We start from the raw sequence: 43326 nt of genomic DNA, 5'->3' as shown, positions 1-43326 counted from the left end.
GCGCGCCGCCACACTTGCATACAACTAGCCTCAGGGCATTCATGAAGGTGTGCAAGGGAATCCAACGGTGCGCGAACTGTCACGTCGTAGTCCACGAGATGGACCTCGACAGGGCAAAACGTCACGCCCTCATAGGTGACGGGAAGCAGCAGCTCGACAGCGGTGGAGGACTGACCAGACCAGCGCGGAATACCAACTACGCCACCATCGGTCAGAAGATGGGTCAAGTGGCGCCCACCATCGAAAACACTCACCGCTGTCATGTGTCCAGTGTCCCAGACTGCAAATGCGCCATCAGGCAGGAAATCCCCGGGATCTGTGCGCTTATGACGGCGGCTGCAATAGAGCCGCCGAGCGCGCCGCCTCTTCGTCCCGGGAGTGCCGCCGCTGCTCACGGACATAGCGGGCGAACCGCCTGTCCAGTACCCAGTCGTCGCGGACGCCCAGTTCCACGTCGACCAGCCAACGCACTTGCTCATCGGTGAGATCCGCCAGACCGCCGCTGGCGTTGCGGCCGGACAGCACAACATTGCCGAGCAGCAACGGCACTTGTTGCGCGGTGTAATTCGTTGTGGACAGCAGGAGTTTGACCGCATTGCGGTTCACCAGCCGGATGGTTCTGTGAGCGCTGAACCAGAACACGATGCGCCCGTCAGCACTGGTGAGGGTTTCCAGTCGGTGCTCGCGGACGAGGTCCGCGACATCGGCGATTCCACGGAGCTGCTTAAGGTAGAGACTCCCGTTGTGGCTGGCATGCAGCGTCTGCACCATGGCCTCGATCCTAAGCGGTCCGGCGCCAGGGAAGCCCGCTGATCAGCCGCGGATCGACTGCGGAGATCGTGTAGGTGTGGAGGTGAAACATTTCGCGTTCAAACTACCCGCGCCCTGTCGCCAAATAGGCGCATACGCGCAGGCCATTAGCGCCATCGGTCACAGATGAGAACGTCATGAAAATCGGCCATGCCATACGACCGCCTGGATATATCCAGTTCTCTGCGCTTTGGCTCGCATCTTCCGTCGTCGCACGCGGCAGTCTGGACTGCGTCGATGTTCCTGCAGCTCTTCGGACGTACGTCATTGCCGCTCCTTCTGTCGGCTCGCGGCTTGCGCCGATTCGGCATCGGTGACCGCCAGAGGTCGGTCGCAGAGCGAGCAGATCCAGATGCTCCACTCATCGTCGAAGTACCGAAAATCCGAACACGTTCCATCGCAGAGCAGGTCGTCTGCCTCTGCGCTCACTGTGCTCTCCAAATCTCTGATGAGCGTTGCGTTGTACCGGACTTGATACCCATATCAGCCTGAAGCCAGCGACGGTGCTGCGGCGGGACTGATCGCGAGTTTCGACGGCCGCGTGATCACGGTCTGGTCGACCCCGTGATAGTTCTCGTGCGCCTTGACGGTGGCCGCGCCCATCGTGAACGTGTCGCCGACCTCGATGTCGAGCGCCTTGCTGGCATTCCACACCACGGTGTGCCCGTCATCGGTGATGGCGACCAGGAATGTCTTCATGCCGTAGTCGCCTTCGGAGTACACGACCGTCTTGGCGGTCGCCGAGATGTCCCGGACCCGCTCGCCGACCTCACCGATGAAGCCGGCCACGACAGGGTGGGCCTTGCGTTCGGCTTCGAGCTGCTGCTGGCGGGCGTAGACCTTGACCAGAGACGCCAGGATGCCCACGTTGCGGCCGGACACATGCTCACCGGCCAGGACGACCCGCAGGTTGCGGCCGTAATCGCTATCTGCTGCGGTCTCGGTGACGGCGGCCTTGATCGCGGCGATCAAACCCGTGTCGGCGAGGTAGGTGGCCGCCTCGGCACCCTTGGCGATGAAGTAGTCGCGGTCGGCTTCCTTGAGACGGTTGATATCGGAGAACAGGCTGGTGCGGACCTGCGAGACCGTCGCGACACCGAAGCCCGAGGAGGGGACGTAGGCGCGACCCTTGTCCGAGTGGGCGAACGCGTACGCCAGCACTAGGTCGACCGAAGCGCCGTATGAGCGCGGCCCGAATCCGCCGTCGGGATCGTCACGCGTGAAGCCCGCCAGCTCCTCGTCGAACGCCAACGCCCACAACCCCTTCGGGGTGATACCGGTGTAGAACTCGATGCAGGAGTGACCCAACTGGACGATAGAGCCGTCCCGCTCATCACGCACCAGGTACAGCCGTGTACGGGACCGGGCGACGTTGCAGTGATCGCACTCGTTGGTCCCTTTAGGCGCGTAACCGCCCAGCTCCTGGCCGGGAGCGGAGTGGACGGTGATCCCGGCTTCCTCGGCGACCAAGCTGGCGACAAACGTGAAATGGCCGTGCCGCAGCGTCAGCGGACCGGTCAACGTGGCGCGCACCCAGAGCTCGTAGACATACACCGGGTCATGGCCGCTCACCACGAAGCGATCGACAGCCGAGACGTTCTTCTTGACTTCGAATTCCTCGTAGGAGACCTCGAAACGGGCATCCAGACCGGCCCGGGCGAGCTTCTTGTTGGCCTGGGCGATCTTGGCCTGAAAGGCGTCCAGCTTGTAGGCCGGGATCTCCCACTCGTGGGTCTCGACTACCTGGGGGCTGGCGATCATGACCCTCAGTATGCCAAACGCACTTGGCATATGCCAAGTCGACTTGGCCAAATAGATTATGCTTACTGACGTGGATGACCTAGACCGCGCCCTCACACGCCTGCAACGGGCCCGCACGGCCGAAGCCGAAGCCCTCGAAGCCCTACACGACGTCATACGCCAACGCCTCGACGCAGGCCCCCGCGGCACCCAAGCCGAACTCGTCCGACGCACCGGCTACACCCGCGAACGACTACGCCAAATCCGCAACGACGCAACCAGCACCCCACAGCACCAACCCGCCGACAGAAACGAACACCCCAGCCCGCACAGCGGCAACCGGGCGAAAACCACACGCAGGCAAGAAGACTCGAAATGACGAAGCGATTCGACGTCGGCGACCTCGTCCAGATCAAGTCGGAGTACGAGCAACATCACAACCCAAGCCTTTTTCCGGATCCGTGAGATCACGGGCGCGGGCAGGCCCGGATCGGACAGCTCAGCAGCCAAACGACGGCTTCATCGGCACCGACACGTGGATCGACCTCGATGACCCCGAGCTGATCAGACCGCACCCGGAGATTCTGCAGCGATATGCCCGACGCTATAACTAAACCGCCACTAAGGCGCCGTGGTCCGCAACATGCATGTCGCCGACACGTAACCGCCGGCCCGTACTCTCGCCGCTATGCCCGCAGCAGAATCGACCGACCTGGCCGAAAAGATCTTCCGCGAACTGCTCAGCGCGGCCATCGCCCGGGGCCGCCGACCCCACCACACCGCGGCACTTGGCCCCACGACATGGCTCGCCATCGACGCGCTCGCCCACGAGCATCCCGAAGCCACCCCGGACCACATCGTCGCCGCACACGACGCCTTCAACCGCGAGCACCGCGACACCCCCTGCGCCGAATACAGCGAAGATCAGCACACCGCGCGGGCCGCGGAATACGCGGCCATCGACAACCTCGTAGCCCAGCTGCGAATCACCTATCCCACGGTCGCCCCGGAGGCGATCGCAACAATCGTCCGTCGCATCCATTCCGACTTCGACACCCACAACCGCGACTTCATTCCCCTGCTCGTCGAGCAGGCCGTCCACGAACACCTCGCCTGAAACACACACCCCTGAGACCCGGCCGCGGGTGGCACGGCCGGCACGGCAGCCGCGCTGACCGCACCCTGTCCTCCGTTGATGTGACCATCCCGCCCGTCATCGCCGGCCTTGATTACAACCCGACCGGTCCGACAACTCGCGTGCACGAGGACGCGATTGTCGCGGTGGCGCGGCTTGAGGCCGGGTTCGGCGAGCACCTGGCCCCGTTGGCTGATTTTCTACTGCGCAGTGAGTCGGTCGCGTCATCGAAGATCGAGCATGTCGATGCTGGTTGGCGGGCGTTTGCCAAGGCGGTCGCGGGTGGGCGGGCCAGCGACGAGGTGCAGTCACAGTTGGCGGCGACACGGGCCCTGGCGGCGATGGTCGAGGCGGCAGGAGCGGGTCCGATCACGCTCGGGGGCGTTCTGGAGGCGCATCGGTTGCTGATGTCGCCGGACTACTACGCGGCTGCAGAGGGTGGTGCGCTGCGGACGGTGCAGAACTGGATCGGCGGCAGCGATTACACGCCCCCTTGGATGCGCTGTACGTGGCTCCGTTGCCGTTGAGTGTGTTTGAGTTGCACTCACGCGGCGTCCCCTTGCGGGGTTTGGGTTTTGGCCTCTCCGCGTCCGGCCCCGCGTGGGCGGGGTCTTACGGATGCTCCGCGGGCACCGGCTGATCCGGTGTCCGCGCCATGGCCTGTACCAACCGATTTGGTTGGCCCGGGTACCGATGGGGCCGTGGTCCCGACTGGACCACAACTGGCGTAATCCGGCCAGTCACGGAGATTGAGCGCGGCGTTGCGATCGCGGTCAACGACTTCGCCGGTGTGCGGGCACACCAGCAGTTTGTCGATGTGCCCTTTACCGATCAGCCGACACGGGATGCCGTCCGGTGTGGTGCAGCCGTGATGGATCTGGCTGGACGGGAACCAACGATCGGCAACTGTGAGCACCGCGCCGTGACGGGCGGTCTTGTAGGCCAACATTGGCCTGACCAAACCCATCGCCGCATCGGAGACGGAGCGCCGGTAGGCGCGCCGACCCATACTGCGTTTCATGGCGGCCACGTCGAGGTCTTCGATCACGATGTGGCCATAGCTGCCCGCCAGCTCGGTGGTGAGTTGATGGGCGGCTTCCCGCCGTAGGTGCACGCACCGCCGGTCCATCCGGGTCAGCTTGGCTTTCGCTGCCCGGTGGCCGCGCGATCCGGGGATGCGGCGGGAAAGTTCGCGTCCGGCCCGCCGCCGCGCAGCAAGCGTGGCTTTCAGCGGGGCCGGATTCTGGTACTCGACAAGGGTTTCGACGCCGGTGGCGGTGTCGATGGTTGCGACGGTGGCCAATGTGCGCACCCCGAGATCGATGCCAGCGATCACGCTCGGCTGGGCCACCGTGGGCTCAGTGGCCGGCGGGCGCAGCGCGTAGCTGATCGAGACGAACAACCGGCCCCAGCGCTGCGACAGCGTCATGTTCAGAATGCGGGCGCGCCCGGTGGCCACGTGGCGCTGCACCCGGCGGGTGTTCTCCTTGGATCGCAGTGCGCCGATCACGGGCACGGTGATGGTGCGCCGATCGGCCTCCACACGCATCGTTCCGGTGGTGAAGCGCACCCTGCCGGCGTCGCGGCGCGCGGACTTGAACCGCGGAAACCCCATTCGGCGACCCCGCCGTGTGCCGTTGCGGCTGGCTGACCAGCTATCCAGCGCCCGCGCAAGATCGGCCAGTCCCGACGAGTACGCCTCCTTGGAATTCTCGGCCCACCACGGCGCCACCTCATCCTTGGCGCGGTTCCACGCCCACCGCAGCGAGCCCAGATCCCAGCCAACCGACTCATGGCCCGAATCAACGGCTTTGGCGTCCAGGTCGGCTTTCACTTTGGCCAGGCCCCAATTGAATGCTTTGCGTCGTGCGCCGAAATGTGAGCGCACCAACCCCGCCCGCTGCGGCTCGGCGGGCCATTCGACCTCGAACTTCGCTGCCGTCACCGTCCACCCGGAAGGCAACGGTGCACCGGGCGACCCCGTCTGGGCGTAGCTATCGACGTCGCCGTCGTACAGGTCGAACAGCACCGACACCGATTCCACCGCCGCCCGGTGCGCCTCGAAATCGGCACCCACATCAACATACCGCGACAACGTCTGTGCGCCATCAGATTTTGGCTTACCAGCTAGATGCGCTGCGCCAGTGGCAGCGGCCACCTTCGCGGCCTGCGCCCGGGTGCGCATCTGCACGATCATGCTGCCTCGCCCGGTCCATGTTTGGTGGCCGTCACCGCGCGCATCGCCCGGTTTCGCGCCCCGCGCCGCCCGTACAGCCGGGCGCACATCGACGTCAGGACTTCGATCATGTCGCGCACCAGATCATCGGTTGTCTCGCCGGGCTCGGCCACCACGATCCGGCGGCCCTGAGCGGCAAGAGCCGCCTCCAGATGCTCCACCCCGAAGCGGGCCAACCGGTCACGATGCTCCACGACAATGACTTTCGCATCCGAGTCCGACAAGATGCGGCGCAACTTGGGGCGTTTGCCATTCAGACCCGATCCGACCTCGGTAACGACCTGCCCCACCGTCAGACCCTGCGCGGTCGCCCACGCCGTCAACCGGGCCACCTGGCGATCCAAATCGGCGCGCTGATCATGCGCCGACACCCGGGCATAGATCACCACGCCCCCCGCCGCGCCCTCGCCGGCCGGGGTCGTACGCACCAGAATCAATCGGCCCACCCGCTCAGCGGGCACCGGCAGCGTTCCTTCCCGAAACCAGCGATAAGCCGTATGCCGGTTCACCCCAACCGATTCGGCCCAAGCCGCCAGATTCACAACCCCAATTCAAACACACTTACGCACACTTAACTACACTCACCACGCAACAGCTCCCAACCCCCGCCCGAGCTGGTCTCCGACCTGATGACGGATCTGTTGGCGTTCGCCAGCCGCACAGACCTGCCCATCGTGGCCCAGGCGGCGATCGCGCACGCGCAGTTTCTGTCGATTCGCCCGTTCACCGACGGCAATGGGCGCATCGGTCGAGCGTTGATCAGCGCGACGCTGCGCCGACGTGGGCTTACCCGGCGAGTCACGGTTCCGCTGGCGTCGGTGATGCTCGCCGACACCAGCCGCTACTTCGATGAATTGACGGCATACCGCCGCGGCGATGCAGATAGCTTTGTGCGCTACGTGTCGGAGGCGGCAGTGATCGCGAGTTCGGCGGCCGAGCGGTCCGCGGCGCGCTTGAGCGCACTGCCCGACCGCTGGCGCTCTGCGGCCCGACCACGGGCGAATTCAGCGGACGAGAAGCTTGTGGATCGGCTGCTTGCAACGCCAATCCTGAACGCCGCGACCGCTTTTGAGATCACTGGGACCAGTGAGCCGAGTACGAACAAGGCGTTGGATCGGCTCACGGAGGCCGGCGTGCTTGACGTGGTGTCTGCGTCGCGGCGCAATCGGATCTGGGCGGCTCGGGATGTGCTGTTGGAGTTAGAAGCACTTAGCGCCGCGATCGGCCGGCGTGTCCGTGGATGAAGTCGTCGGGCCACATCGTGACGGCTTACGCCGGACGGTGGAGTGTGTTGTTGCGTCGACGTCGTTCGGCTCGCTGCTGACGTAGCAACAGGACGCGTTGTTCGAGCCAGTTCGGCGCCGGCCCGTCTGACAACGCGCCGATTTGTTCGTCGGTGAGGCCTCGTGGTTTTCCATCGACCGCGGCGCCGGCGATGAGTACCGGGCCCCACAGCAACGGTACGGTGCGCGGCAGAAAGGAGCTGGCGGCGAGCAGGTTCAGCGTCGCCATCCTGTTGACGGTCGCCCATGTTCCGGCTGCGCTGAACCAGAAGACGATTCCGGATCGGACGCTCACCGCTTCGGCGTGATCGCCGAGGAGTTCGGCCAGCAGGTTCGGAGTGATTTCGACAAGCGACATCTGCTCGTGTGTGTCGACCGCGATGCCGACGTCGACGCCGTTGGCGACAAGCAGGTTATCGCTTTCGCTGAGGTAGCCCACGAGTTCTCCCTTTAGGCGACTTGGTTGCGTCGTTTGGCGAGTTCGTCGGCGACGGCGCCGGGTTGGTGCTCGCCGGTGGCTGTTTCCGACGGGAATTGGCGGATGTCTTCGCGAAGGCTCGGCAGGGCGGCCCCGACGGCGATGCCGAAGACGCCCTGGCCGCCGGCGAGCAGGTCGACGACTTCGCTGGCGGTGGTGCACTCGTAGATGCCGACACCGTCGGAGACGAGGGTGAGTCCGGTGAGGTCCGTGACACCGCGGTCGCGTAGCGCTGCGACGGCGGTGCGAATGTTGGCCAGAGATATGCCGGCATCGAGGAGTCGCTTCACGATCCGGAGCACGAGCAGGTCACGGAAACTGTAGAGGCGCACGGTTCCGGATCCGGATGCGGTGGCGATGGATGGTTGGACCAATTCGGTGCGTGCCCAGTAGTCGAGTTGTCGGTAGGTGATGCCCACAACGGCGCATGCTGCCGGTCCACGCCAGCCCCGGGTGTCGTCGGCGACTGCGGATACGGTGTCGAACGCTTCTGCGTCCAGGTCTTCGAAGCTGAGCTGTTCCGTCATGGTGGCCCTCCCGGGTTTCCATGGTAGGTCGGGCCGGGTCGGCGGGTGCCTGTGACGCGCTGGTTCCGCAAGAGGGCCGAACGCACCTCGCCACCAACCTGCGCGCGTAATGCGCGTATGTTGGTGGTGTGGAGTTGTGGACCGTCGACCAGGCTGCCCAGCACTGGGGCGTCACTCCCGCGCGTGCCCGTTCGATCCTGTCCAGCCGCCACATCCGCCGCACGTCTGGCTACCCCGTCGCCGAGATACGTTCCGTCCGCCGCCGCCAGGGCGCCCGAACCGACCTGACCCCGCCAACGCCCGCCACGGCGGCCGCGAGCCTGTCGACCATCGCGCAGGCGATCGCCGAACACCCCGATGACGACCCCACTCGGCTGCGGCTGTTCTTCGAGTTCACCCGTGGCGCCGATGAGGGCGGTGCCACAGCTCTCTCGCTCGTCGCCGAAGAACCACCCCTGACCGGCGACCTGCGCTATGACGCCCTCCTGGCTGCGATCGCCGAGCACATCACGTCCCGCTACGGTCTGCCCGCCCCACTGTGGACAGCCACCACGGACCGCTTCCTGTACCGCGCCTGGTGGATCAGCACACTGCCCTCAGCCCGCATTCAGGCGATGCTGTGGACCCCTGGCTCCTTCCGCCGCCGCGGCGTCTTCCTCGACCGCCGCGACCTCACCCACGACGGAGCCCTCATGCCAGAACCACTCTTCGACGCCACCGAAGTCCTCCGCGCGCTCACCTCACTCGCTAAGAAGCTTGAGCGCCGCAACATCGTCGGACAGGTGCACGTATTCGGCGGCGCGGCAATGCTGTTGGCCTATAACCCGCACCGAGCTGTCACCCGCGACATTGATGCCCTCTTCGAACCCGACGGGCCCATGGTCGACGCCATCCGCGAGGTGGCCGCCGAGAACGGGTGGCCGTCGACCTGGATGAACAACCAGGCCGCCAGCTACGTCGCGCGCAACCGTGGCGAAGGCCCTCGCGTGTTCGATCACCCTTACCTGCAAGTCGCTGCCACCCCGGCCGATCACCTGTTGGCTATGAAAGTCCTGGCCGCGCGTGCTGTCCGCGATGCCGACGACATCCGGATCCTTATCCGCGACCTCGGCATCACCACCGCAGGCGAAATCTGGGTCATCGTCGACCGTTTCTTCCCCGACGTGCCGATCAAACAGCATGCCCGCGACCTCGTCGATGACATCCTCCATGAACAGATCGGCAGAAACGGCGCATGACATTGCTCGCCAACGACGGTTATCAGCTGGGCCGCGGCGCAGGACTGCGCTTCGCGCCCCGGAGAGGGCATCCGTTGCTGCTTCGACGCCACGGCGCCGTGGCCGCCACCCAGCTCCAAGGACGGCGGTAACCGCCGTGGGTTTCGTGGAGAAGGTGTCGCGCGCACTGGTCGAGAACATCACCGCTCGCGGCCAGTGGGATGAACCGGCGCAGCTGTACTGGCTCGAACTCACCGCCGGCAAGGTCGCGATGCACCTGTTCCCGATCGATCAGAGTGTCTTCGACACCGGGCATCGCCCGACTGATGTGCTGGCCGGATTGGCCCGAGAGGTCGCCGCCCAGCAGGACGCACTGCGGCGGGCTGTTCCGCCAGGATTGTTCGGGTTGGCGTTCTTCTGCGAGGCGTGGGCGGTGACTGTGCCCGCACGCGCTGACGAGTGGGACGATGCAGCCAGGGCCGCTGCTGCCGGCGCCGTCCCTCAGCACCCGGACCGCGTGGAGCAGCGCATGATCTACGCCGTCGAACGCGGTGGCCGCCGATTCTTGGTCTGTCAAAACCGGGGCGAACCGGTCGAAACCAGCGTCGAGCACCCACACGAACCAGCCGGCCCGAGGAATTTTGGACCGGCCACCGACGCACTCGATGCGTTCTTGTCGGCAATGCTCGGTGTCGACCTACGCCGCCGGTAGCCGAGAGGCCGGGCCGCCGCTGCTGGCCGCGTGATGGAAGCCGAATAACCTTAAGTAACGCGACTGGCGGCTGACGCTTCGGCCTTTCAGGCCTCACAATGTACGCCGGATAGTGCGCCAGAAACCGGTGTAAAGTATGCGCCATGAGTAAGCGAGTGAGTCTCATCCTCAAAGACGCCGACGAGGCCGCAATCGCGCCCTACCTCAGCGAAGGCTCAGCATCGTTCGAGGTGCTTCGCCAATGGGCCAACAAACACGGCGAGAAGGACATCAAATCCGAGGCAGCCGCTCTCCGCGCACTGCTTCAGGCCGGTGCCGAAGCGCTCCGCGAACAAGTCCTCGACACCGGATACGCCCAACTCGCCGAAGAGTTCAACAACGAACCTGCCCACACTGAGCGACGCGCGGCGCGTGACCGATACGCCCGCCGGACAGAGGCCAACCTGTGAATCGCGGGATGCGCAGCCAGGCATACCGGGTCGACCTCGGACACGGCCCAAAACCCTGGGTGATCCTCAGCAACAACTCACGGAACAGAAACCTCGACACCGTTCTCGCAGCTCGAATCACCACAACAAGCAAGAACGCACACATACCGACAGTCGTGCCGCTGACACCCGCTGACCCCCTCGCCGGGTTCGTCCTCGTCGACGACATCATCCAGCTCTACCACGACGAACTCACCGCACCACTCGGCGCCCTATCACCACAAACCATGAAGGAGATCAGCGAGGCGCTGAGGATCGCACTGCCCTGAGGGATTTGATCCGAAACCGGAACCGCGTCCACGCGCGTAGTCCTATTTCCGGCGCGACGGCCAGTTGTCACCTCCGCCAACTACATTCACGACATGCGCGCACTGATCCGAAGAATCCGCCGCCGCCCGCCCCATCGGACCAAGGGAAGGCTCGCCGACGTCCACATGTGGACGATCCGGGACGGGTGGACATCACGGGCCCAGGCCTTCCGCGACGAGACCGGCCGAACGTTCGCGGTGATCACCCGCCGCGCCGGTGACACCGGGCCCGGGCACATCAACGGCGCCGAGATGTTCCGCTCCGACGCCTGGGCACAGTTCTTCCCCAACGAGCCAGCGCCACCAATCCTGATCGCCAACGTCCTCGATCCACTCTTCAAATTCAAGGACTCCCCGCAGATCGTGACGCTCGACTTCGACGTCGACGGGATATTCGACTGCCACCATGCCACCGACCCCGCCGACATCGAGACCCTGAACCGGCTCGGTGCCAAATGGGACGAAGGCGCCGGATTCGTGCCCTACACACCACCGCCACCCAAGTACGCCCACGTCTGGCGCCGGTTCCCGGTGAAAGACCTCCCGCCACGCCGCCTCTTCCGTGACATGACGCCGTACATGACCGCGGACTGGGCCGAAGCTGTGGAGGTAGCCATCCAAGCCATCCAAGACGGCGGCCAGATCGCCGACGACGTACCACCGAGCGTGGCCGCGGCCGCGAGAACGCTCCTGTACGAGTCCATCGAGCTCGGCCGCGAACCAGGCAACGTGTGGTACATCAACGGACAGCACCGCACCGAGGCGATGCTGCGCCAAGGCGTCAAAGAAACGGTCCTCCAAGAGACGAGGCTCATCGCAGAGCCACCGCTGCCCGGCGAAATCGGCCAGGCAGGAGTGTCCACATGAACGCAAGCGACGCCGCCGACGGTCAATCAATAGAGCGACGGCTGCGCGACGAGCATCTGCGGATCGCGCTTGAAACCTACACCGCACACACTGTGCCAACGCTCGATATCGACGCCTACGCAGCGAAGGTTTTTGAGGCCAATAAGGCCGCTGGACTATGACCACCCTGAGCATCGTTTCCTGGCGGCGATTCCTGGGTACGTGTTGGTGCCGATCGGGTGCACGGCGGCCGGGGGCGATACCGACCCCCACACGGGTCCGGCCCCTGGGCCGGCGACATCTGCGATGAACCGATAAGATTCGAAGCCGCCTAGCAGCCAAGGGAACCCGAACTCCTCTTGAACTCACTGCGGCCGCGGCCAAACATCGAGACCATGAAACGTTTCCTCGCCGCGATTCGGCGTCGCAGCACCCATCCCGATGCGCATTCGCCGCAGCCCACAGCTGGGGCACTCACCCCGAACGCGGCGGCCGCGGTACGCCAGGCTCTCGTCGACGCTGAGGTGCGCGACGACCTCGGCAAGCGGGTAACGGTCGGCCCGATATCACGGGGTGCGGCTGACGTGCTCTGGCGCGAGCCGCACGCCAGGAGCGCCGGCGCCGGCCACTCGTTCCCGGCCGCCATCCCTGTGGATCCGGCATCATCACCGACACCCCCGCGCCGCCGAGCGTGAGTCATGACTCCGATTGAGCTCCTCACCAACGCCTACACCCGGGTCTTCCCGTTCACGACAGCCACCATCGGCGCGTTCTTCTTCACCGGTATCGCCATGGTGATCACTGTCCGGATCCTCTGCCCAGTGCCACTCACCACCAGGCTGCGGACAACGACGGTAGCGGTCGTGTTGACCACCGCGTGCGCCCTCGTCGTCATCGGTGGCATCGGGGTGGCGCTGCGAATGCCCACCGGACCCGACATCTGCATGTGCAGCCGCGGAGTCAACTCCACCTGGTACCGCTGAACATGCTCCGCCAGCGCCACCCGACAGCTCTCTACGCACCAACAAGCAGCGGGTGCTGCCGCGAAGTCATCACCTGAGACCAGACCCCCGACGGCGCGCCTCCGAAGCGATGGAGGACCGCGGCGGGCTGACCCCAACTGCCGGCGAGTGCGTACGAAGAGGGGACTCACGCCGCTGGTGAAAGGTGAAGTCCGTACGAATCGAAAACCGGCCGCGCGTTGCACGGTCCTCTTGAAACCGCCCCGACCGCTGCCAAGCATTAACCCCATGAAGTGTTTCCTCGCCGCGATTCGACGCCTCCACGCTGCCGATTCGCTGCACCGCACCACCACGGCTCCGCGGCCGCCTGACCTCCAACCACTTCTACCCGTGCACGGCGCGCCACCAAAGGCGGTGGCTACCCGTGACATTCATCCGCCCACCACCAAGGAAGGACCGCAACGATGATCATGACACCGCACCTCATTTCCGAGTTCCTAGCCCCATGGGCACTGGCAGTGCTGTCCTACCCGATCCTGCTTTGGTCCGCGCGCTGCCTTGTTGTCAGCGGTCCCCGCGTCGCGGCGTCGGTGTTGACTCGGCGGCCGCCGTACGGCAAAGGCCACCACCGACCCTTCAAAAGCAGAGACGTGGAGTCATTGGCGAGCCTGGCGGTGGCGAGCTACGCGCTGGCGCTGCTGATCGACGGCCTCGTGCCGGGGCCGCAGTGGTGGACACACCCGCTGACGTCGGGATGGGAAATCAGTTTCGGGTTCGCGATGGTTGCCGTCGCTGTCGCTGAACCGCTGCTAGCTGTGATGGCGGCGCTGCTGACAGCGATGATCGGACTGGCGCTTGTGTCGTGGCTATCCGAGCCCGTCGACGACGAGCCGGAATCGCCAACCCGCATGCAGACGGTGCGGCGCGCATCAGCGCAGGCCTGGAACACCACGTTCCGCCGCGGTCGTCTCGCGCGTGAAGCAGGGCATGCCTGATGCGGTCGCGGATTGCGCAGCTGCTGTGGCGGTGGCGGGCTGGGCGTTCTCTTCGCGGTCCTGGCGATCGCCGGTCTGACACCCACCCCGCTGCCCAATCGCCGCTGCCCACCGCCATGGCCGTCCTCAACCCGAACGCGGCGGCCGCGGTACGCCAGGCCCTCACCGACACCGAGGCGCGAGACAACCTCCGCAACCGAGGAGCCGTCGGCCCGATTTCACGCAGTGCGGCCGACCTGCTGTGGGCCGAGCCACAGCCCCGGGACGCCGACACCCGCGACCCGCTTCCACCCGTCATTCCTGTTGACCTCGCATCGGCGAGGCCCGGCGACATCGCAGTATTCGCCGACCACACCGCAATCGTCGCCGGCAACGGTCGACTGATCGGCCCCGCCGGCCAGCAGCATCCAACAGGACCAGGATTCCAAGGCATATTCCGCCCCGCGCAGACCGTCAACAAAGACGCAAATACCAACGAACTCAAAGGAGTTGGCGAAGTATGACCGAGATTGACCAAGAGGATCAAGTTCTTGCCGACACGATTCCGGCTGAGCTGCTGACGATGACCGGCGCTGACATCCAATGGCTTTTCGCAAGTGGCTACGGCGAGGGACCAATCGCCATCTATAACCGCCGCGCCACGGAGATGAGCGTCGCGTACGAAGCGGAAAACGGCGACGTGTACATCCAAGCCGTCAAGACCCGAGACGAGGACGGCACCCCTTTACCAGACGTCACGGCCGTTTCAGACGACGACCAAACCAAGTACCTGGTCTGGATACCTACGTGCCGCGGTCTGGAATTCGCCCGAGAAACGCTCCCAGGCCGCGCCAAGCGCGAAGCGTCATAAAGAGATGATCGGTCGAAATTACTGGGCCACCGGCATCACCCTCCGATTCGCAACAAGTGTTGTGAATGGTGTCGATGGATGGTCTGCTGCGGTGGAGTTCTACGACGACGGGTTCGGCGGCCCTGACTTCACCCTGAATGCTGGGAGAGTGTCGACCGAGGGCGAGTTACGAACCCGCTACTTCGTGTCCGACGGCGATGAGCGGGTTGGCGCCGTGGCAGCGGCCGAGGCTGTCAAGCACGATGCAACCAGAATGGGCATCAAGTTCGTGGTGGATCCAATTGCGGGTTCCCCGTTGCTCTATCTGCACCGGGACAACTGGGCGAACCCAGATACTGAGTGCGGTTCTGACGAGGTCGAGGCGACTCTAGGCGCGGTTGCGCTGGCGATCGGCTGGATCGGAGCCCGTGACTGGCTGCTGGTGCCGACGGGCGTCACCGTGTCGAACACTCACGCGATCGGAGATCCCGACGTCGCGCCGACCCTCCGTATCAACCCAAGTGCCGCCGCCCTGTTTAACCAAAGCGCGATCCAATGATCCGGACTAACGCACTTCCGCACACGACACCGCGGCGCCGGCGGCGAGCCGCGTTAGGTACGCACCGTCATGGGTAGGCCATCCGCCCGGACGATCGCGATCCGCGACCAGATACTCGCCGCACTACGCACCGAGTGGCCGCTGCCGATATCGACGCGCCGCGCCTGCGAGCTGCTCGGCGCACACCGATACAGTGAGACCGGTTACCGAATCTACGCGCAGTTGTGCGCCCTTGACCGATTAGGCCTCGTCGAGCGCATCCGCCGCGACGCCAGCTGCCGCGACGTTTTCTGGCGCTTTCTCGGTGACCCCACGGACGCTGATTTGAACGCGATCGTTGACGCCATCGACCCGCCTCAGCCCGCACCCGCGGTGCCCACGGACAGTACTGACCGACTTGACGCTGACACCGAGATGATGTTGTCGACGTTGGACAGCTACATCAGCTCGCTCGACGCGGCAGAAAAGCGCTTCGTCAACGCCGCCGCATCTGGCGATCAAGACAAAGAGGCCGATGCGGCCGACGACCTGGCTGCCCTGGTGCGGCAATTCGTCGACTTCTGCAACAACTGGCCCGCACCGGCGCCAATGAACAACGATCGTCCGAAATAACACGAGAGCACCGCGGAGACATGCCTCCGATGCCAGTGCGCTTCGCGTTGGATTGGCGGGTGTCCCAAAGATGCCGACCGTGAGCACTGAGCGACGCACGATCTTCGGGCGTACCGGTTCGCCCTCGACCTCACTCCGCCCCAGGAAGAGGTGCCCGGACAACAGCTGAAAGACCGCTAGGTGGCGATTCGCCGCGTGGTGAGGATCGTGGCACAAGGGGCTGCTGTTCAGCGGGTTCGGGTTCGCCTGCGTCGGGCCGGGCGGTATCGGAGGAGCCTCTAGAACGGCCATGCAGCCGGGGTTTCATCCCGGCTGCATGGTCTGGGCCTACACGGCCGCCGAAGATTTCAACCGCCGACTGCGGTACTGATTCGCGCCAATGCAGCAAACCCACAGGCTGTTAGGCTCCACAACGACAGTCAATTCACCGAATTGGAGGCTGCGTGGGCAAGATCGTGACAATAGAGTACGTCGATGACATCGACGGAGTCCCCATTGACGCGGAAAACGTTGACACGGTTAACGTTTCATACCGCGGCCAGGAGTACTCCCTTGTCCTAACCGACAAAAACGCCGCCCAGTTCGACAAGGACATGGCGCGATACATCAACGCAGCCAAGAAAGCCCAAGCGCGCGATGCCAGGGCAGCGCGCAGAAAAGCCCGCCCTGCGCCCCGACAGTCGGCGAAACCGAAACCAAAGCCTAAAGCGGCGACGCGGCGCAAGACCACGCCACGTAAAATCGCTGCGGCGGCATCAGATTCCAGGGCGATTCGTGAATGGGCTCTGGCCAACGGTCATAAGATCTCCCGTCGCGGCAGAATCCCCACCCCAATCATCGACGCCTACAACGCAGCGAACTGAACCTCACTCACTGGTCGTCACGAAGCGGCGTCGGCGCCGGCAACTTTCTCCGTGAGCGCTTCGAGTGCTTCGGGCTGTCTGGGGACAACGGTACGCAACTGGTGGGCCTGCCAGCGGATGTACATGGCGATGTCTGACACCGGCGAGCGCCAACCGGGCGAGATGGATAAACGTGTCTCCGTCGAGCATTTCACCGGATGCAGGATCTGGTGATGCCCCGTTCGACAGTTCGCAGCGCGACGCGCCGCCGGTGCATCGACGTGGGTGAGCGTGCGGTCTGCACGGCTGCCGTGGCCGACACGCACCCGCTCCCACCCGTCATTCCCGTTGACCTCGCATCGGCGAGGGTCTCACCCTCGCACAAGTAGAGGCGTGCCGTAATCACGCTGGCAACGGTCAACAGATCGGGCGCGAAGGGCTGAACGCCACCAGACAGGAGCCTTCCAGCCTGTATGAGGAATACCCGGACTCCGCCCTGGAACGTTGGTTGTCCGAGATAGCCCGTAGAGGTCGGCCAGCGCACTTACCATTTACGGCGTGGCTTACCTCGCGAACGCGCACTGCGAACGGTGCCGGACACCGGTACGCAAGAAGCGATACTGCGCCACCTGTCGACAGGCCATCGCCCATCTGGGGCCACAGTACAGATATGCCGCGGCGAACATACTCGCCAGCTCAGGGCCCCTCAGCCAAGACTGGGCAAACCTTGAACAGTGGCGCAACGCCGTCAGTCTGCCGCTTGACAACCTGATCGCCGACCTTGCCGGCGACTGGTTGAACAGGTGCGCTTCCACCGCTTTGCTCGACGGCAACGTGACCGCAGAAGCCCTGGTGCTGTTCCAACGCGCTGCCGCCGCCCTGGGATGGCCACAATCCGCTGTAGCTCTCAATCAACAGCTCCAACGAGAGCACCAGCTAACCATGGCCCGAGCAGGACACCTACCCACCGTCGACGAGCAGAACTCGCTCATGCTGCCCCGAGGTGAACGCTGCCACGTATGGGTGCAAGCGACCCGTTGGCGCGAACTCAAATCAGGCCCCCAGGCCACAAAAGGGTCGCTGATTATCACCGACAAACGCATCCAATTTCGGACCCTCCAAGGGGCAGGAGAAGTCGGCCTCAGCAAAGTTCTCGGCGTGCACTACAAGCCGCCATGGGTCATATTCGAATCGACCAACCGCACAATGAGCGGCAACTTCCGCTTCGCCGACCCGCAGTGGGTGGCAACAGTCGCTCTCGCGGTGATCCAAATCGAGCGCAAGATCCTGCACCCCGGGGGCCCCGCTGCAGCGAACCGTTCAGATGAGATCAATCTGATGACTGGCGAAGAATTTGAGGACTACGTCGCAGAGTTGCTCCGCCACGTCGGATGGCACGTAACCCACACGGCTCGAACCGGGGACTTCGGAGTCGATCTCATCGCCGTCTCCGGACACATACGGAAAGCTGTCCAATGCAAGCGGCTTTCCCAACCAGTCGGCGTATCCGCGGTCCAGGAAGTAGTAGCCGGGGCGATCCACCATGGCTGCACCAGCAGCATGGTCGTGACCAACACGACCTTCACCCGCGCGGCACGAGACCTCGCGTACACGCACAACTGCGAACTGGTTGGCAGCGACCAGCTGCTGCGGGCATCTCTGGAGGCCGACCGCCAAATCTCCTGACGATCGAACATGGTTGTTCAACGAGGCAAGTCTGGCCGGGGCCCAAGGGGGGCGTCCACGTACGAGATCGCCCCAGCGGACCACTCAGAGCCCTGACCTGCACGAACCCTGTCTCTGTCGGATTCGCGACAGAACGCTTAGACTGGTTACCTGGACAAATAGGGGAGGCAGACGATGGCGATCCGCGGTGACACGACAGCCGGCGCGCAGGCAGCGCACTCGGCGAGTATGCACCTGTCCACCGACACGCCCGAGATCCCCACGGGAAGCGACACTAAAAGCACCGCGATCTCGACCGCCTTGCAGGCCATCGTCGACACCGGCAAGACCGAGACTACGACGTACAACACCAGCGTCGATCAGCTCCGCCAGGGCCTCGCTACCGCAGCTGACCGAATCACCGCCGCCGACCAGCAAGGCGCCGCCACCGTCAACCAAAGCGGGGAGACACGATACGTATGACCACATACGCACCACAAACCGCGCCCGGCCGCTGGATCAGCGCGGCTGAACTGGCGCGCGAGTCGGGCCTCCGCGAAGACCTGATCCAGCGGTTCATGCCGGGCGACACCACCGGCCCTGCACCTATGTATAGCGCCGGCGCCGTCCCGCTCGCCAAATACGTGAAGCGTCTCACCGACATGGGCACGCCCGCGTCGGCGATCGACGCTGCCGTCCGCGAGCTCCACAACAACTCGGGCGCGATGATGCAGATCAGCCTGGCCGCACCTGAAGCTCCCAGTCGCCGTGGCCGGCTCCTCGCCGTCTCGGGCGCCGCCGCTGCCGCCGCCCTCATCGTGGGTGGAGTGATCGGCGGGCTCATCGGGTCTGGCACTCGCGACACCGCCGCGCCGACCGCGCCAGCGCCGGTGACCGTGACCGCAGAAGCGCCGCCGATCGACGTGAGTGTGCCCACGTCGGCGGATCCCGTCTGCGCCGAATGGTCTCCACTGGCAGATGGTTATCGCGCGAAGCGCGCGGCCTGGGTTGCCATCGATCCGAATATCTCCGCTGCTCAATGGACTCCCGACCAACGAGCGGCGAATATGGCGGTGATTCCGACGCTCCGCGCGGAAGCTGATGACCTGCGTCGACTCGCGGACAAGGCGCAAAACGATCTGCTGGCCACCTTGATGCGCAGCCAGGCGCAGTACGAGGACGCGTACGCGAATCGGCTGCCGAATTACCAGCCGAACGATCAGCGGCTCTGGCAGGCGGTGACTGATTTCGGTAATTCAGTGAACAGCGTGTGCACCGTCACGGGACCGCGCTAAGCGAGTCCGCATGATTGAGAAGCCGCCGAGTCCGCATGGGCTGATCGGTGACCATTGGCCTGAGATCGATGAGCTGGGCATAGCGAAGGTGGCGACAGCGCTCGCGAAGGCTGGCACCGGTGCGGGGACCGCAGAGCAGAAGTCGTACCAAGACGGAACTACGTACCAGACGTTGCTGCCAGAAGGCTTCGAAACGCAGGTCGATGCGGCGTTCAAGGTCGGCGGCATGGCCGCCGATCTATCTGGTTGGTTCGCCAAGTGCGCCACGGAAACCGGCGTGGTGGCGGAGGGTGTCGCGCTAGGGAAGCTCTTGATCGCGGTGACCACCATGGTCGCTGAAGCGGTGATCGCCTCGAAAGAGGCCGAGATAGTAATCCTCAGCCTGTTCCCGTCCGAGGCGAGCACACAGCGTATTCAGCAGCTACGCGCTGAGATCAAACAGATCACCGACGATGCCAAACAAGCGATTCAGGAGCTCTACGACGGTATTTACACACCGACGGCTCCAGCATCACCCGGCTTACAGCCGCTGATTCACAACGACCAACCATTCCCACAGTTTCAGTACGGAACGATTGTCCCCGCTGGTTCAGGTACCGGCTCTGAAACCGGCAAAGGTGATACCTCCGCGCTAGACAATCCGATCCCTGGCACAAAAGGCGATGTGAGCCAGGGCATGACCGACTCGAAAGGCGATGTCCGTCCTGCTGGCGACGGAACCGGTGCTACCGGGAAGGGTGATACAGGAAAGCCCGCCGAGCTTTCAAACTCGACGAAAGGCGATGTGCGACCGGCAGGTCTAGTTGAGAACTCGCAACCGAATGTGGCGGCAACCCCGGGTTCGGCCAGCGCTCCGGCCCCGACAGTGCCAAGTACCTCTGCATCGAGTAGTGCGACGTCGGGTTTGTCGTCGGTGGGTAGCTCAATGCCGAAGATGCCCTCGACGCCGAGCGCGCCCTCCGGCGGTGGTCTTGGTGGCGGTAGTGGGTTGTCCGGGCTCGGCTCGGGTGGTGGTGCTTCTGCGTCGCCCGCTTCTCTGAATCCGACTCAGCAGTTCTTGAATGGTGCGGCGCAAGGGTTTTCGCAGTCGCCGGTTGCGACGGGTGCGTCGGCGGCGACTGCTGCTGCGCAGCCGTTCAGGCCGCCTGCGGGTTCGACGATGCAGACGTCGCCTGCGCCTTTGGCGCCGACGGCGCCGGCCGCGGCGACTCCTTCGGCGCCGGCTGGTCCCCAGCAGGTGGTGTCGTCGTCGCCGAGCGCGCCGGTTTCAGCGGGTGCACCGCCCATATCGGCGGGTGCGGGGGGTGTGCCGTTGGCGCCTCCGCCGACGGCGGGTGTGCCCAACGCTGCGCCGCCTCCGTCGCCGGTTGCTCCTCCTCCGGCGGCGGCAGCACCGCCGCCAGGTGGCGGTGGTGGGCCGGTGTCCGGTCCGCCGCCGGGGATCATGAATCTCGGTGGAAAGAACGCCGCGCTGAAGGCTATGCAGATGGGGGCTCATACGGTGGGAGAGGGGCTTCGGTCGACTCCGGAGTTCAGTGCGGCGATGTCGTTGGTGTCTGCGCTCAACGATCCGGAGCGGCCGGCTGGCAGCCTCATCTTGGGTGGGTGGTCGTGCGCGGTGTTTGGGGCCGGTGCGTCGATGCGGTTCGTCGTCGCCGAGCGGCACGGTTTGTCGTGGATTCCTGCCGGCGTGTATCTGCCGGCAGGGGTGACGGTGGCGCACTTGGATGAGCGGGTGCCGGCCGACGTGCGGCACTCCTGGCGTGGTCTCGATCCGTCGGCGCTTGTGCTTGCCGAGTACGCGAAAGCTATTGGGGAGCAACCCCGTATCGTTGTGGCGCGCGCCTATCATCCTGGTATGCCGGGCTGGTTTGGGCGTGATGTCGTATTGGCTGCCGATGAGGCGAGTCGGGTGATCATTCCGAATCCGCTGCATGAGCCTGGTGGCCGGCACCGGTTGGAGTTGGCGGCGCCGGAGCATTGGCGTTGGGTGATGTCTCTGCCGGATGCGGTGTTGGCCGAGGAGGTCCAGGCGGTCGCCCAGTGGCTGGTCGGTGAGCATGACCAGATGTTCGCGCAGTGGCCGGATGCGGCCGCTGATGCGAAGCTGCGGGCCTTGGCGTTGTCTCAGATTGGCCGGGAGGGCGGCGCTGGTGATGTGAAGCAGTTGCTGGCTGCGAAGATGGGTGAGTTGGCCACGCGGTTGATCGGAGCTCCGAATTATGGGACGCCGCAGTGGGGTGTCCACACCGCTATGGAGATGGCTCTGCGTGGGTGGGAGGCGCTGCTGCTCAGCTTGGGGAGTCCGTCACGGACGGTGATGGCTGATATCCAGTATGCGGTGTTGATGGCGACGCAGCCGATCCTGCCGCCACCGATTGTGGTTGCGGCCGGCGCGTAGCGGGGCCCGCTAGCAGGCGGCCCCTTCACGCCTGGCTCGATGCTGCATTGCCCCAACTGTCAGTGGGTGTAGTCGATCTAGGATCGTCGACACCGGCAAGGCCGAAACCACGACGTACAGCGTCGATCAGCTCCGCCAGGGCCTCGCCCGCATGGTCGGCCGCGAAACCGTGGGCCGCGGCGCCCGCGGGAAGCGGTTCCGCCGCAATATGGATGCCGACCGCGGGGTTCCGCACTACCTGCCGACGTACTGGGCGGAACCTTGGGGAATGTCTCGGTTGTCTTGGTGCTCAGTCCTTTTGGGGGATTGTTGTGGGTGGCGATCCACTGCCCGACGATTTTCGCGGAGAAGTTTCGCGGAGTCGCCGAACACTATCCAGCCGCCCGGGGCCACACCCTCTGCAGGAGGTCGGCGTAGGTGCCCGGAACGGCTCCATCCAAGGAAAATCCGTACTGCGTGATGATCTTGTCGAACTGTTCGATGAGCGCGTCCGTGTTGACGTGGGGGTCGGCGTCCCGATATCTGTCGATCGCGGCGTCGCGGTATTCGCGGAAGGTCTGGCGGCGGCCAGTCGCGAGGGCCCAGCGCGTGACTTCGCGCCATGAGTACACCTTTCCCATGGTGAGATCCGCGAGTTGGTCAGGGAAGTCGGGCTCTGCCTGTAATTGGGTCACGCGCTGACGGCTGATGTTGAGGAATTTCGCAATCTCTGCGCTTCCCATGAGGTTGTCGGTCAAGAGGGGGTCCCGGTAGTAATGGCGCAAAAAACAACGAGGTTCGCGTAGCGCCTGGTCGGCGGTGATTTCTCGGTTCGGGCTGCGGGCCGGGGTGGTTGGTGCTTGGCTTGGCTGCCGATGAGGTTGGTCGGCGTTTTGGAGGCTGGGGTTCGTGGCGACGCGGGTATTCGCGGACGAGGAGTTGCAGCGCCTGCGGGAGTTCCCGGAGATCAGTCGTGAGGAGTTGTTCCGGTACTTCACGCTGACCCCGGCGGATCTGGCGTTCGTTGCTCCGCAGGGCAGGGGCCCTGCGGTCCGTCTGGGCCTGGCGGTGGCGTTGTGCACCTTGCCGTGGCTGGGGTTCGTGCCGGACAAGGTGTCGTCGGCGCCGCCGGTGGCGGTGGCCCGGTTGGCGGATCAGCTGAATGTCGATGCGGTGCAGCTTCGTTCGTATGGCAAGCGGGCGCAGACGCGGACCGAGCATGTGCGGCTGGTGGCCCAGTATCTGGGGTGGCGGCCTGCCGGGTCGATGGAGTTGAAGGAGCTGGATGAGTTCCTTCTGGCGCGGGCGATGGAGCACGATTCGCCGACGCTGTTGTTCCGGCTGGCGTGTGAGTACCTGATCTCGGCGCGGGTGATCCGGCCGGGCCCGGACACGGTGGTCCGCCGGGTCGCGCATGCTCGCACGCAGGCGCAGCGGGAGACCTATGACCGGTTGGCGCGCGAGTTCACGCCGCAGCGGTGTAAGGAACTGGATGCGTTGCTGGTCGCCGACCCGTCTATCGGGATGTCGCGGTTGCGGTGGTTGTCGACCGGCCCGGTGGAGGCGTCGGCGACCGCGGTGAAGGCCGAGGTCGAGAAGCTGGTGTTCCTGCGCAACCTGGGCGCGGATGAGCTGGATATGTCGGTGCTGCCGGCGGAGCGGCGGCGGTTCCTGGCGACTGTGGGCCGACGCTTGACGGGCCAAGCCTTGGAACGCCGGGATCCGCAACGCCGCTACCCGATCCTGCTCACGGTGTTGGCTCAGTCGGCCACCGATGTGCTCGACGAGGTGGTGCAGCTGTTCGATCAGGCGATCTCGGCCAGGTTGAGCAAAGCCGAACGCCGGATGCGCGACGAGCTCGCCGAGCGCGGTAAGGCCGGAGAGGATCGGCAGGGGTTGCTCGACGACTTGCTGGCCATCATCACCGACACGCAGATCCCTGACGAGGAGATCGGCGGCCTGATCCGGGGCGATCGGATCGGATGGGAGCGGTTGCGGGCCGCGGTCGCGCAGGCCAAACCTCGGCTGCCGCGCGATCACGGGCACCTGGCCGCTCTGGACAGCTCGTACTCCTATCTGCGGCAGTTCACCCCGCAGGTGCTGTCGACAGTCCGGTTCGCCGGCGGCACCGCGGCGATCGAGCTGCTGATCGGGGTGCACATGCTGCGGGAGCTGAATGCGACCGGTACCCGCAAGGTGCCCGACGACGCGCCGACGGGGTTCGTGCCGACGAAGTGGCGCGGCTACCTCGACGAGGCCCGCAAAGCCGGCAACACCACCGCCTATCGGCACTACTGGGAGCTGTGCGTGCTGCTGGGGCTGCGGGACGGGTTGCGCAGCGGCGACGTGTTCGTGCCGGGGTCGCGCCGCTACGCCGACCCGGCCGCTTACCTGCTGACCCCGCAGGCGTGGGAGCCGCAGCGTGACGAGTTCTGCCGCCTGGTCGGCAAGTCCGCTGATCCGGCCCGCGCCCTGGCGACCGCCACCGACGAGCTGCACGACGCTATGAGCGAGTTGGAGAAGGTGCTCGCCGACGGCGACGGCCCGGTCCGTCTCGATGAGGCCGGTGACCTGGTGGTCTCGCCGCTGTCGGCAGAAGACGTTCCGGCCGAAGCGGTGGCGTTGAAGCAGGAGTTGACGGAGATGCTGCCGTTCGCGCCGATCGTGTCGCTGTTGATCGAGCTGGACAAACGCACCGGCTACCTGGACTGCTTCACCCACGCCGGCGGTAAGCAGTCCCGCACCCCGGAGTTGAAGCGCAACCTCATCGCGGTGCTGCTGGCCTACTCCACCAACCTGGGTCTCACCCGTATGGCGGAGGCCTCCGGCATCTCCTACGACATCCTGGCCTGGACTTCGGAGTGGTATGTGCGGGAGGAGACGCTGCGGGCGGCGAACCTGACGATCATCGACTACCACCAACGCCTGCCGCTGACCCCGATCTTCGGGGCCGGCACCCTGTCCTCCAGTGATGGGCAGCGGTTCCCGACCCGTGGCAAATCGGTCACTGCCAGAGCGTTGAGCCGCTATTTCGCGAACGAAGGACTGAGCACGTATACCCATGTCACCGATCAGCACGCCACCTACGGCACGAAGGTCATCGTCGCGACGAGACGTGAAGCTCACTACGTGCTGGACGAAATCCTCGGCAATGCAACGGATCTGCCGATCACCGAGCATGCGACCGACACGCACGGCGTCACCCTGGTGAACTTCGGGCTGTTCGACCTGCTCGGGTTGCAGCTCTCGCCCCGCATCCGGGACCTGGGCCGGATCACCCTGTACCGGGCGGCGCCGCGAGCCCAGGTCGAGTCCGCGTTCCCGCACGCGGGCCCGCTTTTGACCCGGCGGTGCAATCTCGATCTGATCGCCGAGCACTACGACGACCTGCTCCGGCTGGCCGGGTCGCTGAAGTTCGGGCACGCCACCGCGTCGCTGCTGGTCGGCAAGCTGTCGGCGTCGGGCCGGCAGAACGCCCTCGCGGCGGCGCTCAAGGAGTACGGGGCGCTGCGGCGCACGATCTACGCCGCCCGGTATCTGTCCGACCCGGGCTATCGACGCAAGATCTCCCGCCAGCTCAACAAGGGCGAATCCCTGCACGCGCTCCGCCGCGACCTGCTCTACGCGCATGAAGGAACCGTGCGCGCGAGGCACCTGGAGGGACAGACCGAACAGGCATGGTGCCTCACGTTGGCGACCAACGCCGTCATCGCCTGGACCACGGAGTATTACGGTCTGGCGACCGAACAGATGCGGCGGGCCGGGCGGCGCATCGATGACGAGGTGCTGGCGCACATTTCTCCGGCGCACAGCGAGAACATCAACTTCTTCGGCGCCATCGAGGTCGACATCGACGCCGAACTGGCCCAGCTCGGCCCCACCGGGTACCGGCCGCTGCGGGTCCGCGACACCCTCTTCTGACCGCCGGCTACCACCTTCCGGGAGAGGGTGCTGGGGCGTAGCTGGGCACATCGGTGGCCTGGGTTGGGTCAGCGACAGCGTGGTGGTTCGGTGGCGGTGAGGACGCGGTCGCTGATCGGGCGCAGCTGGGCGTAGGCGTCGGCGACGGGCAGCACGAGCCCGGTGGGGTGCCGGCTCTGCCAGTCGGCGGCCGCCACGGCGGTGGCGAAGTAGCGGCCGGGGTTGCAGGTGGTGGCGCGGACCCGGGTCGGGTCGAGTTCGTCGGGGCCGGGTACAGAGATGACCGCGGTGGCCGGGTCGAGGCCGCTGACCCCGGAGGCCGGGTCAACGGACAGTCGGATGGTGGTTCCGGTTGCGGCGCAGGTGGATTCGACGGTGGCGGGGCGACCGATGATGGCGGGGAACAGCAGGGTGTCGGCGGCGCACCAGGTGTAGAGCTGGTGGCCGTCGACGGTGAACCGGTGCGGGGTGGGATTGAGGGTCAGGCCCCAGCCGAGGATGCGGTGCCGGTCGTCGTATTCGATGTCCGCGGCGGCGGGCGCGTTCTCGACGTCGGCGACGCTGGCGCCGGCGGCGGTAGCGAGCTGTTCGATGGTGATCGGTTCACCGGCCGCGAGCAGCCGCATCGCGGTGCCCATCAGGTTCGTTCCCGTATTGGCGGTGGAGTCGAACAGTGTGTCGACGATGGTGGTGGCGAACGGGTTGGTCGTCATCGCTGGTGTCCCCTCGGAGCGTGTAGTCACGGGTGTGGGATCGAGTGTCGGGCTTGCCACCGCAGGGAAGGTCAAGCGCCGCAGCCGCATGTCCTCGGATCCGGCACCCACGGCGGGGCGGCGGCTCGGTCGTGGCTGGTCGCCCGGGTCAACGCGTCGTGGTGGTGGTGTTCGAACTCGTCGATGCGGCGGCGCTGCTCGTCGAGGTCGCGGATGCGGTCCTCGATCCGGGTCCGGGAGCGGGCCAGTAGTTCGGCCAGCTGCGGTCCGACCGGCCGGGCGCTGTCGTCGCAGGTGGCGGCGAGCTGACGGATTTCGGCCTCCGTGAGGCCGAGGCCGCGCAGGGTGGCGATGACCTCGACGCACCACAGCGCGTGTTCGTCGAAGAGCCGGTATCCGGCCCGGCTGCGGCCGAGGCTGTAGATCAGGCCCAGGTCGTGGTGGCGGCGTAGTACTTTCGCCGGCACTCCGGTGCGGCGGGCCAGGTCTCCGATGGTCATCACCGGTGTGTTCATGACGGCTCGATCCGGTCCTCAGCCCGCGCAGCAGGACAGCTTGGCGACATCGGCGGTGAAGGTTTGGGCGGTGAGTTTCAGCGCTTCGGCCATGGTCAGATACGGCGCCCAGGTGCGGGCGAGCTGGTCGACGGTCATGCCCGCGGTGATCGCGTACCCGGCGGCGGTGATCAGATCCCCGGCACCCTCGGCGACGGCGTGCACGCCTAGCACCCGCCCGGTCCCGGCCTCGGCGACGAGTTTGACCACACCACGGGTGTCCCGGTTGACCAGGGCACGCGGCACGTTCGCACCGGTGAGCAGCCGCGACTCGGTCCGTAATCCGGCTGCGGCGGCTTGGCTGTCGGTGTGGCCGACCGCGGCGATGGCCGGGCTGGTGAATGTCACCCGCGGCAGCGCCGTGTAGTCCAGGGTGCGGCCGGCGTGCCCGAGGGCGTTGCCGGCGGCGAGTGTGCCCTGCGCCGCCGCGACGTACACGAATTGGGGGCCGCCGGCCACGTCGCCCGCGGCCCAGATCCGCGGGTTGCTGCTGCGCTGGTGGGCGTCGACGACGACGGCGCCGCGGTCGTCGGTGCGTACCCCGACCGCCGCCAGATTCAATCCGGGGGTGTCGGGGCGGCGGCCGGTGGCGATGAGCAGCTGGGCGGCCCGCAGTTCGGTGGTGGCCCCGTCGGCGGTGCGGACGGTGACGAGTTTCTCGCCGCCCTCGGCCAGTGCCTTGTCGAGGGTGGCGCCGGTGAGCACGGTGATGGCTTCGTCGGCGAACACCTGCGCGATGGCCCGGGAGATCTCGGGTTCCTCGAACGGCGCCAGCCGATCCAGGGCCTCGATCACCGTGACCCGGGTGCCGAGCCGGGCGAACAACTGTGCCTGTTCGAGACCGATGGCGTTGCCGCCCACCACGATCAGCGACCCCGGCAGGACGTCGAGCTCCATCGCGGTGGTCGAGGTCAGATACCCCGCCTCGGCGAGCCCGTCGGTCGGCGGCGCCCACGGCGCGGCGCCGGTCGCGATCAGGTACTGATCGGCGTCGATCACCCGCGGGCCATCGGCCCCCTGCTCGACCCGCAGCACCGGTGCGTCGGTGGTACCGGTGAAGACGGCGGTTCCCGAGACGATCTCCCAGCCGTAGTCGGCGGCCAGGTCGAGGTACTTCTCGCCGCGAAGCCGGTCGACCAGCGCGTTCTTGCCCGCGATCAGCTCGGCGAAGTCCACCGGTGCCCCGGTCGCCGCCAGCCCCGGGAACCGGTCGGCGCTCGCCGCGGTGTGCCGGGCCTCCGCGGCGGCCAGCAGCGCCTTCGACGGCACGCAGCCCACGTTCACGCAGGTGCCGCCGATCGCGGCGCGCTCGACCATCACCACCCGTTTGCCGAGGTTGACCGCGGCGATGGCGGCGGCGAACGCCGCCGAACCGGAACCGATGATCGCCAGATCGGCGCGCGGGGATGTCGTGGTCACGGCGGGTTCTCCTTGCTGGGGGACTCCGGTCACGGAACAGGTTGCTATTCGCGTTGACGAATATCTCCGGACATCATACTATGCGCTTATCCGAATAGTTCAACTTTCTTCTTGTGGAGGCGATCCCCTTGCCCCGGTCCACGACCGCCGCCGTCACCGCGCCCGGTGGCGAGACGGCCTGCACGCACCTGGATGCGACGGCGAAGTTCTTTCGCGCGCTGTCGGATCCGACGCGGTTGAAGCTGCTGGAGTTCATCTTGGCCGCCGAGCGCACCTCCGCGGAGTGTGTCGAGCATGCCGGGATCTCCCAGCCGCGGGTGTCGGTGCACCTGTCCTGCCTGGCCGACTGCGGTTATGTGACCGCGCGCCGTGACGGCAAGAAGCTGCGCTACTCCGTCGGCGACCCACGCGTCGCGGACCTGGTGATGCTGGCCCGCTCCCTCGCCGCCGACAACGCCGCCGCGCTGACCTGCTGCACCCGCATCGACACCGCTCGTGTGAACGGAGCAGGACATTGATGAACGTACGCAACAACTCCACGGGGATCGGCGGCCCGCTCGCGGTGGTGGGTGCCGCCGTGGCCATGATCGTGTGCTGCGCCGGACCGGCCTTGATCGCGGCCGGTGCGCTCACCGCCCTCGGCGGTGCGCTGCGCAGTTGGGGACCGATCGTGGCCGCCGCGGTGATGGTCCTCGCCGCCGTCGGCTACACCGCGCGCCGTCGTAAGCCGCCGCAGCGAGGGACAGTCCGCGGACTGCTGGGCACCCGCCGATCGCATCAGCCCAACGCGTCGACCGATCGGAGTTCCCAGCCGTGACCACGCCGATCACCCGACGCACGGTGAGCGCGGCGCTCGCCGCCCTGGCGGTCACGGTGCTGGCTGCCTGCGGCACCGACACCGCCTCGCCCCGCGCCGCCACCGACCCCGTCACGGTCACCGCGCTGTCCGGGGCGCCGGTGACCGTGCCCAGCGGCAAGCCGACGGCGATGTTCTTCTTTTCGGTCGGCTGCGGTGAATGCGTGGGCGGCGCGAAGTCGCTGTCGCAGGCTGCGCGACAACTCGGTGACACCGCCGCTTTCGTCCTGGTCGACATGGATCCGGCCGAACCTGCCCAGGTCGTCACCGACTTCCAGCAGCAAACCGGGACCGACACCGTGCCCGCGGTCATCGACACCGATGCGACCCTGACCAAGCGGTACTCCGTGGCCGCCCTGTCGACCCTGCTCGTCGTCGACCCCGGCGGTGCGGTCGCCTACCGGGCCGCCGACCCGTCCGCCGATCAGATCACCGCCGCGCTGGCGAAGGCCGGGGACCGGTGAACGGGCTGCTGGCCTTGGCGTTCACCGCGGGCATGCTCGCCCCGGTCAATCCGTGCGGTTTCGCGCTGCTGCCGGCCTGGATCACCCACACCCTCGGCGACACCGCCACCGAACCGCTCGGGGTACGCACGGCGCGGGCGCTGCGAACCGGCGTCGCTTTTACCCTCGGGTTCGCGGGCACCCTGGCCGTGGCGGGGCTGGCCATCAGCGCCGGTGCCCGCGCGCTGATCAGCGCCGCGCCGTGGCTCGGTCTGGTCGTCGGTGTCGCCCTGGTATTGCTCGGTGTCGTCATGTTCACCGGCCGCGTGCTCGGTCTGCGACTGCCCACCCGAGCGCTGCGCCCGGCCACCGGGCCGGGCGGCACAACCGGGATCGTCCTCGCCGGGATCGGCTACGCCGCGGCGTCGCTGTCGTGCACGTTCGGGGTGCTGCTGGCCGTCATCGCCCAGGCCCAGGCCACCGCGGGCTGGGGTGCGCTGCTCGCGGTGTTCGTCGCCTACACCCTCGGCGCCGCGACGATCCTGCTGCTGGTCAGCCTCGCCGCCGCGGCCGCCGGTACCGCGCTCACCCACCATCTCGCCGCCCTCGCCCGGCACGGCACCCGCATCACCGCGACCGTGCTCATCCTCACCGGCGCCTACCTGGCCTGGTACTGGCTGCCCGCCGTCACCGGCGACACCACCGGCACCAACGGATTCGCGGCCCTGTCCACCACCGCCAGCACCTGGCTGCAGAACCACACACCACTGATGGCGACGATCGCGGCACTGACCGTGCTCACCGCCGCCGTCACCGTCCTCGCTCACCGCATGATCCGGCGCCGCGTTACCGATGCCGCACCCGTCGACTGCTGCACCCCGACGACCGTCATCGAGGAAGGGCGCCCGCAATGACCGAACGCTACGACACCCTCGTGCTCGGCGGCGGAATGTCCGGGCTGCCACTGGCGCTGCGCGCCGCCCGCCACGGCCGGGTCGCCTTCGTCGAGAAGGAACTGCTCGGCGGGACCTGCCTGAACCGGGGCTGCATCCCCACCAAGACGATGATCGCCTCCGCCGCCGTCGCCCATCAGGCCCGCCGCGCCGCCGAGTTCGGCGTCCGCGTCGGCGGTCCGGTCACCGTCGACCTGGCCGCCGTGGTGGAGCGTAAGAACACCCTCGTCGATTCCATCCGGGCCGGATCGTATCGGGCCGTCGAAAAATCCGCCGACCTCGACTTCTACCACGCCGCAGGACAATTCACCGGTAACCGGCGCCTCACCGTCGACGGCACCACCCTGACCGCGGACCGGATCATCCTCGCGACCGGCACCCGCACCACCCTCCCGGCCATCGACGGCTTGGATGCCGTGCCCTACTACACCTCCCGCACGCTGCTCGACCTCACCGAACTACCCGCCCACCTGCTCGTCGTCGGCGGCGGCTACGTCGGCTGCGAATTCGCGCAGATGTTCCGGCGATTCGGCGCCGAGGTCACCATCGTCCAGCGCGCCGACCGGCTGCTGCCCGGGGAAGACCCCGACATCAGCGCCGCCGTCGCCGACGGCATGACTGCCGACGGCATCACTGTCGCGACCGCCACCACCTGTACTCACGCCGCCGGGACGGCCGGCAACATCCGGATCGGCTGCACCGGCACCGAGACCGCCGAGATCACCGGCAGCCACCTGCTGCTCGCCACCGGGCGCACCCCCAACACCGACGCCCTGGGCCTGGAACACCTCGACCTGCAACCCGACCCGCACGGCTTCCTCACCGTCGGCGACACCCTGAACACCTCCGCCGACAACGTGTGGGCGATCGGCGACCTGCGGGGCGGGCCGATGTTCACCCACACCGCCCGCGACGACGCCGACATCGTCTACCGCACCGTCTACCGCGACCAGGACCGCACCACCACCGGACGTGTCGTGCCGCACGCGGTGTTCACCGACCCCGAAGTCGGAGCCGTCGGCCTGACCGAACCCGCCGCCCGCGCAGCCGGCTACGACGTGATCATCGGCCGCCAGAACTTCACCGGCGTTGCCAAAGCACGCGCCATCGGCAACACCCGCGGCCTGGTCAAATTCGTCGCCGACGCCGCCACCGACCGGATCCTCGGCTGCCACATCGCCGGACCCGACGGCGGCGACCTCGTCCACGAAGCCGTCATCGCCATGACCTGCGGCGCCACCTACGGCCAACTCGCCGCCGCCATCCACATCCACCCCACCCTCGCCGAAGCCGTCAACGCCGCCGCCGGCGGCGTCCACCGACCCGCCGCCGACTGATCCCACAGATAACACCCTGTTATCTGTGGCACCATGAAACCCGGCCTGCGACGACTCCGCTCCGGCGGTGCGCGAAGCGGCCCTGTTATCTGTGGCAAGCAGGCCAGGGAGGTCACAATGTTGTCGTCCGGGATCACCGTCCGCGCCGCCGGCGACGGCTTCCTCGACTCGATCCGCTCCCCGAACACCCGCCGCTCCTACGCCATCGCCGTCGATAAGACCACCGCCAGGCTCGGCGAGGCCCGGCCGCTGGCCAATGTCGCCGACGACGAGATCGGCGAAACCCTGGAAACTTTGTGGGGCGAGGCGGCGGTCAACACCTGGAACGCCCGCCGCGCCGCGGTCGCGTCTTGGCTGGCGTGGTGCCGCGAGCACGGACACCTCGCCCCGGCGGTCCCCGCGTGGGTGAAACGCTCCACCCCGCCGGACTCGGCCACCCCGGTGCGCTCGCGCACCGCGATCGACCGGCTCATCACCCGCCGCGACATCGACCTGCGGGATAAGACGCTGTGGCGGATGCTCTACGAAACATGCGCCCGCACCGAGGAACTGCTCCAGGTCAACATCGAAGACCTCGACCTGGCCGGGCGGTGCTGCCCGGTGAAGTCCAAGGGCGCCAAGCCCCGCACCCGCCGCCGCGGCGCCGCCCATCACGAGTACGCGCACGAGCTCGTGTACTGGGACGCGGGTACCGCCCGGCTCCTGCCACGCCTCACCAAGGGCCGCACCCGCGGACCGCTGTTCGTCACCCACCGCCGACCCGGACCCCGCAAAGCCGTCGCCGACCGCGACATCTGCCCCGACACCGGCCTGGCCAGGTTGTCCTACGGCCAGGCCCGCGCCCTGCTCGATGCCGCCACCGCCACCAACGGACCCGGCACCGGCTGGGACCTGCACGAACTCCGGCATTCTGGCCTGACGCATCTCGGCGAGGCCGGAGCCAGCCTGCTCGAGCTAATGGCCAAGTCCCGCCACCGCAAACCCGACAACCTGCGCCGCTACTTCAAACCCTCACCGGCGGCCATGCGCGGCATCACCAGCCTCCTCGGTCCCGACCGCGGCCACCGATAGCGGCCACCAACAACGACTCGTCCGTCTACCCGGACCAGGCGCTACGCGAACCTCGTTGTTTTTTGCGCCATTACTGCCGGGACCCCGGCGTCACCGGGCAGATCATCGTGCGCGGTGACAGCGCCTATGGATCGCGGGCGGTGATCCGGGTATGCCGCCGCTACGGGGCGGTGTTCTCGCTGGTGCTGACCCGCAACGCCGCGGTGCAACGCGCCATCGACAGCATTCCCGAGAACGCCTGGACCCCGGTGAAATACCCGGGTGCGGTGCTCGATCGCGAGACCGGGGCCTGGATCTCTGATGCCGAAGTCGCTGAAGCCGTCTACACCATGGCCAAAACCGGCACCTATGAGGCGGTCACCGCCCGGCTGATCGTGCGCCGGGTCAAAGACGCCAACCAACCCCAAGACGGGCTGTTCCCGATCTGGCGGTATCACCCGTTTTTCACCAACACCACCGAGTCGGCCACCGACGCCGACATCACCCACCGCCGCCACGCCATCATCGAAACCACCTTCGCCGACCTCATCGACGGCCCCTTGGCCCACATTCCCTCCGGGCGCTTCGGCGCCAACAGTGCCTGGGCCGTCTGCGCCGCGATCGCCCACAATCTGCTGCGCGCCACCGCGACCCTGGCCGGGACCCGTCACCGCACCGCGCGCGGGGCGACCCTGCGCCGTCACCTGGTCAATATCCCGGCTCGTCTGGCCCGACCCCAACGACGACCGATCCTGCACCTACCCCGGCACTGGCCCGCCGAACCAGCATGGATGACCCTGTGGCACAACACCATCGGCCACCGATCCAGCGCCTGAACCACCGACCACCCGACCCGACAACCAGGAACCCGACAGGAAAAGCTGGACAGACCAGCGGCCTCGTCATGCCCACCACCAGCCCGGATCAAGACCATCAGCTCAACCGGCCACCACACCGTCGGTCGGTGGAATCAGGCTTAGTGAGAGGAATGATCAGAACCTGTGGATGAGCCTCGGCGTGGGGGCGTGAAAATGAGCGCACCTTCCCGAGGATGATCATCACGGAATCAGGTATTCGATCAAGACCGGCGTTGGCGCGCTGGTTGGGAAGGTACGCCCATGCTCACCGTAGTTCACGACGGCGCGGAGGCCAACGACAACACCGACAGTGGTGCTGGTCGGTCGTTGTTGGATGAGATTGTCCGTGATGGCGCTCGGCAGATGCTGGCCGCGGCGTTGCAGGCCGAGGTCGCCGCCTACGTGGCGCAGTTCGCTGACCAGCGCGATGACAACGGCCACCGATTGGTGGTCCGCAACGGCTACCACCAGCCGCGCGAGGTGCTGACCGCAGCCGGTGCGGTGCAGGTGAGGGCCCCGCGGGTCAACGACAAACGTGTCGATCCCGACACTGGTGAACGCAAGCGGTTCTCCTCGGCGATCCTGCCGGCCTGGGCGCGCAAGTCCCCGCAGATGTCCGAGGTGTTGCCGCTGTTGTACCTGCACGGGTTGTCGAGCAGCGATTTCACCCCGGCCCTGGAGCAGTTCCTCGGCTCCGGTGCCGGGTTGTCGGCATCGACGATCACCCGGCTCACGTCGCAGTGGCAAGATGAGGCCGCCGCGTTCGGTCGTCGCGATCTGTCGGGCAGCGACTATGTCTACCTGTGGGTCGACGGCATCCCCCTCAAGGTCCGCCTGGACCAGGAAAAGCTGTGTCTGCTGGTGATGCTCGGTGTGCGCGCTGACGGCCGCAAGGAGCTGGTGGCGATCAGCGACGGCTACCGTGAATCGGCCGAGTCGTGGGCCGATCTGCTGCGCGACTGCAAACGGCGCGGCATGACCGCCCCGTGCTCGCCGTCGGTGACGGTGCACTCGGGTTCTGGAAAGCGGTCCGTGAGGTGTTCCCGGCCACCAAAGAGCAGCGCTGCTGGTTCCACAAGCAAGCCAATGTTCTTGCCGCACTGCCGAAATCAGCACACCCGTCGGCCCTGGCGGCACTCAAGGAGATCTACAACGCCGAGGATATCGACAAGGCCCAGCTCGCGGTCAAGGCCTTCGAGGTCGATTTCGGCGCCAAGTACCCCAAGGCGGTCGCCAAGATCACCGACGACCTCGATGTGCTGCTGGAGTTCTTCAAGTACCCGGCCGAACATTGGATCCACCTGCGCACGACGAACCCGATCGAAAGCACCTTCGCCACAGTGCGACTTCGGACCAAGGTGACAAAAGGCCCGGGATCGCGAACGGCCGGACTAGCGATGGCCTACAAGCTGATCGACGCCGCCTCGGCCCGCTGGCGCGCCGTCAACGCCCCGCACCTGGTCGCCCTGGTCCGCGCCGGCGCGGTCTTCCACAAAGGCAAACTGCTCGAACGCCCCACCGACATCACCCCACCAACACCGCCCTCAGACGACGATCAGGACGCCGGAACGGAGGTCGCCTGAAACACCCCGATCCACAGGTATTGACAATTCCTCCAAGTGACGATTCGCGAGGTGAGAGTGCGAGGTGGGCAGGATGGATTCCGCCGCTGATCGTTGAACGGCGGACCCTTTGCTGATGCTTTCTCAGCTTCAACTGGGGGATCGGTCGCGTCTATCCCTCCACCGCGGCGCGGACTCCGATTCGCGCCAGATGTCATGGCAGTCACCACTTTTTCGACGGCTAGCGACGGTGTCGCGTTTTGTCAGAAGCCGCCCGACAGCACAGCGATCGCTGCTGCGGCGGCCCGTGGGTCACAGCAGCCGGACGATGCCGCGGGCAGCCACCTGCAGGGCGCCGAGCAGTCGCTGGCGACCTCGCTTCAACGACGGAACTACGACGGCGATCGCGGCCACCACAGCGTCGTCGGACTGCCGGACGATCGGCACGGCCAGTGAACAGGCGCCTAGCGACATCTCTTCCACGGTGGTAGCCAACCCCTCGCGCCGCACCCCCTCCAACTGTCGGGACAGCACCGCAGGCTGGGTGATTGTGTAGGGAGTAATCGGAGTCAGATTGGCAAACACCTGATCCTGGACTTCGCGTGGCGCGTGCGCCAACAGCACCTTGCCGACGCCGGTGCAGTGCATCGGCAACCTGCTGCCGACGGTGCTAACGATCGGCACGGATGCCCTACCCATCATCCGCTCGAGGTACAATACTTCGTTGCCGTCGCGTACCGCGAGGTGCACGGTGGCGAGCGTTGCCGCGTAGACATCGTGCAAGAACGGCTCTGCGACCTGCCGTAATCCGCCTCCGACCGGGGCGAGCAGCCCAGCGCTCCACATCAGTCGGCCGACCTCGAAACGACCGTCCGTGCGGCGCTGCAACGCCCCGCCCGCAACCAGTTCGGCAGCCAGCCGGTGGGCCGTGGCCATCGGCAGGCTGGCCCTACCCGCCAGTTCGGACAGCGTCAGTGTCCGGTGCCACTCATCGAAGGCGGCGACCATGCGCAGCAAACGAGAAGCGACGCTGGTGCCGGGCGTTGAGGTATTTCCCGCCACTCACGGATCCTTTCCGCTCAGTGGTAATCTAGCGTAGGTCAGTCGCCGAGGAGCCAATAGTGTCAAGGCTATGACAGCAGTGATCGACCCCGATCCCGACGGCGGGTTGCCGAGGCAGCAGGCGATCAGCGCGGAGATCGAGGCGATCGAGTCCGAGTATCAGCGCGCTGGCATCGAGGAGACGCAGCCGCGGCTCGGCTACGCGCCCTACCGCAGCAGCCTGCTGCGTCATCCCACGAAGGACCTACACCACGCTGACCCGGAGGGCGTCGAGCTGTGGACGCCCTGCTTTTCCGAACGCGACGTGCATCCGCTTGAATCGGACCTCACCATCCAGCACTCAGGCGAACCCATCGGCGAACGGATAGTGGTGACCGGCCGGGTGGTCGACGGCGACGGACGGCCGGTGCGACGTCAACTCGTCGAGATCTGGCAGGCCAACGCCGGCGGTCGCTACATCCACAAGCGTGATCAGCACCCGTCCGCGATCGACCCCAACTTCACCGGCGTCGGCCGCTGCCTGACCGATGACGACGGAAGCTACCGCTTCACCACGATCAAGCCAGGGCCGTATCCGTGGAGGAACCACCGCAACGCTTGGCGCCCAGCCCACATCCACTTCTCGGTGTTCGGAACGGAATTCACGCAACGGCTGATCACCCAGATGTACTTCCCCGGCGACCCGTTGTTCGCGCTGGACCCGATCTATCAGTCGATCACCGACCGAAAGGCCCGAGACCGACTGATTGCCAACTACGACCACGACGTCACCACCCACGAATGGGCCACCGGATACCGGTGGGACATCATCCTCACCGGCGCGACGCGCACTCCGACCGAGGATCCCCACCGCGGAAGCGAACACTGATGAATACCCTGCTCACCGCCACCCCGGGGCAGACCGTCGGACCCTTTTTCGGTTACGCACTCCCGTTCGACCGGTGCGACCAGCTGGTTCCGGCCGGCTCACCGGGTGCCGTCCAGCTTTCCGGCTTGGTCCTCGATGGTGACGGCCAGCCTGTTCCCGACGCCCTACTTGAGATCTGGCAGGCAAACGCCGACGGCACCATCCCCACGTCCACCGGCTCGCTACACCGGGACGGCTGGACCTTCACTGGGTGGGGCCGCGCCGGCACCGACGATGGCGGACGGTACAACTTTTCCACCGTCATCCCAGGTCCCTGCGATCCCGGTGCGGCACCGTTCTTTCTGATCACCGTGTTCGCCCGCGGGCTGCTCAACCGGCTGTTCACCCGCGCCTACGTGCCCGGGGGGCAGCTGGCCGGCGATCCACTGCTGGCGTCCCTGCCGCCCGAGCGTCGCGACACGCTCATCGCCACCCGCGAGGGCGCCGGACTACGCTTCGACATCCAATTGCAGGACGCGCCAGGCAAACCCGAGACGGTCTTCCTGCGCTACGCGGGACACCAGCGATGACTGACCTCTTCTGGCCGGGCGACGACCTCGCAGGCGACCTGATGAGCGGCCCCGCATTCCTCGAGGCCATGGTGGCCGTGGAACGGGCGTGGCTGGACAGCCTCGTCGACGCCGGTATCGCACCGCAAGAGGCGCGTGCCAGCTTGGCAGACCTCATCGCCGACGCCGACACCGAGTCGATCGCCCGCCGCGCCGCCACCGACGGCAGCCCCGTCAGCGCTCTGGTCACGTTGTTGCGTGAGCGCTCAACGGCGGCGACAGCCCGCTGGTTACACCGCGGGCTAACCAGTCAGGACGTCGTCGACACAGCGCTCGTCATCTGCGCCCGTGATGTCCTCATGCGCATCGGCGACGAGTTCACCGTCCAAGTCCGGGCGCTGTCCGAGCTCGCTGAGAGGCACCGGAGCACACCAACACTCGCGCGTACCCTGACCCAGGCCGCCCTACCAAGCACCTTCGGCGCCAAGATGGCACGTTGGCTTACCGGCATACTGGACGCCGCCGAACCGCTGACCGGGCTGCTGCCCTCGCTGCCGGTGCAGGTCGGTGGCGCGGTGGGAACGCTGGCGGCGGCTACCGAATTGACCGGTTCGGTGGACGGCGCCATCGCGTTGAGCGACGCGCTCGCCGGCGCACTGCGGCTGGCGCCGGCTCCGCCCTGGCACACCACCCGCTCGGCGATCACCCGCATCGGGGATGCGTTGGTGAGCTGCTGCGACGCCTGGGGGCACATCGCCGCCGACATCGCGACCGGTAGCCGGCCCGAGGTCGGCGAGCTGGCCGAGGGGACTGGTGGCGGCTCATCGACGATGCCGCACAAGAACAATCCCGTCCGCTCTGTGTTGATCCGGCGCACCGCGCTCACCGCGGGCACCTTGGGCGCCACCCTGCACCTGGCCGCAGGAGCGAGTGTCGACGAGCGCTCCGACGGCGCGTGGCACGCCGAATGGGCCACACTGCGCACGCTCGCCCGCCACACCGTCGTGGCGGCCATCCAAGCCTCCGAACTGCTCTCCGGGTTGCAGGTGGACACGGCGCGGGCGGCCGCGAACCTGGCCGACGCGGGCGGGCTGCTCACCGAACAACGTGCAATGACCGAGTTGACCGGTAGCCCAGCACGGCCCGACTACACCGGTGCCGCCGATCGGCTGATCGATTCGACCTTGAGTCGGGCCCGCCGCTTCATCAAGTCTGCGTCATGACCATTCCGGCCTTGGCCACAATCGACTTCGGCGGACCCGACGGTGCGCCTGTCCTCGTGCTGGGGCCTTCACTGGGTACCTCGGCAGCCACGCTGTGGAGCGCTGCGGCTGGATGGCTGAGTGCGCACGCCCGCGTCGTCGGGTGGGACCTACCCGGTCACGGTCGAGGCGGTCCTGGCGAGCCCTTCACGATCGCCGAACTCGCGGTCGCCGTGCTGGCACTCGCCGACGACATGCACGCCGAGACCTTCCACTACGCCGGTGATTCGCTCGGTGGCTGTGTCGGTCTGCAGCTGATGCTCGACGCGCCGCAACGGGTGGACTCGGCGACCCTACTGGGCACCGGTGCGTTGATCGGCACCCCAGCTGGCTGGCTCGAGCGCGCCGCCACCGTCCGCGCCGAGGGCGTCGAAACCTTACTCTCGGGCGCGGCCCAGCGGTGGTTCGCGCCGGGCTTCGTCGACCGGCAACCAGGTGTCGGCGCGGCGCTGCTGGACACCCTCAGCCACACCGATCCGGAGTCCTATGCGCAGGCCTGCGAGGCCCTCGCGGCATTCGACGTCTCCGACCGATTGCGCGAGATCGTCACTCCCGTCCTGGCCGTGGCAGGCAGCGCCGACGTGCCCACACCGCCGGAGTCATTGCGGCGCATCGCCTCCGGTGTCCAGGACGGTGACCTCGTAGTGCTCGACGGTGTCGGCCACCTGGCACCCGCCGAAGCCCCGGACCGGGTCGCCGGCCTCATCGCAGAGCAGGTGGGTATTCCGCAGCCTGCGACTAGGACCGTCGAGGATGTGTGTCGCGCGGGAATGGCGATACGGCGCCAGGTGCTCGGCGACGGGCACGTCGACCGGGCAATCGCCGGTACCACCGACATGACCGCCGATTTCCAGCACCTGATCACCCAGTACGCCTGGGGAACCATCTGGACACGCCCAGGTCTAGACCTTCGCAGCCGCTCGATGATCACCCTGACGGCGCTGGTCGCGCGCGGGCACCGCGAGGAACTGGCGATGCACCTGCGAGCGGCCCGCCGGAACGGTTTGAGCAACGACGAGATCAAGGAGCTGCTGATGCAGACTGCCATCTACTGTGGCGTCCCCGACGCCAACTCCGCGTTTCGCATCGCCGCCGAGGTATTGCCGGAATTCGACGAGGACGAGCGGGCGTCGTCATGAGCCGCACCGCCGTCTGCGCCGCCGCCCACGAAGCCGTCGCCGGAATCGCTGACGGCGCCACAATTCTCGTCGGCGGATTCGGCATGGCGGGCATGCCCACCACACTCATCGATGCGATCATCGAACAGGGCGCCGCCGAGCTCACCATCGTCAGCAACAACGCGGGCAACGGCGACACCGGTCTGGCCGCGCTGCTGGCTGCCGGTCGGGTCGCGAAGGTCATTTGTTCCTTCCCCCGACAGGCCGATTCGTACGTGTTCGACAGGCTCTACCGGGACGGCATGGTCGACCTCGAAGTGGTCCCGCAGGGCAACCTGGCCGAGCGGATCAGAGCGGCAGGCGCGGGCATTGGCGCGTTCTTCTGCCCGACCGGTGTCGGCACCCCGCTCGCCTCGGGCAAGGAGATCCGCACGATCGACGGCCGCGACTACGTGCTGGAGTATCCGATCCGCGGCGACGTCGCACTCATCGCAGCACACCTGGCCGACCGGGCCGGAAACCTGTTGTACCGCAAGACTGCTCGCAACTTCGGTCCGGTCATGGCGACCGCCGCCACGCTGACCGTCGTTGAGGTCTCCCGCGTCGTCGAGACCGGAGGCATCGACCCCGAGACGGTCGTGACGCCGGGTATCTTCGTCGACCGCATCCTCGACCTGTCCTCGATTCCCGCCGCCCGCACCGAGGCCGCCTCGTGACGGGAACGCTCGATGCAAGGACACGGCGTCGTGTCGAGCATCTCGACCGTGGCCCGTTGGACCGCGGGGAGATCGCCGCGATGATCGCCCGCGACATCGCACCTGGGTCGTACGTCAATCTCGGCATCGGCCAGCCCACGATGGTCGCCGACTACCTCGACCCCGCCGCCGAGGTGGTGCTGCACACCGAGAACGGCATGCTCGGCATGGGAGGCGCCGCGACAGGAGACGCCATTGACCCGGATCTCACCAATGCAGGCAAGGTTCCGGTCACCGAAACCCCTGGGGCGTCCTACTTCCACCACGCCGACTCCTTCGCCATGATGCGCGGCGGCCATCTCGACGTGTGTGTGCTCGGGGCGTTTCAGGTCAGCGAGCGTGGAGACCTCGCCAACTGGCACACCGGAGCACCGGACGCCATTCCCGCGGTCGGGGGTGCGATGGATCTCGCCATCGGAGCGAAGCGCGTATTCGTGATGATGACGCTGTTCGGCAAGGACAGGACCGCGAAGTTGGTTCCGGAGTGCAGTTACCCGCTGACCGGGCTTCGGTGCGTCAGCCGGCTGTATACCGAGTACGCGATCTTCGACATCGACAACGCCGGAGACGGACGCGTGCGCGTACTCGAGACCTTCGCCATCAGTATCGCCGCGCTCGAGAAGCGCTTGCACATAGCTCTGTCGTGACCCTGGCGCTTGGGTCGCCGAAAAGTGACTCCATGCTCGCTCAGCGACGAAATTCCCAGAGGAGTGGATTGATGACCCTATCCCGTGACGAGCTAGCCGATTTCGCCGAAAGTATGGCGCGCGCAGGGGATCGCGACACCCAGCACGTGACCGAGGAGCACCTCGTCGTGAACTCCACCGAGGCACACTGGATCCAGACCGGAAGCCCATCAGAAATTGGATTGCTTCTGCGGATACCCGCCCGCTCCATTGAGTTCTTCCTGCAGAAGATCCCCGCCGGTGCGGGCAGTGACCTTCATCGACACGTACACGAGTCAGTTCACTTCGTGCGACATGGCTCGGGCTGGTCGGAGATTGGCGATCAACGCGTAACGTGGAGCGCAGGCGACTTCGTGTATACGCCGCCGTGGGTATGGCATCGCCACTATGCAGATGACCAACAGGACGTCGAGATGATAGTCATCGAGAACTCCCGCCTCCTGGCTGCCGTGGACGCAACCCAGAGGGAAACCAGGGGCAACGTTAGCTTCGCCGAGGCTTTCGGCGTCGGCGACACGTAAGCAGTGGAGAAATTGTCAAGGTAATCGCTTCGAAGGGCGCTTGACGACGGCGGTCAAACACACGGCGGCCGGTCAACCCATCCACGGCGCTAATGTCCAGCCGCCCTGCAACTTTCGTGGCCGCGGCGTCTCCCGGCGAAGCAGGCGGCCTGATCTGCACCCGTGTTGTCGGCCCACGGGTTGTGCGAGTAAAGCGCAAAGTGATCACGATGCGGTCACATGCGTTATTCGTCGAACCCTTCATCTGGGATAGCAAACGCCGCCCTGGCGTTGTCGTTGAGATTTGCAAATCCATCGATAACCACCCGGGCCACGCGGGTCTCATGGTCGACAATGCGGATCAGCCACGTGTGAAAGGCCGCACCGGTGAATTCTTCGCTGACCGGCGAAGGAGCTCTCCAGCGACGGAAGAAGAACTCGAGTCGTGTCGTCAGCTCGATGACATCCTCCTGCACCGGAACGTAGGAAAGTACTTGACGCAGTTCGAGGCGTTCGTCGAAAATCCCGTCCCGCTGCGTGAGATACAACCGCAGACCATTGAGTCCCTTCCATTGGTGGCCGCCGCGAAAGCCGATTTCGAAGTCGTCTGTGAGGACGGTTGCGAACATTTGCTCGGCCGGCGAGTGGCGCTGTTCTAAGCGCAGGTAGTCATCGATCGTCGAAACGAACGCCGGCAGGTCGGGGGTACTCGACACAGAACATCTCCTTTGCCAATGTAGTTAGACCAGCTTAGTAGCAAGCTCTGCGGCAGCTTCGCCGATGATGCCAGCTACTTTGCGGACATGTGATGGCCGTAACCGATAGCTCGGCGCTGATGCATTTAGTGCCAGCCTCACGTCGGGACCTCTTGCAGGTATGGCGACAGCAACGGATGCGACACCTTCTTCGCTTTCCTCCCTACTGGTCGCGAAACCGCTCTTTC

50 protein-coding genes and 5 pseudogenes are annotated in these 43326 nt (G+C 66.3%); 38 read left to right on the top strand and 17 right to left on the bottom strand.

Annotated elements, in window-relative coordinates; translation table 11 throughout:
- The 3 genes and pseudogenes from AC5Y5O_RS28740 to AC5Y5O_RS28730 all read right to left on the bottom strand — a co-directional run.
- A pseudogene (locus AC5Y5O_RS28740) lies at positions 1 to 263 on the bottom strand (hypothetical protein); the annotation flags it as partial.
- A 61-nt stretch (positions 264 to 324) separates the two neighbouring features.
- On the bottom strand, positions 325 to 771 hold the full coding sequence (locus tag AC5Y5O_RS28735) for a hypothetical protein (RefSeq protein WP_005113611.1): 447 nt from the start codon (positions 769 to 771) through the stop codon (positions 325 to 327).
- A gap of 522 nt (positions 772 to 1293) precedes the next feature.
- Entirely contained in the window at positions 1294 to 2571 is a 1278-nt protein-coding gene (locus AC5Y5O_RS28730) for a hypothetical protein (protein WP_005113609.1), read from the bottom strand.
- A gap of 70 nt (positions 2572 to 2641) precedes the next feature.
- Here AC5Y5O_RS28730 and AC5Y5O_RS28725 point away from each other — a divergent pair, with 70 nt between their 5' ends.
- The 3 genes from AC5Y5O_RS28725 to AC5Y5O_RS28715 all read left to right on the top strand — a co-directional run bounded on the left by AC5Y5O_RS28725 (position 2642) and on the right by AC5Y5O_RS28715 (position 4212).
- On the top strand, positions 2642 to 2929 hold the full coding sequence (locus tag AC5Y5O_RS28725; protein ID WP_032703736.1) for a hypothetical protein: 288 nt from the start codon (positions 2642 to 2644) through the stop codon (positions 2927 to 2929).
- A gap of 309 nt (positions 2930 to 3238) precedes the next feature.
- On the top strand, positions 3239 to 3667 hold the full coding sequence (locus tag AC5Y5O_RS28720) for a three-helix bundle dimerization domain-containing protein (RefSeq protein ID WP_005113605.1): 429 nt from the start codon (positions 3239 to 3241) through the stop codon (positions 3665 to 3667).
- Between the two features lie 80 nt (positions 3668 to 3747).
- The gene (locus tag AC5Y5O_RS28715; protein WP_005113604.1) at positions 3748 to 4212 is read left to right on the top strand and encodes a Fic family protein; all 465 of its coding nucleotides are present in this window, start codon (positions 3748 to 3750) and stop codon (positions 4210 to 4212) included.
- 17 nt (positions 4213 to 4229) lie between these two features.
- Here AC5Y5O_RS28715 and tnpB read toward each other — a convergent pair whose 3' ends face one another.
- Both tnpB and AC5Y5O_RS28705 read right to left on the bottom strand, forming a co-directional pair.
- The gene (tnpB, locus tag AC5Y5O_RS28710) at positions 4230 to 5882 is read right to left on the bottom strand and encodes an IS607 family element RNA-guided endonuclease TnpB (RefSeq protein ID WP_005113603.1); all 1653 of its coding nucleotides are present in this window, start codon (positions 5880 to 5882) and stop codon (positions 4230 to 4232) included.
- Positions 5879 to 6463 carry an IS607 family transposase gene (locus AC5Y5O_RS28705; RefSeq protein ID WP_005113602.1) on the bottom strand — a complete coding sequence of 195 codons (585 nt, stop codon included), beginning with the start codon at positions 6461 to 6463 and terminating at the stop codon, positions 5879 to 5881. Before AC5Y5O_RS28705 ends, tnpB begins: the two co-directional genes overlap by 4 nt.
- Before the next feature lie 60 nt (positions 6464 to 6523).
- On the opposite strand from AC5Y5O_RS28705, the pseudogene AC5Y5O_RS28700 reads away from it, so the two are divergent.
- A pseudogene (locus tag AC5Y5O_RS28700) lies at positions 6524 to 7165 on the top strand (Fic family protein); the annotation flags it as partial.
- A gap of 25 nt (positions 7166 to 7190) precedes the next feature.
- Here the strand turns inward: AC5Y5O_RS28700 and AC5Y5O_RS28695 are convergent.
- A complete protein-coding gene (locus AC5Y5O_RS28695) occupies positions 7191 to 7643 on the bottom strand; it encodes a hypothetical protein (RefSeq protein WP_005113598.1) in 453 nt (150 codons plus the stop codon).
- 11 nt (positions 7644 to 7654) lie between these two features.
- Positions 7655 to 8209 (bottom strand): MerR family transcriptional regulator, encoded by a 555-nt coding sequence (locus AC5Y5O_RS28690; RefSeq protein WP_005113597.1) that lies wholly within the window; start codon positions 8207 to 8209, stop codon positions 7655 to 7657.
- 128 nt (positions 8210 to 8337) lie between these two features.
- Between AC5Y5O_RS28690 and AC5Y5O_RS28685 the strand changes: the two genes are divergently transcribed.
- The 14 genes and pseudogenes from AC5Y5O_RS28685 to AC5Y5O_RS28620 all read left to right on the top strand — a co-directional run bounded on the left by AC5Y5O_RS28685 (position 8338) and on the right by AC5Y5O_RS28620 (position 16600).
- Entirely contained in the window at positions 8338 to 9447 is a 1110-nt protein-coding gene (locus tag AC5Y5O_RS28685) for a DUF6036 family nucleotidyltransferase (RefSeq protein ID WP_005113596.1), read from the top strand.
- 136 nt (positions 9448 to 9583) lie between these two features.
- Entirely contained in the window at positions 9584 to 10138 is a 555-nt protein-coding gene (locus AC5Y5O_RS28680) for a hypothetical protein (RefSeq protein WP_005113594.1), read from the top strand.
- 143 nt (positions 10139 to 10281) lie between these two features.
- A complete protein-coding gene (locus AC5Y5O_RS28675; RefSeq protein WP_225345681.1) occupies positions 10282 to 10587 on the top strand; it encodes a hypothetical protein in 306 nt (101 codons plus the stop codon).
- 8 nt (positions 10588 to 10595) lie between these two features.
- On the top strand, positions 10596 to 10895 hold the full coding sequence (locus AC5Y5O_RS28670) for a type II toxin-antitoxin system PemK/MazF family toxin (protein WP_005113592.1): 300 nt from the start codon (positions 10596 to 10598) through the stop codon (positions 10893 to 10895).
- A gap of 93 nt (positions 10896 to 10988) precedes the next feature.
- On the top strand, positions 10989 to 11801 hold the full coding sequence (locus AC5Y5O_RS28665) for a hypothetical protein (protein WP_232530488.1): 813 nt from the start codon (positions 10989 to 10991) through the stop codon (positions 11799 to 11801).
- Between the two features lie 29 nt (positions 11802 to 11830).
- Positions 11831 to 11962: pseudogene (locus tag AC5Y5O_RS28660) on the top strand (antitoxin); the annotation flags it as partial.
- A gap of 213 nt (positions 11963 to 12175) precedes the next feature.
- The gene (locus AC5Y5O_RS28655; RefSeq protein WP_232530489.1) at positions 12176 to 12475 is read left to right on the top strand and encodes a hypothetical protein; all 300 of its coding nucleotides are present in this window, start codon (positions 12176 to 12178) and stop codon (positions 12473 to 12475) included.
- Between the two features lie 3 nt (positions 12476 to 12478).
- The gene (locus tag AC5Y5O_RS28650) at positions 12479 to 12763 is read left to right on the top strand and encodes a hypothetical protein (protein WP_005113588.1); all 285 of its coding nucleotides are present in this window, start codon (positions 12479 to 12481) and stop codon (positions 12761 to 12763) included.
- Positions 12764 to 13206: 443 nt separating this feature from the next.
- Positions 13207 to 13737 carry a hypothetical protein gene (locus AC5Y5O_RS28645; RefSeq protein ID WP_005114911.1) on the top strand — a complete coding sequence of 177 codons (531 nt, stop codon included), beginning with the start codon at positions 13207 to 13209 and terminating at the stop codon, positions 13735 to 13737.
- On the top strand, positions 13737 to 14240 hold the full coding sequence (locus AC5Y5O_RS28640; protein ID WP_232530490.1) for a hypothetical protein: 504 nt from the start codon (positions 13737 to 13739) through the stop codon (positions 14238 to 14240). Before AC5Y5O_RS28645 ends, AC5Y5O_RS28640 begins: the two co-directional genes overlap by 1 nt.
- The gene (locus AC5Y5O_RS28635; protein ID WP_005113585.1) at positions 14237 to 14587 is read left to right on the top strand and encodes a hypothetical protein; all 351 of its coding nucleotides are present in this window, start codon (positions 14237 to 14239) and stop codon (positions 14585 to 14587) included. The genes AC5Y5O_RS28640 and AC5Y5O_RS28635 overlap by 4 nt, the downstream gene beginning before the upstream one ends.
- A gap of 91 nt (positions 14588 to 14678) precedes the next feature.
- Complete coding sequence (locus AC5Y5O_RS28630) at positions 14679 to 15125, top strand: hypothetical protein (RefSeq protein WP_232530491.1); 447 nt, start codon at positions 14679 to 14681, stop codon at positions 15123 to 15125.
- 69 nt (positions 15126 to 15194) lie between these two features.
- The gene (locus AC5Y5O_RS28625) at positions 15195 to 15737 is read left to right on the top strand and encodes a hypothetical protein (protein WP_005113583.1); all 543 of its coding nucleotides are present in this window, start codon (positions 15195 to 15197) and stop codon (positions 15735 to 15737) included.
- Positions 15738 to 16180: 443 nt separating this feature from the next.
- Positions 16181 to 16600 carry a histone-like nucleoid-structuring protein Lsr2 gene (locus AC5Y5O_RS28620; protein ID WP_005113582.1) on the top strand — a complete coding sequence of 140 codons (420 nt, stop codon included), beginning with the start codon at positions 16181 to 16183 and terminating at the stop codon, positions 16598 to 16600.
- A gap of 17 nt (positions 16601 to 16617) precedes the next feature.
- On the opposite strand, the gene AC5Y5O_RS28615 is transcribed toward AC5Y5O_RS28620, so the two are convergent.
- Entirely contained in the window at positions 16618 to 16905 is a 288-nt protein-coding gene (locus AC5Y5O_RS28615) for a hypothetical protein (protein ID WP_032703737.1), read from the bottom strand.
- Between the two features lie 880 nt (positions 16906 to 17785).
- On the opposite strand from AC5Y5O_RS28615, the gene AC5Y5O_RS28610 reads away from it, so the two are divergent.
- From AC5Y5O_RS28610 to AC5Y5O_RS28600, 3 genes are all read left to right on the top strand, one after another.
- Positions 17786 to 18265: a restriction endonuclease gene (locus AC5Y5O_RS28610; RefSeq protein ID WP_416046323.1), complete on the top strand. Its 480-nt coding sequence runs from the start codon at positions 17786 to 17788 to the stop codon at positions 18263 to 18265.
- Between the two features lie 174 nt (positions 18266 to 18439).
- Positions 18440 to 18727, top strand: coding sequence for a hypothetical protein (locus AC5Y5O_RS28605; RefSeq protein ID WP_005113578.1), 288 nt, complete (start codon positions 18440 to 18442; stop codon positions 18725 to 18727).
- A 95-nt stretch (positions 18728 to 18822) separates the two neighbouring features.
- Positions 18823 to 19539, top strand: coding sequence for an ESX-1 system-associated protein (locus AC5Y5O_RS28600; RefSeq protein WP_500028378.1), 717 nt, complete (start codon positions 18823 to 18825; stop codon positions 19537 to 19539).
- A 1047-nt stretch (positions 19540 to 20586) separates the two neighbouring features.
- On the opposite strand, the gene AC5Y5O_RS28595 is transcribed toward AC5Y5O_RS28600, so the two are convergent.
- Positions 20587 to 20883 (bottom strand): hypothetical protein, encoded by a 297-nt coding sequence (locus AC5Y5O_RS28595; protein WP_500028377.1) that lies wholly within the window; start codon positions 20881 to 20883, stop codon positions 20587 to 20589.
- A gap of 76 nt (positions 20884 to 20959) precedes the next feature.
- Here AC5Y5O_RS28595 and AC5Y5O_RS28590 point away from each other — a divergent pair, with 76 nt between their 5' ends.
- On the top strand, positions 20960 to 21940 hold the full coding sequence (locus tag AC5Y5O_RS28590) for an EspK C-terminal domain-containing protein (protein ID WP_500028376.1): 981 nt from the start codon (positions 20960 to 20962) through the stop codon (positions 21938 to 21940).
- 371 nt (positions 21941 to 22311) lie between these two features.
- Here AC5Y5O_RS28590 and AC5Y5O_RS28585 read toward each other — a convergent pair whose 3' ends face one another.
- On the bottom strand, positions 22312 to 22677 hold the full coding sequence (locus AC5Y5O_RS28585; RefSeq protein WP_005113574.1) for a hypothetical protein: 366 nt from the start codon (positions 22675 to 22677) through the stop codon (positions 22312 to 22314).
- 151 nt (positions 22678 to 22828) lie between these two features.
- Here AC5Y5O_RS28585 and AC5Y5O_RS28580 point away from each other — a divergent pair, with 151 nt between their 5' ends.
- Entirely contained in the window at positions 22829 to 25840 is a 3012-nt protein-coding gene (locus AC5Y5O_RS28580) for a Tn3 family transposase (protein ID WP_017682184.1), read from the top strand.
- A gap of 68 nt (positions 25841 to 25908) precedes the next feature.
- On the opposite strand, the gene merB is transcribed toward AC5Y5O_RS28580, so the two are convergent.
- The 3 genes from merB to merA form a co-directional block, all read right to left on the bottom strand.
- On the bottom strand, positions 25909 to 26553 hold the full coding sequence (merB, locus tag AC5Y5O_RS28575; protein ID WP_010596911.1) for an organomercurial lyase MerB: 645 nt from the start codon (positions 26551 to 26553) through the stop codon (positions 25909 to 25911).
- 71 nt (positions 26554 to 26624) lie between these two features.
- Positions 26625 to 27068, bottom strand: a complete 444-nt coding sequence (locus AC5Y5O_RS28570) for a MerR family transcriptional regulator (RefSeq protein ID WP_010596912.1) — start codon at positions 27066 to 27068, stop codon at positions 26625 to 26627.
- A gap of 18 nt (positions 27069 to 27086) precedes the next feature.
- Positions 27087 to 28526, bottom strand: a complete 1440-nt coding sequence (merA, locus tag AC5Y5O_RS28565) for a mercury(II) reductase (protein ID WP_010596913.1) — start codon at positions 28524 to 28526, stop codon at positions 27087 to 27089.
- 128 nt (positions 28527 to 28654) lie between these two features.
- Between merA and AC5Y5O_RS28560 the strand changes: the two genes are divergently transcribed.
- From AC5Y5O_RS28560 to AC5Y5O_RS28530, 7 genes and pseudogenes are all read left to right on the top strand, one after another.
- Positions 28655 to 29044 (top strand): ArsR/SmtB family transcription factor, encoded by a 390-nt coding sequence (locus AC5Y5O_RS28560; protein WP_026138108.1) that lies wholly within the window; start codon positions 28655 to 28657, stop codon positions 29042 to 29044.
- The gene (merT, locus tag AC5Y5O_RS28555; RefSeq protein ID WP_010596915.1) at positions 29044 to 29343 is read left to right on the top strand and encodes a mercuric ion transporter MerT; all 300 of its coding nucleotides are present in this window, start codon (positions 29044 to 29046) and stop codon (positions 29341 to 29343) included. The genes AC5Y5O_RS28560 and merT overlap by 1 nt, the downstream gene beginning before the upstream one ends.
- Complete coding sequence (locus AC5Y5O_RS28550; RefSeq protein WP_010596916.1) at positions 29340 to 29846, top strand: TlpA family protein disulfide reductase; 507 nt, start codon at positions 29340 to 29342, stop codon at positions 29844 to 29846. The genes merT and AC5Y5O_RS28550 overlap by 4 nt, the downstream gene beginning before the upstream one ends.
- Positions 29843 to 30739, top strand: coding sequence for a cytochrome c biogenesis CcdA family protein (locus tag AC5Y5O_RS28545; RefSeq protein WP_010596917.1), 897 nt, complete (start codon positions 29843 to 29845; stop codon positions 30737 to 30739). Before AC5Y5O_RS28550 ends, AC5Y5O_RS28545 begins: the two co-directional genes overlap by 4 nt.
- Complete coding sequence (locus tag AC5Y5O_RS28540; protein WP_010596918.1) at positions 30736 to 32115, top strand: dihydrolipoyl dehydrogenase family protein; 1380 nt, start codon at positions 30736 to 30738, stop codon at positions 32113 to 32115. Before AC5Y5O_RS28545 ends, AC5Y5O_RS28540 begins: the two co-directional genes overlap by 4 nt.
- A 117-nt stretch (positions 32116 to 32232) precedes the next feature.
- Entirely contained in the window at positions 32233 to 33186 is a 954-nt protein-coding gene (locus AC5Y5O_RS28535) for a tyrosine-type recombinase/integrase (RefSeq protein WP_017682183.1), read from the top strand.
- A gap of 77 nt (positions 33187 to 33263) precedes the next feature.
- Positions 33264 to 34001: pseudogene (locus tag AC5Y5O_RS28530) on the top strand (transposase); the annotation flags it as partial.
- Between the two features lie 222 nt (positions 34002 to 34223).
- Here the strand turns inward: AC5Y5O_RS28530 and AC5Y5O_RS28525 are convergent.
- Positions 34224 to 34463 (bottom strand): hypothetical protein, encoded by a 240-nt coding sequence (locus tag AC5Y5O_RS28525; RefSeq protein WP_224866092.1) that lies wholly within the window; start codon positions 34461 to 34463, stop codon positions 34224 to 34226.
- Between AC5Y5O_RS28525 and AC5Y5O_RS28520 the strand changes: the two are divergent.
- Positions 34350 to 35605, top strand: a pseudogene (locus AC5Y5O_RS28520) (IS256 family transposase). The gene AC5Y5O_RS28525 and the pseudogene AC5Y5O_RS28520 overlap by 114 nt on opposite strands.
- 291 nt (positions 35606 to 35896) lie before the next feature.
- Here the strand turns inward: AC5Y5O_RS28520 and AC5Y5O_RS28515 are convergent.
- Positions 35897 to 36646 carry an IclR family transcriptional regulator gene (locus AC5Y5O_RS28515; protein WP_047040843.1) on the bottom strand — a complete coding sequence of 250 codons (750 nt, stop codon included), beginning with the start codon at positions 36644 to 36646 and terminating at the stop codon, positions 35897 to 35899.
- A 70-nt stretch (positions 36647 to 36716) separates the two neighbouring features.
- On the opposite strand from AC5Y5O_RS28515, the gene pcaH reads away from it, so the two are divergent.
- The 7 genes from pcaH to AC5Y5O_RS28480 all read left to right on the top strand — a co-directional run bounded on the left by pcaH (position 36717) and on the right by AC5Y5O_RS28480 (position 42404).
- Positions 36717 to 37514: a protocatechuate 3,4-dioxygenase subunit beta gene (gene pcaH / locus AC5Y5O_RS28510; RefSeq protein ID WP_043416460.1), complete on the top strand. Its 798-nt coding sequence runs from the start codon at positions 36717 to 36719 to the stop codon at positions 37512 to 37514.
- Entirely contained in the window at positions 37514 to 38083 is a 570-nt protein-coding gene (pcaG, locus tag AC5Y5O_RS28505; protein WP_043416462.1) for a protocatechuate 3,4-dioxygenase subunit alpha, read from the top strand. Before pcaH ends, pcaG begins: the two co-directional genes overlap by 1 nt.
- Positions 38080 to 39285 (top strand): lyase family protein, encoded by a 1206-nt coding sequence (locus tag AC5Y5O_RS28500; protein ID WP_043416463.1) that lies wholly within the window; start codon positions 38080 to 38082, stop codon positions 39283 to 39285. The genes pcaG and AC5Y5O_RS28500 overlap by 4 nt, the downstream gene beginning before the upstream one ends.
- Positions 39282 to 40463 carry a bifunctional 3-oxoadipate enol-lactonase/4-carboxymuconolactone decarboxylase PcaDC gene (gene pcaDC / locus AC5Y5O_RS28495; RefSeq protein WP_047040849.1) on the top strand — a complete coding sequence of 394 codons (1182 nt, stop codon included), beginning with the start codon at positions 39282 to 39284 and terminating at the stop codon, positions 40461 to 40463. The genes AC5Y5O_RS28500 and pcaDC overlap by 4 nt, the downstream gene beginning before the upstream one ends.
- Positions 40460 to 41158, top strand: coding sequence for a 3-oxoacid CoA-transferase subunit A (locus AC5Y5O_RS28490; RefSeq protein WP_047040851.1), 699 nt, complete (start codon positions 40460 to 40462; stop codon positions 41156 to 41158). Before pcaDC ends, AC5Y5O_RS28490 begins: the two co-directional genes overlap by 4 nt.
- Entirely contained in the window at positions 41155 to 41844 is a 690-nt protein-coding gene (locus AC5Y5O_RS28485) for a 3-oxoacid CoA-transferase subunit B (RefSeq protein ID WP_047040853.1), read from the top strand. Before AC5Y5O_RS28490 ends, AC5Y5O_RS28485 begins: the two co-directional genes overlap by 4 nt.
- 71 nt (positions 41845 to 41915) lie before the next feature.
- A complete protein-coding gene (locus AC5Y5O_RS28480) occupies positions 41916 to 42404 on the top strand; it encodes a cupin domain-containing protein (protein WP_047040871.1) in 489 nt (162 codons plus the stop codon).
- A gap of 224 nt (positions 42405 to 42628) precedes the next feature.
- Here the strand turns inward: AC5Y5O_RS28480 and AC5Y5O_RS28475 are convergent, their stop codons facing one another.
- Both AC5Y5O_RS28475 and AC5Y5O_RS28470 read right to left on the bottom strand, forming a co-directional pair.
- Positions 42629 to 43099 (bottom strand): hypothetical protein, encoded by a 471-nt coding sequence (locus AC5Y5O_RS28475; RefSeq protein ID WP_047040856.1) that lies wholly within the window; start codon positions 43097 to 43099, stop codon positions 42629 to 42631.
- A 24-nt stretch (positions 43100 to 43123) separates the two neighbouring features.
- The coding region (locus AC5Y5O_RS28470; protein ID WP_286144118.1) for an IclR family transcriptional regulator domain-containing protein at positions 43124 to 43326 on the bottom strand (203 nt) is incomplete at its 5' end.

Source organism: Mycobacterium sp. NGS40 (genome assembly GCF_059812735.1).
This window is presented reverse-complemented; position numbering and strand designations above follow the sequence as displayed.

What these genes read in the sequence shown, in the direction of transcription:
- AC5Y5O_RS28735 (WP_005113611.1), bottom strand. Translation starts at nt 771, where the DNA reads ATGGTGCAGACGCTGCATGCCAGCCACAACGGGAGTCTCTACCTTAAG.
- AC5Y5O_RS28730 (WP_005113609.1), bottom strand. Translation starts at nt 2,571, where the DNA reads ATGATCGCCAGCCCCCAGGTAGTCGAGACCCACGAGTGGGAGATCCCG.
- AC5Y5O_RS28720 (WP_005113605.1), top strand. Translation starts at nt 3,239, where the DNA reads ATGCCCGCAGCAGAATCGACCGACCTGGCCGAAAAGATCTTCCGCGAA.
- tnpB (WP_005113603.1), bottom strand. Translation starts at nt 5,882, where the DNA reads ATGATCGTGCAGATGCGCACCCGGGCGCAGGCCGCGAAGGTGGCCGCT.
- AC5Y5O_RS28690 (WP_005113597.1), bottom strand. Translation starts at nt 8,209, where the DNA reads ATGACGGAACAGCTCAGCTTCGAAGACCTGGACGCAGAAGCGTTCGAC.
- AC5Y5O_RS28675 (WP_225345681.1), top strand. Translation starts at nt 10,282, where the DNA reads ATGAGTAAGCGAGTGAGTCTCATCCTCAAAGACGCCGACGAGGCCGCA.
- AC5Y5O_RS28670 (WP_005113592.1), top strand. Translation starts at nt 10,596, where the DNA reads ATGCGCAGCCAGGCATACCGGGTCGACCTCGGACACGGCCCAAAACCC.
- AC5Y5O_RS28665 (WP_232530488.1), top strand. Translation starts at nt 10,989, where the DNA reads ATGCGCGCACTGATCCGAAGAATCCGCCGCCGCCCGCCCCATCGGACC.
- AC5Y5O_RS28655 (WP_232530489.1), top strand. Translation starts at nt 12,176, where the DNA reads ATGAAACGTTTCCTCGCCGCGATTCGGCGTCGCAGCACCCATCCCGAT.
- AC5Y5O_RS28650 (WP_005113588.1), top strand. Translation starts at nt 12,479, where the DNA reads ATGACTCCGATTGAGCTCCTCACCAACGCCTACACCCGGGTCTTCCCG.
- AC5Y5O_RS28645 (WP_005114911.1), top strand. Translation starts at nt 13,207, where the DNA reads ATGATCATGACACCGCACCTCATTTCCGAGTTCCTAGCCCCATGGGCA.
- AC5Y5O_RS28640 (WP_232530490.1), top strand. Translation starts at nt 13,737, where the DNA reads ATGCGGTCGCGGATTGCGCAGCTGCTGTGGCGGTGGCGGGCTGGGCGT.
- AC5Y5O_RS28635 (WP_005113585.1), top strand. Translation starts at nt 14,237, where the DNA reads ATGACCGAGATTGACCAAGAGGATCAAGTTCTTGCCGACACGATTCCG.
- AC5Y5O_RS28625 (WP_005113583.1), top strand. Translation starts at nt 15,195, where the DNA reads ATGGGTAGGCCATCCGCCCGGACGATCGCGATCCGCGACCAGATACTC.
- AC5Y5O_RS28610 (WP_416046323.1), top strand. Translation starts at nt 17,786, where the DNA reads ATGAGCGGCAACTTCCGCTTCGCCGACCCGCAGTGGGTGGCAACAGTC.
- AC5Y5O_RS28605 (WP_005113578.1), top strand. Translation starts at nt 18,440, where the DNA reads ATGGCGATCCGCGGTGACACGACAGCCGGCGCGCAGGCAGCGCACTCG.
- AC5Y5O_RS28600 (WP_500028378.1), top strand. Translation starts at nt 18,823, where the DNA reads ATGCCGGGCGACACCACCGGCCCTGCACCTATGTATAGCGCCGGCGCC.
- merB (WP_010596911.1), bottom strand. Translation starts at nt 26,553, where the DNA reads ATGACGACCAACCCGTTCGCCACCACCATCGTCGACACACTGTTCGAC.
- AC5Y5O_RS28570 (WP_010596912.1), bottom strand. Translation starts at nt 27,068, where the DNA reads ATGAACACACCGGTGATGACCATCGGAGACCTGGCCCGCCGCACCGGA.
- merT (WP_010596915.1), top strand. Translation starts at nt 29,044, where the DNA reads ATGAACGTACGCAACAACTCCACGGGGATCGGCGGCCCGCTCGCGGTG.
- AC5Y5O_RS28540 (WP_010596918.1), top strand. Translation starts at nt 30,736, where the DNA reads ATGACCGAACGCTACGACACCCTCGTGCTCGGCGGCGGAATGTCCGGG.
- AC5Y5O_RS28535 (WP_017682183.1), top strand. Translation starts at nt 32,233, where the DNA reads ATGTTGTCGTCCGGGATCACCGTCCGCGCCGCCGGCGACGGCTTCCTC.
- pcaH (WP_043416460.1), top strand. Translation starts at nt 36,717, where the DNA reads ATGACAGCAGTGATCGACCCCGATCCCGACGGCGGGTTGCCGAGGCAG.
- pcaG (WP_043416462.1), top strand. Translation starts at nt 37,514, where the DNA reads ATGAATACCCTGCTCACCGCCACCCCGGGGCAGACCGTCGGACCCTTT.
- AC5Y5O_RS28500 (WP_043416463.1), top strand. Translation starts at nt 38,080, where the DNA reads ATGACTGACCTCTTCTGGCCGGGCGACGACCTCGCAGGCGACCTGATG.
- pcaDC (WP_047040849.1), top strand. Translation starts at nt 39,282, where the DNA reads ATGACCATTCCGGCCTTGGCCACAATCGACTTCGGCGGACCCGACGGT.
- AC5Y5O_RS28490 (WP_047040851.1), top strand. Translation starts at nt 40,460, where the DNA reads ATGAGCCGCACCGCCGTCTGCGCCGCCGCCCACGAAGCCGTCGCCGGA.
- AC5Y5O_RS28480 (WP_047040871.1), top strand. Translation starts at nt 41,916, where the DNA reads ATGACCCTATCCCGTGACGAGCTAGCCGATTTCGCCGAAAGTATGGCG.